Source organism: Streptomyces sp. NPDC096136 (assembly GCF_044763325.1).
Lineage (GTDB): Bacteria > Actinomycetota > Actinomycetes > Streptomycetales > Streptomycetaceae > Streptomyces.
In genome coordinates this window covers 31098-86262 of the sequence record NZ_JBIWFZ010000018.1, presented here as the reverse complement: position 1 = coordinate 86262, position 55165 = coordinate 31098, and the positions used below count along the sequence as shown (strand labels likewise).

General features: G+C 73.6%; 52 protein-coding genes and 3 tRNA genes (1 of these 55 running past the window's edge). 21 read left to right on the top strand and 34 right to left on the bottom strand.

What is annotated here, in order from left to right:
• Together ACIRBY_RS29395 and ACIRBY_RS29390 are read left to right on the top strand one after the other, a co-directional pair.
• Positions 1-241, top strand: partial view of a hypothetical protein gene (locus ACIRBY_RS29395; protein WP_403906089.1) — the end only. It extends 440 nt beyond the left edge of the window; the window shows 241 of its 681 coding nt (coding positions 441-681); the start codon falls outside the window, past its left edge; the stop codon is at positions 239-241.
• 59 nt (positions 242-300) lie between these two features.
• Positions 301-374: transfer RNA gene (locus tag ACIRBY_RS29390), tRNA-Lys, on the top strand.
• A gap of 96 nt (positions 375-470) precedes the next feature.
• Here ACIRBY_RS29390 and ACIRBY_RS29385 read toward each other — a convergent pair.
• Positions 471-1229, bottom strand: a complete 759-nt coding sequence (locus tag ACIRBY_RS29385; RefSeq protein ID WP_366452146.1) for an IclR family transcriptional regulator C-terminal domain-containing protein — start codon at positions 1227-1229, stop codon at positions 471-473.
• Positions 1230-1477: 248 nt separating this feature from the next.
• Between ACIRBY_RS29385 and ACIRBY_RS29380 the strand changes: the two genes are divergently transcribed.
• Positions 1478-2695: an LLM class flavin-dependent oxidoreductase gene (locus tag ACIRBY_RS29380; RefSeq protein ID WP_403906086.1), complete on the top strand. Its 1218-nt coding sequence runs from the start codon at positions 1478-1480 to the stop codon at positions 2693-2695.
• A gap of 276 nt (positions 2696-2971) precedes the next feature.
• Positions 2972-4687: a glycosyl hydrolase family 18 protein gene (locus ACIRBY_RS29375; protein WP_403906083.1), complete on the top strand. Its 1716-nt coding sequence runs from the start codon at positions 2972-2974 to the stop codon at positions 4685-4687.
• A 164-nt stretch (positions 4688-4851) separates the two neighbouring features.
• Here ACIRBY_RS29375 and ACIRBY_RS29370 read toward each other — a convergent pair whose 3' ends face one another.
• A complete protein-coding gene (locus ACIRBY_RS29370) occupies positions 4852-6681 on the bottom strand; it encodes a putative bifunctional diguanylate cyclase/phosphodiesterase (RefSeq protein ID WP_403906275.1) in 1830 nt (609 codons plus the stop codon).
• Between the two features lie 501 nt (positions 6682-7182).
• Between ACIRBY_RS29370 and ACIRBY_RS29365 the strand changes: the two genes are divergently transcribed.
• Positions 7183-8382: a M6 family metalloprotease domain-containing protein gene (locus ACIRBY_RS29365; RefSeq protein WP_403906081.1), complete on the top strand. Its 1200-nt coding sequence runs from the start codon at positions 7183-7185 to the stop codon at positions 8380-8382.
• A 67-nt stretch (positions 8383-8449) separates the two neighbouring features.
• On the opposite strand, the gene ACIRBY_RS29360 is transcribed toward ACIRBY_RS29365, so the two are convergent.
• From ACIRBY_RS29360 to ACIRBY_RS29345, 4 genes are all read right to left on the bottom strand, one after another.
• Positions 8450-8523, bottom strand: a tRNA-Lys gene (locus tag ACIRBY_RS29360).
• A complete protein-coding gene (locus tag ACIRBY_RS29355; protein WP_403906078.1) occupies positions 8514-9119 on the bottom strand; it encodes a bifunctional DNA primase/polymerase in 606 nt (201 codons plus the stop codon). Before ACIRBY_RS29355 ends, ACIRBY_RS29360 begins: the two co-directional genes overlap by 10 nt.
• A 141-nt stretch (positions 9120-9260) precedes the next feature.
• Positions 9261-9605 carry a hypothetical protein gene (locus ACIRBY_RS29350; protein WP_403906076.1) on the bottom strand — a complete coding sequence of 115 codons (345 nt, stop codon included), beginning with the start codon at positions 9603-9605 and terminating at the stop codon, positions 9261-9263.
• Positions 9606-9678: 73 nt separating this feature from the next.
• Entirely contained in the window at positions 9679-10236 is a 558-nt protein-coding gene (locus ACIRBY_RS29345; RefSeq protein WP_403906075.1) for an NADPH-dependent FMN reductase, read from the bottom strand.
• A gap of 134 nt (positions 10237-10370) precedes the next feature.
• Between ACIRBY_RS29345 and ACIRBY_RS29340 the strand changes: the two genes are divergently transcribed.
• Complete coding sequence (locus ACIRBY_RS29340; RefSeq protein ID WP_403906073.1) at positions 10371-10889, top strand: MarR family winged helix-turn-helix transcriptional regulator; 519 nt, start codon at positions 10371-10373, stop codon at positions 10887-10889.
• On the opposite strand, the gene ACIRBY_RS29335 is transcribed toward ACIRBY_RS29340, so the two are convergent.
• Genes ACIRBY_RS29335 through ACIRBY_RS29325 form a run of 3 tightly spaced genes read right to left on the bottom strand, consistent with a single transcriptional unit; the run spans position 10873 to position 14929 of the window.
• Complete coding sequence (locus ACIRBY_RS29335) at positions 10873-12204, bottom strand: AAA domain-containing protein (protein ID WP_403906071.1); 1332 nt, start codon at positions 12202-12204, stop codon at positions 10873-10875. The genes ACIRBY_RS29340 and ACIRBY_RS29335 overlap by 17 nt on opposite strands.
• Positions 12201-13772, bottom strand: coding sequence for a hypothetical protein (locus tag ACIRBY_RS29330; protein ID WP_403906069.1), 1572 nt, complete (start codon positions 13770-13772; stop codon positions 12201-12203). The genes ACIRBY_RS29335 and ACIRBY_RS29330 overlap by 4 nt, the downstream gene beginning before the upstream one ends.
• Positions 13760-14929 (bottom strand): hypothetical protein, encoded by a 1170-nt coding sequence (locus ACIRBY_RS29325; RefSeq protein WP_403906067.1) that lies wholly within the window; start codon positions 14927-14929, stop codon positions 13760-13762. The genes ACIRBY_RS29330 and ACIRBY_RS29325 overlap by 13 nt, the downstream gene beginning before the upstream one ends.
• Positions 14930-15119: 190 nt before the next feature.
• Here ACIRBY_RS29325 and ACIRBY_RS29320 point away from each other — a divergent pair, with 190 nt between their 5' ends.
• On the top strand, positions 15120-15716 hold the full coding sequence (locus tag ACIRBY_RS29320) for a histidine phosphatase family protein (protein ID WP_403906065.1): 597 nt from the start codon (positions 15120-15122) through the stop codon (positions 15714-15716).
• Between the two features lie 36 nt (positions 15717-15752).
• On the opposite strand, the gene ACIRBY_RS29315 is transcribed toward ACIRBY_RS29320, so the two are convergent.
• The gene (locus ACIRBY_RS29315; protein ID WP_403906063.1) at positions 15753-17075 is read right to left on the bottom strand and encodes a tetratricopeptide repeat protein; all 1323 of its coding nucleotides are present in this window, start codon (positions 17073-17075) and stop codon (positions 15753-15755) included.
• Between the two features lie 235 nt (positions 17076-17310).
• Between ACIRBY_RS29315 and ACIRBY_RS29310 the strand changes: the two genes are divergently transcribed.
• Both ACIRBY_RS29310 and ACIRBY_RS29305 read left to right on the top strand, forming a co-directional pair.
• The gene (locus ACIRBY_RS29310; RefSeq protein WP_403906061.1) at positions 17311-17757 is read left to right on the top strand and encodes a hypothetical protein; all 447 of its coding nucleotides are present in this window, start codon (positions 17311-17313) and stop codon (positions 17755-17757) included.
• Positions 17758-17782: 25 nt separating this feature from the next.
• Positions 17783-18676, top strand: coding sequence for a spermidine synthase (locus tag ACIRBY_RS29305; RefSeq protein WP_403906058.1), 894 nt, complete (start codon positions 17783-17785; stop codon positions 18674-18676).
• Between the two features lie 25 nt (positions 18677-18701).
• On the opposite strand, the gene ACIRBY_RS29300 is transcribed toward ACIRBY_RS29305, so the two are convergent.
• Positions 18702-19262: a hypothetical protein gene (locus ACIRBY_RS29300; protein WP_403906055.1), complete on the bottom strand. Its 561-nt coding sequence runs from the start codon at positions 19260-19262 to the stop codon at positions 18702-18704.
• A 78-nt stretch (positions 19263-19340) separates the two neighbouring features.
• On the opposite strand from ACIRBY_RS29300, the gene ACIRBY_RS29295 reads away from it, so the two are divergent.
• The 4 genes from ACIRBY_RS29295 (at position 19341) to ACIRBY_RS29280 (ending at position 22616) form a co-directional block, all read left to right on the top strand.
• Entirely contained in the window at positions 19341-20027 is a 687-nt protein-coding gene (locus ACIRBY_RS29295; RefSeq protein ID WP_403906052.1) for a response regulator transcription factor, read from the top strand.
• Positions 20024-21430, top strand: a complete 1407-nt coding sequence (locus ACIRBY_RS29290) for a sensor histidine kinase (protein ID WP_403906049.1) — start codon at positions 20024-20026, stop codon at positions 21428-21430. The genes ACIRBY_RS29295 and ACIRBY_RS29290 overlap by 4 nt, the downstream gene beginning before the upstream one ends.
• Before the next feature lie 134 nt (positions 21431-21564).
• Positions 21565-22239 (top strand): NADPH-dependent F420 reductase, encoded by a 675-nt coding sequence (locus ACIRBY_RS29285; protein WP_403906046.1) that lies wholly within the window; start codon positions 21565-21567, stop codon positions 22237-22239.
• 86 nt (positions 22240-22325) lie between these two features.
• Positions 22326-22616: a hypothetical protein gene (locus tag ACIRBY_RS29280; RefSeq protein ID WP_403906272.1), complete on the top strand. Its 291-nt coding sequence runs from the start codon at positions 22326-22328 to the stop codon at positions 22614-22616.
• A gap of 72 nt (positions 22617-22688) precedes the next feature.
• Here ACIRBY_RS29280 and ACIRBY_RS29275 read toward each other — a convergent pair whose 3' ends face one another.
• The 5 genes from ACIRBY_RS29275 to ACIRBY_RS29255 all read right to left on the bottom strand — a co-directional run bounded on the left by ACIRBY_RS29275 (position 22689) and on the right by ACIRBY_RS29255 (position 26806).
• Complete coding sequence (locus tag ACIRBY_RS29275) at positions 22689-23921, bottom strand: MFS transporter (RefSeq protein ID WP_403906043.1); 1233 nt, start codon at positions 23919-23921, stop codon at positions 22689-22691.
• A 186-nt stretch (positions 23922-24107) separates the two neighbouring features.
• Positions 24108-24180 (bottom strand) — tRNA-His (locus ACIRBY_RS29270).
• 104 nt (positions 24181-24284) lie between these two features.
• Complete coding sequence (orn, locus tag ACIRBY_RS29265; RefSeq protein ID WP_403906040.1) at positions 24285-24887, bottom strand: oligoribonuclease; 603 nt, start codon at positions 24885-24887, stop codon at positions 24285-24287.
• 91 nt (positions 24888-24978) lie between these two features.
• A complete protein-coding gene (locus ACIRBY_RS29260) occupies positions 24979-26151 on the bottom strand; it encodes a helix-turn-helix domain-containing protein (protein WP_344156537.1) in 1173 nt (390 codons plus the stop codon).
• Between the two features lie 376 nt (positions 26152-26527).
• A complete protein-coding gene (locus tag ACIRBY_RS29255; RefSeq protein ID WP_403906037.1) occupies positions 26528-26806 on the bottom strand; it encodes a hypothetical protein in 279 nt (92 codons plus the stop codon).
• Positions 26807-27326: 520 nt separating this feature from the next.
• Here ACIRBY_RS29255 and ACIRBY_RS29250 point away from each other — a divergent pair.
• The gene (locus tag ACIRBY_RS29250; RefSeq protein ID WP_366452123.1) at positions 27327-27857 is read left to right on the top strand and encodes a universal stress protein; all 531 of its coding nucleotides are present in this window, start codon (positions 27327-27329) and stop codon (positions 27855-27857) included.
• A gap of 96 nt (positions 27858-27953) precedes the next feature.
• Positions 27954-28523, top strand: a complete 570-nt coding sequence (locus tag ACIRBY_RS29245; protein ID WP_403906035.1) for an acetate uptake transporter — start codon at positions 27954-27956, stop codon at positions 28521-28523.
• A 90-nt stretch (positions 28524-28613) separates the two neighbouring features.
• On the opposite strand, the gene ACIRBY_RS29240 is transcribed toward ACIRBY_RS29245, so the two are convergent.
• The 4 genes from ACIRBY_RS29240 to ACIRBY_RS29225 form a co-directional block, all read right to left on the bottom strand.
• The gene (locus ACIRBY_RS29240; protein WP_403906032.1) at positions 28614-29021 is read right to left on the bottom strand and encodes a hypothetical protein; all 408 of its coding nucleotides are present in this window, start codon (positions 29019-29021) and stop codon (positions 28614-28616) included.
• A gap of 81 nt (positions 29022-29102) precedes the next feature.
• Positions 29103-30920, bottom strand: coding sequence for a glutamine--fructose-6-phosphate transaminase (isomerizing) (gene glmS / locus ACIRBY_RS29235; RefSeq protein WP_403906029.1), 1818 nt, complete (start codon positions 30918-30920; stop codon positions 29103-29105).
• A 91-nt stretch (positions 30921-31011) separates the two neighbouring features.
• Complete coding sequence (locus ACIRBY_RS29230; protein WP_079427144.1) at positions 31012-31287, bottom strand: hypothetical protein; 276 nt, start codon at positions 31285-31287, stop codon at positions 31012-31014.
• Between the two features lie 106 nt (positions 31288-31393).
• Positions 31394-32284, bottom strand: a complete 891-nt coding sequence (locus ACIRBY_RS29225; protein ID WP_403906025.1) for a DUF4429 domain-containing protein — start codon at positions 32282-32284, stop codon at positions 31394-31396.
• A 63-nt stretch (positions 32285-32347) separates the two neighbouring features.
• On the opposite strand from ACIRBY_RS29225, the gene ACIRBY_RS29220 reads away from it, so the two are divergent.
• Positions 32348-33955 (top strand): family 20 glycosylhydrolase, encoded by a 1608-nt coding sequence (locus ACIRBY_RS29220; RefSeq protein WP_403906022.1) that lies wholly within the window; start codon positions 32348-32350, stop codon positions 33953-33955.
• A gap of 85 nt (positions 33956-34040) precedes the next feature.
• Here the strand turns inward: ACIRBY_RS29220 and ACIRBY_RS29215 are convergent, their stop codons facing one another.
• The 10 genes from ACIRBY_RS29215 to ACIRBY_RS29170 form a co-directional block, all read right to left on the bottom strand.
• Positions 34041-35825: an IucA/IucC family protein gene (locus ACIRBY_RS29215; RefSeq protein WP_403906019.1), complete on the bottom strand. Its 1785-nt coding sequence runs from the start codon at positions 35823-35825 to the stop codon at positions 34041-34043.
• Entirely contained in the window at positions 35822-36409 is a 588-nt protein-coding gene (locus ACIRBY_RS29210; RefSeq protein ID WP_403906017.1) for a GNAT family N-acetyltransferase, read from the bottom strand. The genes ACIRBY_RS29215 and ACIRBY_RS29210 overlap by 4 nt, the downstream gene beginning before the upstream one ends.
• Positions 36406-37707: a lysine N(6)-hydroxylase/L-ornithine N(5)-oxygenase family protein gene (locus ACIRBY_RS29205; RefSeq protein WP_403906014.1), complete on the bottom strand. Its 1302-nt coding sequence runs from the start codon at positions 37705-37707 to the stop codon at positions 36406-36408. Before ACIRBY_RS29205 ends, ACIRBY_RS29210 begins: the two co-directional genes overlap by 4 nt.
• The gene (locus ACIRBY_RS29200) at positions 37691-39193 is read right to left on the bottom strand and encodes a pyridoxal phosphate-dependent decarboxylase family protein (RefSeq protein ID WP_403906011.1); all 1503 of its coding nucleotides are present in this window, start codon (positions 39191-39193) and stop codon (positions 37691-37693) included. Before ACIRBY_RS29200 ends, ACIRBY_RS29205 begins: the two co-directional genes overlap by 17 nt.
• Positions 39194-39333: 140 nt before the next feature.
• Positions 39334-40281, bottom strand: coding sequence for a siderophore-interacting protein (locus ACIRBY_RS29195; RefSeq protein ID WP_403906009.1), 948 nt, complete (start codon positions 40279-40281; stop codon positions 39334-39336).
• Between the two features lie 27 nt (positions 40282-40308).
• A complete protein-coding gene (locus tag ACIRBY_RS29190) occupies positions 40309-41352 on the bottom strand; it encodes an ABC transporter substrate-binding protein (RefSeq protein WP_403906007.1) in 1044 nt (347 codons plus the stop codon).
• 191 nt (positions 41353-41543) lie between these two features.
• Positions 41544-42704, bottom strand: coding sequence for an acyl-CoA dehydrogenase family protein (locus tag ACIRBY_RS29185; protein WP_403906005.1), 1161 nt, complete (start codon positions 42702-42704; stop codon positions 41544-41546).
• A gap of 7 nt (positions 42705-42711) precedes the next feature.
• Positions 42712-43632 (bottom strand): hydroxymethylglutaryl-CoA lyase, encoded by a 921-nt coding sequence (locus ACIRBY_RS29180; protein ID WP_403906269.1) that lies wholly within the window; start codon positions 43630-43632, stop codon positions 42712-42714.
• Between the two features lie 11 nt (positions 43633-43643).
• Positions 43644-45773 carry a biotin carboxylase N-terminal domain-containing protein gene (locus tag ACIRBY_RS29175; RefSeq protein ID WP_403906002.1) on the bottom strand — a complete coding sequence of 710 codons (2130 nt, stop codon included), beginning with the start codon at positions 45771-45773 and terminating at the stop codon, positions 43644-43646.
• A 37-nt stretch (positions 45774-45810) separates the two neighbouring features.
• Positions 45811-47427 (bottom strand): carboxyl transferase domain-containing protein, encoded by a 1617-nt coding sequence (locus tag ACIRBY_RS29170; RefSeq protein ID WP_403905999.1) that lies wholly within the window; start codon positions 47425-47427, stop codon positions 45811-45813.
• 101 nt (positions 47428-47528) lie between these two features.
• On the opposite strand from ACIRBY_RS29170, the gene ACIRBY_RS29165 reads away from it, so the two are divergent.
• Both ACIRBY_RS29165 and ACIRBY_RS29160 read left to right on the top strand, forming a co-directional pair.
• A complete protein-coding gene (locus ACIRBY_RS29165) occupies positions 47529-48107 on the top strand; it encodes a TetR/AcrR family transcriptional regulator (RefSeq protein WP_403905997.1) in 579 nt (192 codons plus the stop codon).
• Between the two features lie 58 nt (positions 48108-48165).
• Positions 48166-48984 (top strand): phosphatase, encoded by an 819-nt coding sequence (locus ACIRBY_RS29160; protein ID WP_403905994.1) that lies wholly within the window; start codon positions 48166-48168, stop codon positions 48982-48984.
• A gap of 25 nt (positions 48985-49009) precedes the next feature.
• Here ACIRBY_RS29160 and ACIRBY_RS29155 read toward each other — a convergent pair whose 3' ends face one another.
• Entirely contained in the window at positions 49010-49870 is an 861-nt protein-coding gene (locus tag ACIRBY_RS29155) for an SDR family oxidoreductase (protein ID WP_403905992.1), read from the bottom strand.
• A gap of 80 nt (positions 49871-49950) precedes the next feature.
• Here ACIRBY_RS29155 and ACIRBY_RS29150 point away from each other — a divergent pair, with 80 nt between their 5' ends.
• Positions 49951-50424: a MarR family winged helix-turn-helix transcriptional regulator gene (locus ACIRBY_RS29150; protein ID WP_403905990.1), complete on the top strand. Its 474-nt coding sequence runs from the start codon at positions 49951-49953 to the stop codon at positions 50422-50424.
• A 78-nt stretch (positions 50425-50502) separates the two neighbouring features.
• Here ACIRBY_RS29150 and ACIRBY_RS29145 read toward each other — a convergent pair whose 3' ends face one another.
• Positions 50503-51381 (bottom strand): acyl-CoA thioesterase, encoded by an 879-nt coding sequence (locus tag ACIRBY_RS29145; protein WP_403905988.1) that lies wholly within the window; start codon positions 51379-51381, stop codon positions 50503-50505.
• Between the two features lie 6 nt (positions 51382-51387).
• Entirely contained in the window at positions 51388-52545 is a 1158-nt protein-coding gene (locus tag ACIRBY_RS29140) for an acyl-CoA dehydrogenase family protein (protein WP_079427101.1), read from the bottom strand.
• Between the two features lie 267 nt (positions 52546-52812).
• Here ACIRBY_RS29140 and ACIRBY_RS29135 point away from each other — a divergent pair, with 267 nt between their 5' ends.
• Together ACIRBY_RS29135 and ACIRBY_RS29130 are read left to right on the top strand one after the other, a co-directional pair.
• The gene (locus tag ACIRBY_RS29135) at positions 52813-53379 is read left to right on the top strand and encodes an RNA polymerase sigma factor (protein WP_403905985.1); all 567 of its coding nucleotides are present in this window, start codon (positions 52813-52815) and stop codon (positions 53377-53379) included.
• Entirely contained in the window at positions 53376-53651 is a 276-nt protein-coding gene (locus ACIRBY_RS29130) for a hypothetical protein (RefSeq protein ID WP_403905982.1), read from the top strand. The genes ACIRBY_RS29135 and ACIRBY_RS29130 overlap by 4 nt, the downstream gene beginning before the upstream one ends.
• Before the next feature lie 245 nt (positions 53652-53896).
• On the opposite strand, the gene ACIRBY_RS29125 is transcribed toward ACIRBY_RS29130, so the two are convergent.
• A complete protein-coding gene (locus ACIRBY_RS29125; RefSeq protein ID WP_403905980.1) occupies positions 53897-54751 on the bottom strand; it encodes a helix-turn-helix domain-containing protein in 855 nt (284 codons plus the stop codon).
• Positions 54752-55165: the final 414 nt, after the last annotated feature.

The window sequence follows — 55165 nt, the reverse complement described above, 5'->3', positions numbered from 1 at the left end:
CACCGCCGCGGACCGCCTCATGCCGCCCGGCAGCGTCAGGGAGGTGCGGGTCCGCAGGACCGGGGGGACCTCGCAGGCGCGGGTCGCCTTCACCACCGGCTCCGTCGGAAAGGGCCTCGGCGAGGACGCCCGCCGGGTCGCCGGGGTCTTCGCGGACTGGCGCCACGACGTCTACGGGGACACCGGCACGGTCCGGGTTCGCGGCGCCGACGGCGACGGGGCCGCGGACCTCTCCTGGTGACCGGGCGGACCTGGTTTGGAGCACCCCTCGGGACCAGGTAGTATTTTCTCTGTCAGCAAGCGCCGCTAGCTCAGTTGGTTAGAGCAGCTGACTCTTAATCAGCGGGTCCGGGGTTCGAGTCCCTGGCGGCGCACCTGATCTTCAGGCGGTTACCGGTTCACCGGTAACCGCCTGAAGTGCTTTCCGGGCCCTGCCGACGGGGTCCGGCCCCCTGTGATCCGCCCCTCGCTCAGAGCGTGAGCGACAGCAGCAGCGGGGCGGCCTTGCGGTTCAGCGCGTCGGCGGCGGCGCGCAGCCGGTGCGCGTGTTCGACGGGCATGGACAGGGCCAGGCAGCCCACGGCCGCCCCGGCCGTGATCGGGACCGCCGCGCAGACGGTGCCCACGGCGTACTCCTGGAGGTCCAGCACGGGCACGGTGGCCGGCTGGCTGTCCAGCTTCGAGAACAGGATCCGCTCGTTCACGATCGTCTTCGACGTCAGCCGGGCGATCTTGTGCCGGGACAGGTGGTCGCGCCGCCCGTTCTGGTCGAGCTGGGTGAGCAGGCACTTGCCGACCGCGCTGGCGTGCGCCGCGGACCGGAAGTCGACCCACTCGTGCACCTTGGGCGTGCGCGGGCTGTCCGCGAACTGGGTGATCCGGACCTCGCCGTCCACGTAGCGGCTGATGTAGACGGCCGCGCCGACCGAGTCGCGCAGCCGGTCGAGGGTGTCCTGGAGCTTCTCCTGGAGGGCCTGCTGCCGGTCGTTGCCGGACCCGAGCAGGACGAGGGAGTCCCCTATGGCGTAGGCGCCGTCGGAGACCTGGAGCACGTACCCCTCCCGGCGCAGCATGAGCAGCATCGGGGTGAGATGGACCGCGGGCAGGCCGGTCTCACGCGCGATCTGCACGTCGGTCACACCGCCGGTGTGCCGCGAGATCGTTTCGAGTACGCGCAGGGCGTACTGCACCGAGTGGAACGGCGCGGTCGGCTCGGGCTTCAGCGCCACGGTTTCCCCCTACCAGGTTGTTACCGCTTGCTCTACCACGATAGCCATCAAGAGGCCCACGTGGAGCGTCTGTTGAGGAGATTGATGGCTTAATCAGACCCGTCTGGCTGGGCCTATCCGTCTGGCATATGCCACCGGCATGCACCTGCCCTGGTCTGCCGGGAATGCCCGGCGGCCGGTCGCCGTTCCCCTTCTCCGTACGGGCGCCCCCTGGGGCGTGCGAGGCGGACGGAACGGGAGTGACGACGATGAGCGACGCGGAGGCCACGGGCGCCGGGAGCGCGGGATCCGGGGGCGCGGAACCCGATACGACCGGAAGCGGAGCCACACCTGCGGGCGCGGCGCGCGCCGGCGCGAGCGGAGCCGCCGTGTCGGCCGCCGGTGCGCCGGGGGCCGCCGGGGCCGACCCCGTCCGCGGGACCGCCCGGGGCACGGCGCCGGTCCCGCTGTCCGTCCTCGACCTGGTCACCGTCGGCGCCGGCAGCACCGCCGGCGCCTCCCTGCGCACCAGCGTGGGGATATCCCGGCTCGCGGAGTCCCGCGGCTACCACCGGCACTGGGTCGCCGAGCACCACTCCATGCCCGGGGTCGCCAGCTCCTCCCCGGCGGTGATCCTGGCCCACCTCGCCGCCCACACCTCCCGCATCCGCCTGGGCTCGGGCGGGGTCATGCTGCCCAACCACGCCCCGCTGGCCGTGGCGGAGCAGTTCGGCACGCTGGAGGCCCTCGCCCCCGGCCGGGTCGACCTCGGGCTCGGCCGGGCGCCGGGCTCCGACCCCCGGACGGCCGCCGCGCTGCGCGGGCCCGGACGGCTGGACGAGGCGGCGGACGAGTTCCCCCGGCGGCTCGCGGAGCTGACCCGCTTCCTCGACGACGACTTCCCCGACGGGCACCCGTACGCCCGCGTGCACGCCGTGCCCGGCCCGGTGCAGGGCCCCGCCGCCCGGCCCCCGATCTGGCTCCTCGGCTCCTCCGGCTTCAGCGCCCGCCTCGCGGGGGAGCTGGGCCTGCCGTTCGCGTACGCCCACCACTTCTCCGCCGCGGGCACCCTGCCCGCCCTCGACCTCTACCGCCAGAGCTTCCGCCCCTCGGCCGTGCTGGACGCCCCGTACGCCCTCATCGGGGTCTCGGCGCTCGCCGCCGACACCGCGGCGCAGGCCCGGGCGCAGGTGCTCACCGGAGCGCTGTCGATGCTCCGGCTGCGCAGCGGCCGGCCCGGGCTGGTGCCGACGCCCGAGGAGGCGGCCGCGTACGCCTTCTCGCCGCTGGAGCGGGAGTTCGTGGACGGCTGGCTCGCGAACGTCGTCCACGGCACCCCCGACGAGGTCCGGTCCGGACTCGACGCGCTGGTGGCGCGGACGGGCGCGGACGAGCTGATGCTGACCGCCAACGCGCACGGCGGGGACGCCCGGCTGCGGTCGTACGGCCTCGTCGCAGACGCGTACGGCATGCCCGCGGCCGGCTAGTCCCGGCCTCGATTCCGACAGGACCCGGGAGAACGGGGTTTGGCTGGTTTGTTGCCGAAACCTTGCCGGGGCATGGCCTAAGGGATCCTTAAACCGCTCGTCACCCGGGGTGGCGGGCGGTTTTCGTTGCGCCTCCAGGGCTCTGACGAGGGAGTTTGCCGACTCAGTGGTCTAGTCCTTCTTTGGTCCAAACCATTGACTGGGGTGCGCCGTGATCGCTATCACTTCTCTCACCCGAAGCTGATGCCCTCCCCTCCCACCCCCCGGAGGCAGTTCATGCACATCCGTAAACCCCTCGTCGCGGCCGCCGCCACGGCCGCGCTGGCAGCAGGGGCGCTGGCCGCCTTCGCGGGAATCGGCACCGCCCAGGCCGCCGGCGCCGCCGCCTCCGCGGGCACCGCCGCCGGCGGCGTGCGGATCGCCTACTACGACCAGTGGAGCGTGTACGGCAACGCGTTCTACCCCAAGCACCTGGACACCCGGGGCATCGCGGGCAAGCTCGACGTCATCAACTACTCCTTCGGCAACATCCACCCCACCGACCTCACCTGCTTCGAGGCGAACAAGGCGGCGGGCGACGACAACAACCCCAACGCCGGTGACGGGGCGGGCGACTCGTACGCCGACTACCAGAAGTCCTTCAGCGCGGCCGACAGCGTCAGCGGGGTCGCCGACAAGTGGGACCAGCCGATCGTGGGCGTCTTCAACCAGTTCAAGCAGCTGAAGGCGAAGTACCCCAACCTGAAGATCAACATATCGATCGGCGGCTGGACGTACTCGAAGTACTTCAGCGACGCGGCGAAGACCGACGCCTCGCGCAAGAAGTTCGTGTCCTCCTGCATCGACCAGTACATCAAGGGCAACCTGCCCAAGGCGGACGGCTACGGCGGCCCCGGCACGGCCGCCGGGATCTTCGACGGCATCGACATCGACTGGGAGTACCCGGGCTCCGCCGGAGGCCACCTCGGCAACCGCTACGCCCCCGAGGACAAGCAGAACTTCACGCTGCTGCTCAAGGAGTTCCGCGACCAGCTCGACGCCTACGGCCAGGCCGACGGCGGCAAGAAGTACCTGCTGACCGCGGCCCTCCCGGCCGGCCAGGACAAGATCAAGTACATCGAGACGGACAAGATCGGTTCGTACCTCGACTACGCGAACATCATGACGTACGACATGCACGGCGCCTGGGACGGCGACGGGCCGACGTACCACCAGTCCCCGCTGCTGAACTCGGCCGCCGACCCGACCGACCCGATCGCCCCGGGCACCCAGAAGTACGGCATCAAGAACGCCATCGACTCCTGGCTCGACGGCAACCCTGCCTACGGCATCGCGGGCGGCTTCCCCGCCGGCAAGCTGACCCTGGGCTACGAGTTCTACTACCGCGGCTGGAAGGGCGTGCCCGCCGGCACCACCAACGGCCTCGCCCAGACCGCCACCGGCCCCTCCGGCGCCCGCCCCACGTCCCAGCAGGCCGGCATCGCCAACTACAAGGAGCTCGGCGGCATCGTCGACAACCCGGCGACCACCTTCTGGGACGACCAGGCCAAGGCCTCGTACTTCTACAAGGACGGCGAGTTCTTCACCGGCCTGGACCAGAAGTCCATCCAGGCCCGGGTCGACTACGGCAGGAGCCGCGGCCTGGCCGGCGCGATGATGTACTCCCTGCTCGGCCTGGACGACAAGACCACCCTGCTGAACCAGATCAACGACGCCCTCGGCGGCGCCACGACGCCCCCCACCACCCCGCCGACGACGCCGCCCACCACGCCCCCGACCACGCCCCCGACCACTCCGCCCACCACGCCGCCGACGACGCCCCCGAGCACCGGCTGCGGCAGCACCCCGGCGTACGTCGCGGGCCAGGTCTACACCGCCGGCAACGAGGTCGCCCACAACGGCCGGAAGTGGAGGGCCCAGTGGTGGACCCAGAACGAGGTGCCCGGCACCACCGGTGAATGGGGCGTCTGGAAGGACCTCGGCGCCTGCTGATCTCCCCCCACCCGGCGCCGAGCGCCGACCGCCCCCGTGCCTCCCGCGAGGCCGGGGGCGGCCGTGCGCCCGGAGCCCCGCCCCCGCCGCCCCCGGACGCCACCGCCCGCGACCCGGGAGCCCGCGGACCCGGGAGCCCCGCGGACCCGGGAGCCCCGCGGACCTCAGCGCCGGCGCACGCCCGGGCGGGCGCTGATCATCTCCGCGATCCGTTCGGGGGCCACCGCGCGCGAGTACAGCCAGCCCTGACCGGTGTCGCACCCGACCCGCCGCAGCCGGGCCGCCTGCCCGGCGGTCTCCACGCACTCGGCGGTCACCGTCAGCCCGAGCCGGTGCGCGAGCTGGACCAGGGCCTCCACGATGGTCTCGTCGGCCGGGTTCGGATGCGCGCCGTCGTCGTAGCGGAAGCCGCGCACGAAGGAGCCGTCCAGCTTCAGCACCGACACCGGCAGCCGCGACAGGTAGGCCAGGTTGGAGTACCCGGTGCCGAAGTCGTCGATGGCGATCCGCACCCCCATGTCGCTGAGCGCCTGGAGGGCCTGGAGGGGCCGACCCGCCGAACCCATCACCGCCGACTCCGTCAGCTCCAGCTGGAGCAGCTGCGGGGCCAGCCCGGTCTCGGCGAGGATCTCCGCGACGTCGCCCACCAGGTCCGAGTCCCACACCTGGCGCACCGCCACGTTCACCGACACGAACACCGGCGCGTCGCTGGGCTGCTCGATCTGCCAGCGCCGCGCCTGCCGGCAGGCCGTGCGCAGCACCCACTGGCCCAACTGCACGATCGAGCCGTCCTCTTCGGCGATGCCGATGAACCGATTCGGCGTCAGCGTGCCGAACTGCGGGTGGTTCCAGCGCACCAGCGCCTCGACCCCGCGCACCACGCTGCTCTCCAGGTCCACCAGCGGCTGGTACTCCAGCGCGAACTCCCCCCGCTCCACCGCCGGGCGCAGCGAGCTCGACAGGGCCTGGCGGGTCATCCGGTGCGCGTTGCGCTCCGGGTCGAAGAGGGTCCAGCGGGCCTTGCCGTCCGCCTTCGCCCAGTACAGGGTCGTGTCCGCCGCCTGCATCAGGCCCGTCGCCGAGGTCCCGGCCGCGTCCCGCTCGACCACGCCGATCGACGCGGACACCGACAGCCGCTGCCCGGCCAGGTCGAAGGGCTCCTGCACGGCGGCCAGCACGCTGCGCGCCAGGTCCACGAGCTGCTCGGTGCCGGTGGAGTCCTCGACCAGCAGCGCGAACTCGTCGCCGCCGAGCCGGGCGACGAGGTGGCCGCCCGAGCGCCCGTACCCGGACTGGTCGGCGCAGTGGGTCAGCCGGGCCGCCACGGCGGTCAGCAGCCGGTCGCCGACCCGGTGGCCCAGGGTGTCGTTGACGGCCTTGAACCCGTCGAGGTCCAGGTAGCACAGGCCGATCCGGCCGGTTCCGCCGCTGCCGTACGCGGAGCCCTCCAGGGCCGCCGAGAGCCGCTCGAAGAACAGCGCCCGGTTGGGCAGCCGGGTCACGGGGTCGTGCATCTGGAGGTGGCGCAGGCGGGCCTGGAGGTCGCGCCGGTCGCTGATGTCGGCGACCGACAGCAGGACGTCCGGGGTGCCGGGCACCGGGCCCAGGGTGACCTCGGTCCATAGCGAGTGCCCGTCGGGGTGCTTGAGGCGGCGGGTGCAGCGCAGCCGGGCCTGCCGGCCGCGCAGCACTTCCTGGTAGGCCTGCCAGGTCCGGGCCTCCGCCGCGAGGTCCACCAGGTCGGCGGCGCACTGCCCGGCCAGTTCGTGGGGCTCGCCGCCCAGCAGGGAGGCGAGGGCCCGGTTGGCGGCGATGACGTCGCCGTCGCGGTCGACGACGGCCATGGCGAGGTGGGCCGCGTCGAAGGCGGCGCGGTAGTCGCGGGGTTCGCCCGCTCCGGCGGCGCCGCCGATCACCGCGGCGGCCCTGGCGTCGGTCCCGTCGGGGTCGGCGCTCCCGGGGGTGGGCCTCGGCCTCGGCGGCGGCGCCGACATGCCCGGCACGGCCGGCACCGCTTGGTGACGCTCCGTAAGGGCCGGTCGGATGCTGTCGGCCGCCGAACCGGTTCCCTCTGAGCTTCCGTTCACCGTTGGCTCCCGCAGTGTTCGTGAGTGTCGGTGCAGGAAAGTGTGCCGATCATAGAGGCTGACGGAGGCCCTATCCAGCGGCGTCGCCGTGTGGGGCACGGGTCGTCGCCGTGCTGACGCCCCGTCGGCCCCTCGCTGACGCCGTGTCGGCCGCCGCGGCGTGACGGATTCCGCACGGCTGTGAGCGCACTGTGCCATGGTCTGATCCTGGGTGATCGATAGTGACGTTCTGTAGGCAAGGGCGCTCGGCCCCGGGGTCACCGAATTGTCGTAGCGCTCACTCGTGTGGGGCAGGGGAATCGTGCATAAGTAAGACAATCGCCTCAAGGTGGATGGAACAAGACGAATCCACTACCGGAGGTCGATGTGCCGCGACAGCTGACACCCGGGGGAGTGGACCGCTCCCGCATGCGAAGTACGGCGGCCATCCTCACCTCGATGACGGCGCTCGCCGCCATGTCGCTCGTCACGGGACCCGCCGTGGCCGCCGGACCCGCCACCGGCGGACCCTGCGCGCTGACCCGCACGGCCGCGCACCACTCCCTCGGACTGGACACCTGGAACCGGGCCTACCCCAAGCCGGAGCGCACGCTCCACGCGGTGATGGTCTTCCTCTCCTTCCCCGACCACCGGACGGCCGTCACCCCCGAGGAGCTGGCCGCCGATTACTTCCCGGCCACCAGCGACTTCTTCGAACGGGCCTCCTACGGCCGCTTCCGGCTGGTCCCGCACCCGCAGCGGCAGTGGATCAGGATGCCCAGGCCGTCGACCGCCTACGGGATACGGCGCGACTGGGCCCCGGACGCCCGGGCCGCCTACCTGCGGGACGCGGTCGCCGCCGCCGACCCGCTGGTGGACTTCAGCGCGTACGACATCGTGTACTTCGTCGCCGACCCCAACGCCCCCGGGGTGGACTCCGACGCCACCAAGGTCGTCAACTTCGACCGCCCCCTGCGGGCCGACGGCACCGACCTGCGGCGGATCGTCACCGTCTTCGAGCGGCACCCGCCGGACCGCAACGTGCTGGCGCACGAGACCGGGCACGTCTTCGACCTGCCCGACCTCTACCACCGCCCGACGGACGGCAAGGGCGACTGGGACACGTACGTCGGCGACTGGGACGTCATGGGCAGCCAGTTCGGCATGGCCCCGGACCTGTTCGGCTGGCAGAAGTGGAAGCTGGGCTGGCTGGACGCCTCCCAGGTCGACTGCGTGCGCTCCGGGACCTCCCTGCACACCCTCCAGCCGCTCTCGCAGCCCCTGAAGCCCGGTGCCACCGGCGGCACCCGGCTCGCCGTGATCCGCACGGGCCCCGGCAGCGCGATCGCGGTCGAGGCGCGGAGCTCCGCCGGCAACGATGGGGACACCTGCACGGAGGGGGTCCTGGTCTACCGGGTCCGCAACGAGGCGGCTTCGGGCGGCGGCCCGATCGAGGTGCTGGACGGCCATCCGCGCAGCGAGGCCTGCTGGGACCGCTCGGTGTACCCGCCGCTCGCCGACGCCCCGCTGGAGGTCGGGGAGACGTTCACCGTGCCGGGGGAGCGGATCACCATCGAGGTCGCGGACCGGACGCTGTCGGGCGCCTACACGGTGAAGATCACGACGTGACGGCGCACCCGGCGTGACAGCACGAAGAAGGCCCCCACTCTGATGAGTGGGGGCCTTCTCCCGTCTGTGCGCCGCCAGGGACTCGAACCCCGGACCCGCTGATTAAGAGTCAGCTGCTCTAACCAACTGAGCTAGCGGCGCTTGCTGACGAGGTAGACACTAGCATCCGAATCCGCCGAACCAGAAATCGATACCGGGGCCGGACCCCTCGCGGCGTGCAGGAACGCCCACAGGAGGCAGTCCGGACCGGGCAGCCAGGGGAGTCGGGCGTCCGGCGCGACCAGCCACCGGGAGGGGCCGGGACCGGGCCGCAGCGGGGGCACGGTGACGGCGTCGCCGTGGCCGTGGCAGAGGGGCGCCGGGGCCGGGGCGGCGGGGCCCCACTCCTCCCAGGCGAGCAGGGCGGGGAGCCGCTGGGCGGTGCCGGGGGTGGCGAAGAGCAGCATCCGTCCCCGGTGCACGGCGGCGGGCCCGGAGCCGGGCCCCCGCTCCCAGAGCAGGTCGAGCATGCGCCGGCCGAGGACGAGCGGAACGTTGACGACGTCGAAGGCGGTCCCGCAGGGCAGCACGGCGTGCGCGTCGGGCCGCCCCTCCCAGACGGCCAGGGTGCTCCCCGGATGCGCGGAGGCGGAGGCCAGCCAGGCGGCTCCCTGCGGGGTGACCTGGGTGGCGGGCGCGGTGCGCGCGTCGATGCCGTCGAGGGCGGGGCAGTGGGCGGCCGTCGTCAGGATCGTCATATGCCAATGTCTACCGCCCGTAGTGTGTCGGTTCCCACGAGTTACCGGAAACCGGGACGGGGGCGGGTCGGCTGCGCTATCGTGCGCGCCGCACGCGCCGGGGGCGGCCGGTGGGGCGGGGCCCGGCCCGCCCCCACCGGGTCAGGCCTCCGGGGGCGTGCCGCGCTGGAGGTCCTCGCCGAACTCGATCATGCGGCGCGCGTAGTCCTCGGTCCACTCCGCCGCCTCGGCGATCGCGGACGGCGGGAGGCGGTCGAAGCGGCGGGGGTCGGCCAGCTGGGCCGCCGCCAGGGCCTGGAACTCCTCGGCCCGGTTCTGTGCGGCCCGGAACGCCAGCGTCAGTTCGGTGGCGCGCGCCAGCAGCTCCCGCGGGTCCTCGATCGACTCCAGGTCGAAGAAGTGCTCCGGGTCCGCGACGGCCTCCGAGGGCTCGAAGAGCAGCGGTGCGGGCCGCTGCCTCCGCCCGGTCCGCTCGGGCTCTGCCATGCGTGTCCTCCTGCGCTTGCGAATTCCTCCGGGCCACCCTCCATTGTCCAGCGTCACGCAAGGGCGCCGGGCGTCACGCCGATGCGGGCTCCTTCACCAGGGCCGCGATGTCGTCGAGGACGCCCGTCACCTCGGCCTCCAGTCCCTCCGGGGCCTGGAGGCCCTCGGCGCCGACCAGGCCGAGGATGCCGGGCACCGCCACCGAGCGGGCGGCCGGCACCAGGCCGACCTGGGTGAGCACCGGCAGCAGCATCTCGGCGGCCGGGGCGCCGCCGCTGCCGCCCGCGCTGTAGCTGACCAGGCCGACCGGCTTGCCCTGCCACTCGGCGTAGAGGAAGTCGACGGCGTTCTTGAACGGGGCGGTGAAGCCGCCGTTGTACATCGGCAGGACGAACACGAACGCGTCGGCGGAGTCGACGACCGCGCTCCAGTCGCGGGTGTGCTGGTGGGCGTAGTTGCCGCTGGAGGGGAACTCCGGCTCGTCCAGGAAGGGCAGCGCGATCTCCGCGAGGTCCACCGGGGTGACCTCGAAGGCGCCGTGTTCGCGGGCGAGGTCGGCCACCCACCGGGCGAGGGGGCGGCCGGCGGAGGTGGGGCGGTTGGCGGCGGAGACGACGAGCAGGCGGGTCATGGTGCGAACTCCCTCGGAGCGCTGGTGTGATGTGCGGGACAGCCTCGTGATTGACGTGCCGCGCGGGGAAGCCGGCGGTGCGTGATGTGTCAACTAGATGGGTGACGTGTCATCAAACTCGCTAGGCTGCCCCCATGACCGAAGTGTCCGAGCCCGCCCGCCCCCGCTGGCTCACCGAGTCCGAGCAGGACGCCTGGTACGCCTGGCGCCGGATGTTCCCCCTCGTCAACGCGGAGATCGCGCGCGACCTCCAGCAGGACAGCGGGCTGTCCGAGGCCGACTACGACGTGCTGTCCGTCCTCGGCTCGACCGACGGCCACCGCATGCGCGTCACCGCGCTCGCCGCACTGATGAGCTGGTCCCGCAGCCGGCTGTCCCACCAGCTCACCCGCATGGAACAGCGCGGCCTGGTACGGCGCGAGGAGGTCGCCGCCGACCGCCGCGGGGCGGAGGTGGTGCTCACCGCCGACGGCGTGGCCGCGATCACCGGGGCCGCCCCGCACCACGTGGAATCCGTACGCCGCCACCTGGTCGACGTCCTGACCCCGGATCAGCTCCGCGCCCTCGCCGAGATCGGCGACACCCTCCGCCACACCTTGGGCGCCACCCGCAAGCAGCCCGCCGCCGCGACGGGCCCTACGGCCGCCAGATGACCCGGTGTTCGGCGAGGTGGGAGAGGACCGAGTGGTTGGCCTCCCAGCCGTCGGGGAACTTGATGGTCGCGCCCAGCTGGACCGGCTCCGTGGACGGGTGGTCGTCCAGGAGTTCCGCTATGCCCGCCCGGGCCACCACCACGCAGGCGTGCCGGTGCCGCGAGGCCAGGACGCACAGGCGGCCCGTCTCCAGGTGGAAGGCCGTCGCGTCGGGGCGGCCCGACAGGGGGTGGAGGACCACCGTGAGGTCGTACTCGCGGCCCTGGAGGCGGTTCGCGGTGTCCACCGTGACGCCGGTGACGCCCAGGGAGGCCAGGGCCGAGCGGACGGCCGCCGCCTGGTCGCGGTGCGCCGTGCCCACCGCGATGCGCGCCGGGGTCAGCGGGGCGGGGACCGGGGAGCGCTCGTCGGAGGTCACCGCGCCGCGGTCCAGGGCGCGGCGGACCACCAGGGCCACCGCCCCGACCGCCTCCGGGTCCGTGCGCGGGGTGTGCCGGGCGGGGAGTTCGAGCAGGCCCCAGCCCGCCTCGGCCGCCTCGTCCAGCACCCGGTCCGGACCGGAACCGTCCGACGCGACCCCGTACGCCAGCCGCCGCTCGCCCGGACCCGTCCCGCTGCGGAACTGCGAGTACGGGTAGAAGGCGCGCGAGACCAGCGGCGCGGCCGTCGCCGGGAGCCGCCAGGACACCGGCAGCCGGTGCTGCGGCAGCCGGGGGTTGTGCGCCAGCAGGGTGGAGACCGCAGAGGCGGAGGGGTCGTAGGACAGCCCGGCCCACTGCTCCGCGCCGACCACGCTGAACGGGTCCAGCTGCCCCGGGTCGCCCACGAACAGGGCCCGCTCGAACAGCCCCGCCACGGCCAGCAGCGCGTCGGAGCGCATCTGGTACGCCTCGTCGACGATCGCGTGCTCCCAGGGCTCCGCCTTCACGTACGCCCACTTGGCGGCCGTCGAGAGGGTGACGGGCAGTTCGGCCAGGTCGGCCGGCTTCGCCGAAAGGGTGACGGAGGGCAGGTCGCGCAGCGCCGGGTCGTAGGCGTCGGCGTCGCTGCTGTGCAGCCGGCCCACCTTCAGCTCCGGGTCCTTGTCGGCGAGCCGCAGCACCAGGTCGTCGACCTGCGCGTTGGTCTGCGCGACCACCATCAGCCGGCGCCCGGCGGCGGCCAGTTCCCGGGCCGCGCGCACCACCAGCGTCGACTTCCCGGCCCCGGGCGGGGAGTCGACGACCACGCCCCGCTCGCTGCCGTGCAGGGTGTCGCGGAGGATGGCGGCGGTCGCCCGGTCGGCGGCCGCGCCCGGGTCGAAAGCGGTGCTCACAGGATGTCCTCGTCGGTCACGGCGTCCAGGGCGGGGGCGGCGGAGGATCCCGGCGGGCCGCCGTGCGTCCACGGGGTGTTCTCCGGGTCGGGCAGCTTCGGGCCGCCGCGCGCGTCGTGCTCGAACAGGGTCCAGCACACCCGGTCGCCCTTCTCGGGCACCGAGCCCGCCACCGGCTCCCGCCCGGCGCCCATCTTGTCGAGGACGCGCAGCACCAGCCGGCCGTCCTCCTCGCGGCCCACGAACTCGAAGGCCTGCTGGCGGCCGTCCAGCGAGCGGAAGACCTTCCCGCCGCCCTCGTCCGCCAGCTGCGGCCGGTCCTCGGTGGCCACCGTCAGCAGGGGGCGCGGGCGGGGGCGCCTGCCCTCCGTCCACTCCATGGCCACCTCGGTGACCTCGCCGGCGAAGGCCTCCCCCGCGAACCGCCGGCCCGCCATCACCAGCGGGTCGTCCAGGGCCTCCTGCGCGTCCAGCCGCACCTGCTCGGTCTCCCGCGTGGCCAGCTTCTGGGCCGCCGTCACCGCGTCGTCGCGGCGCGGCTGCGGCGGCTCGCCCGCCCGGACCCGGTCGCGGTGGCCGGTGAAGGACCAGCGGTCGCGGGTCCAGCGCTCCTCGGTCCGCTCGCCCGGCGGCAGGGCGCGCACCAGGTCGATCGCCTCCCAGGTCTGCCGCCAGGCGGGTTCCATCTGGTCCACGACCAGCCGCCGGACCTCCTCCCCGGCCCGCCGCACGGCCTCCTCGTCGCGGGGCCCGTCCGCCGAGCGGGCGGCGTCGAACCGCGCGATCGCCGGCGCCAGCAGCCCGTTGTCGAAGGCGGGGTCGGTGGCCGGGCCGGCCGGCGGGAACAGCAGCCGGCCGTCCCGGTCCCGCCCCAGCTCCACCCTGAGCGCCCACTCGGCGCCCGAGACGCCCTCCGGCGGGGCGATCCAGGCCAGCAGGGAGCCCAGGTGCTGGTCCTCCAGGTTGCTCTGGCCCGTCGCCCAGTGCCGGGAGAGCAGGTCGGTGGCGGACAGCAGCAGCGAGGACCCGGGCACGCGGGAGCGCTCGGCGAGGTGTGTGAACCAGCGGCCCAGCAGCGGGACCCGGGTGGGCGCCGGGTAGGGGTTCTCCGGGTCCTCCTCGGCGGTCCGGCGGAACCGCATCGACCGGCCCAGCAGCCGTACGTACTCGATGCCGGCCCGGCTCGGAACGACGATCTGCGGCGCGTCCACGCACAGTTCGGCCTCGACCTTGGTCCTCTTCCCGGTCTCCGGGTCGGTCTCGGTCCGCTCGGCGGGCTCGACCGCGTCCGCGTAGGACTCGATGTACGGCACCAGCTGCCGGGCCAGCTCGCCGAGGAACTCCCAGCGCAGGTCCCGGTCACGGGGCTGCGGTATGACGAGGATCCGCGGATCGTGCCGGTCGGTGCCCAGCATCGCGCCGAGCGGGGCCCCGGCCTCACCGGCGGTGGTCAGCGGCACGAAGACCAGCGGCTGCGCGCCCAGGTGGCGGTGGCGTACGGTCGCCAGCGGCCGGGCGCGGCCCGCGCGGACCGCCTCCAGCCGGGCGAGGGTGGTCAGCAGGGGCATGCGGGGGTCTCCGGGGCCTGGTACGGGGGTCGGACGGCGGCCCCTTCCAGGGCCTCGGCGCGCAGCCGGGCCGCCTGGCGCAGGGCGTCGGCGGTGGGATCGCCCTCGGGGCCCGCGCCCGCGGCGGCGGCCAGGGCCGCCTCGACGCTGCCCAGCCCGCCCAGCTCGCCGCGGACGGACCGGCCGAGCGCGGCCGGGTCCCCGGCGGCGCGGGAGCGCTCGCGGCAGTGGAAGGCCAGTTCGCAGGCGGCCAGGCACTCGGGGGCGTAGGCGGCGGAGACGGCGGAGACGGCCCGGGTCAGCTCCTCGGCCGGCCGGGCGGGGTCGAAGCAGAGCCCCTCGGGCAGGCCGGCTGCCAGGTCCTCGATCCGGGTCAGCCGCTCCAGCTGGCGGCGGGTGACCGAGCGCTCGCGGCGGACGTCGACGGGTTCGGCGGTGGGCAGGTTGGAGAAGTCCTTCGGGCAGACCAGCAGCACCCGGTGGTCGACCTCGGCGCCGGCCAGCTTCGCTGCGGTCTGCTCCAGGGCCAGGACGTACACGGCGGCCTGCCGGGCGGCGGCCCCGACCTTCGCGGCGTCGGCGGCCCCGTCGATCATCGGGAACGACTTGATCTCCACGACGGTCCAGCGGCCGTCGGGGTGCACCACGACGGCGTCGGGCTCCAGGTAGGCGGGGGTGCCCGCCACCTCCAGGGCCAGCATCGGATGGTCCAGCAGGGTCCAGGTACGCGCGGCGGTGGCCTCCCGCAGGGCCAGCGCGGTCCGGGCGGCCCGGCCCTCCGGCCCGGCGGCGGTGAGGTCGGGCACCCGGGCGTCCGGCCCGGGGGGCTCGGCGCCGGCGCCCAGCCGGGCGTGGACCAGGCGCAGCAGCTCGGCGCCGCCGTCGCCCTTGACCCTGGCCTCGAAGGAGTTCCCGCGGATGATCGCGAACTGCGACTGGCCGAAAGCGGCCGGCGTGCCGAGGGCCGCGGCCAGGGCGTTCTTGTCCACCCCGGCGCCGTCGAGGATCGCCCGTCTGCCACAGCCCGGGTTCGCGGCGAGCGCGGCGAGTGCCCGGGCGTCGAGCGGACGGGGCGGTACGGCGGGGCCGCGCAGGTCGGCGAGCCGCTGCCGCAGTGTCGTCGTCTGGGGCGGGCCGCTGGGCGGGTAGGAGCTCACGGGCGGAAGTGTCCCATCCGTCACTGACAATCGTGGACTTACGGCGGAAACGGACCGGTTCCCGCCGTCCGGGCCCGCTCCCGCCCGCGCCCCGTCGGACGGAGCCGCCCCGCGTTCACGTCGGCGATGATGGACGGACGACGGATTCGCGCAGCACAGGGCGAAACCCCACGGACCGGGAGAAACACAGATGGCCCCCCGCATCCTGCTGGCCCGCCACGGCCAGACGGCATGGTCCCTGCTCGGCAAGCACACCGGGCGCACGGACGTGCCCCTGCTGGAGGAGGGCAGGCAGGGGGCGAAGCGGCTGGGCGAGCGGCTCGCCGGCGAGCCCTGGGTCTCCCTGCGCGGCCTGGAGGTGCGCACCAGCCCCCTGGTCCGGGCGAGCGAGAGCTGCGACCTGGCGGGCTTCGGGGCGCAGGCGGAGCCCTGGGACACCCTCATGGAGTGGGACTACGGCGACTACGAGGGGATGACGCCGGCCGAGATCCAGGCGGTCCGGCCGGGCTGGCTGATCTGGCGCGACGGGGTCCCCGGCGGCGAGTCCGTCGCGGACGTGGCGGCCCGCGCGGACGAGGTGGTCGCCTGGGCCCGCTCGGCGGAGCGGGACGTCCTGGTCTTCGCGCACGGGCACGTCCTGCGCACCCTCGCCGCCCGCTGGCTGGGCTTCGAGGCCTCCTTCGGCGCCCGCATCCGCCTGGACCCGACCTCGCTGTCGGTCCTGGGCTGGGCGTACGGGGCGCCGGCGCTGGAGCGCTGGAACGACACGGGGCACCTGGAGGGGTAGGGCCCCGTACCCCTCCGGCCGTCCCCCGCCACGGCCCTACGCCTGGGCGTGGCGGGTGAGGAACGCGCCGACGCGGGGGGAGCGCTGGTGCGGCACCAGGGTGCGGGCGGTGCCGGCCAGCATGGAGCGGATCCGGGTCGACTGGACCTCCGTCAGCAGGTCCAGCACCCGTCCGCCGGCCCAGGCGGCCTCGTCGGGCGCCCCGGCGCGGGCCAGGTCGTCGGCGAGCTCGGCAGTGTAGAGGGCTACGTTCCGCGCGAAGTGCGGGTCCTGGAGGTCGGCCGCGCGGCGGGCGTGCCGGGCCGCGCGGGCGTATTCCCCGAGCGCCGCCCAGCAGCGGGACTCCAGGGACTCCAGTTCGGCCTCGCCGAAGAAGGACATCCACTCCGGGTCGGCGGCGCTCGCCCCCCGCGCGAACTCGGTGTGCGCCCGGGTCAGCGCCTCCTCGCAGGCCCGGCGGTCCCCGAGCCCCGACCAGCCGCCCGCCTCCCGCAGCGCAAGCAGCGCCAGCAGGCGGGGCGAGCCCAGCGAGCGGGCCGCGCGCCGGCCGGCCTGGGCCGCCCGCACCGACTCGCGGGGGCGCCCGCAGTCCCGGGCCAGGAAGGCCATGTTGCTGAAGGCGTGCGCCTCCAGGCCCGCGTCCCCGGCCACCCGGGCGGTGGCCAGGGCCTCGGCGTAGTGCGAGCGGGCGTCCTCGAAGCGGCCCGAGTCGTGGGCCAGCCAGCCCACGGAGACGGCCAGCTCCCCGGCCCCCGCGTGCAGCCGGTCCTCGGTGGACTGGCGGGTGGCTCCCGCGTCGAGCAGGGCGTAGGCGGTCCGCAGGGGTTGCGCGGCCCGCCGGTAGAGGGCGTCGGCGCCGTGCCGGTCGTCCAGCAGCCGGATCTGGCGTACGGCGTCCTCGACGGCGGCGGCCTCGGCCTCGCCGGCGCGGGAGGGGATCCGGCGGCTGTCGCCGAGCAGGGTGAGGCTGAGCGTCGCGGCCGCCACGGTCGCGGAGCCGCCCGCCATGAAGGCGCGGCGCAGCACGTCGCTCTCCTTGGAACGGTGGATGAGGTGGGTGAAGACGGGCGGGGCGGGCAGGGCGCGCTGCGCGGCCCGTCCGCGGACCGCCTCGCGGGGGGAGAAGCCCAGGTCGGCCAGGGTGCGGCCGGGGAACATGTGGAGGAAGACCCGCTCGTAGGCGTAGTTGGGGCAGCGGATCTCGCCCGACTCGACGCGGCCGATGTAGCGGGCGTCGCAGGAAACCGTTTCGCCGATCTCCCGTGCGGCCCGTCGCACCATGGCCGCGAACTCGGCCGGGGAGTGTGCTCCGCGCAGCCGCCGGAAGCAGGAGTTGGGTGAGTGGGGTGACGCCGCCATGGACGCTGCCTCTCTGGACACGCTCGCCCCGGAGTCGTGTGCTCCGGCGCGCACGAACGTACCGCCGGTGAGGGGGGTCCCACGCGGTGTTTGGCTACAAAACGGATATCTCACCCGCGATCCGCCATGAAGTGCCATCCTTTGCAGCGTCTTGCCGCCGCACCTGTTGACGCTTCGCCGCGTTGAACCCATGCGGATACGGATCGAGGAGGGGTTCCCCTTGGTGGAGGCCGGCATGGACAGCATTGGTACGAGCACCGCGCCCGACGCCGGCGCGCATGCGTTCACCGCCCCGGCCGCGGCCGGGCTCCCCTCCCCGGTTCCGGCCCCGGACCTGGTGACCGTCTCCGTCCGCCAGGGGCTGGAGGCGGTGGACATCATCCGCCGCGGTGCCGGCCGGACCGCCCCCGCGGTCGGCCCCGTGCTGCACGACGGTTCCGGCGACACGCTCGGGTTCCTCGTCCCGCCGGGCACCGCCGACGCCTGGGACCTCCCCGGCAGCGCCTGCACGCAGACCAACGGGCGCGGCATGCGCTTCGGGGACCTCGCCGCGCCCACCGCGGGCGGCACGGGCTGGCTGCTGCCGCCCGAGTCGGTGGGCCCGGTCACCGATCCTGACGTGCTGCGGGCGGCGCTGGGCGAGGCGGCCCGGCTCATCGAGGCGGCCGACAACTGTCGGTGAGGCTCTGGCCAGCGATAATGGTGGGGTGGCAGGCAGAGGCACGGGCAGGGACAAGGGCAGGAACCGCGACGGGGGCCGGCGGGGCGCCGCCGAGCCGGTCACCGGCGAGGTGGGCGGCGGCCTGGCGGAGCTGTCCCCGGACCGCGAGCGCGCCCGCGCCTGGACCCTGCTGATCAACGGGGCCCCGCAGTCCCACGTCGACCTGGACGACCCCGGGTACCTGGACTTCGCCTACCAGCGCCGCATCGGCCACCTGATCGACCTCGCCGCGCCCGCCCGGCAGCCCCTGAACGTGGTGCACCTGGGCGGCGGGGCCTTCACCCTGGCCCGCTACACGGCCGCCGCGCGCCCCCGCTCCGCGCAGCAGGTGGTGGAGATCGACGGGGCCCTGGTGGCCTTCGTACGGGAGCACCTGCCGCTGGACCCGCAGGCGCGGGTGCGGGTCCGGGCGGTGGACGCGCGGGCGGGCCTGGCGAAGGTGCCCGACGGCTGGGCGGACCTGGTCATCGCGGACGTGTTCAGCGGGGCGCGCACCCCGGCGCACCTGACCAGCGCCGAGTTCCTGGACGACGTGCGCCGGGTACTGTCGCCCACCGGCTGGTACGTGGCCAACCTCGCGGACGGGCCGCCGCTGGCGCACCTGCGGGGCCAGGTCGCCACCGCGGCCTCCCGGTTCGAGCGGCTGGCGCTGGCCGCGGATCCCGTCGTCTGGCGGGGGAAACGTTTCGGCAATGCGGTGCTCGTGGCCTCCGACCGGGAGCTGCCGGTCGCGGAGTTCACCCGCCGCGTGGCGAGCGACCCGCACCCGGGACGGGTGGAGCACGGCCGGGCCCTGGCGGACTTCACGGGCGGCGCCGTCCCGGTCCGCGACGCCTCGGCGGTGGCCTCGCCGCAGCCCCCGGCCTCGGTGTTCCGGTAGGCGCGGGGCGGGAGCCCGGGCGGGGCTACGGGTCGACGGTCTCCACCGTCGGCGGGTGGTCGTGCCAGGTGCAGAACACCGACACCTCGCGGTCGTCCCGGGTGAAGGTGACCCGGATCCAGAAGTCCTGCTTCCACACCTGCACCCGCCACCCCGCCTCCGGCGTCGCCGAGACCAGGGCGGCCGAGGAGGCCCCGAGGTCGAAGACCACCCGGCCGCCCGAGACCGAGTACCCCTTCACGCTGCCGGAGCCGGACCCCTGCCCGCCGCCGTCCGGGTACGGGCGCTGCTGCCCGGCCGGCGGCGGGGACTTCGGCCTCGCGGACGCGGAGGGGGCGGCGGCCGGCACGGAGGGCGACGGCGAGCCGGACGCGGACGGCGACGGCGACGCGGAGCCCGTCGGGCCGGCCGGGGGCGGCTCCGCGCCCCGCGTCGCGGAGGCCGGCGGCCGGGTGGTCAGCGGGACCGCGAGCGGAGGATCGTAGGCCGTCCCGGACATGACGGTGTGCACACCCCACCACGACAGGGTCACGGCGGCCGCGGTCGCCACCACCCAGGCCATGGCATGTACAAGTCCTCGTCGCATCAGGGCACATACTGCACCACACGTCACAGAGCAGTCCCGGCACCTCCCGGGGTCGCCCGGATGGACTACCGTGCGCCCATGGCTAGTGTGCTCGTGGTCGAGGACGACCAGTTCGTACGTTCCGCCCTGATCCGGCACCTGACCGAGGCCGCCCACACCGTACGGAGCGTGGGCACGGCCCTGGAGGCCCTGCGCGAGGTCGCCCACCACCGGTTCGACGTGGTCATCCTCGACCTCGGACTGCCCGACCTCGACGGCTCCGAGGCGCTGAAGATGCTGCGCGGCATCACCGACGTGCCGGTCATCATCGCCACCGCCCGCGACGACGAGGCGGAGATCGTCCGGCTGCTCAACGACGGCGCCGACGACTACCTCACCAAGCCGTTCTCCGTCGAGCACCTCTCCGCCCGGATGGCCGCCGTCCTGCGCCGCTCCCAGGCCGCGGCGGCCGAACCGCCCCCGCGCGTCCTGCGCGTCGGCGGGCTCGCCATCGACCCGCTGCGCCGCCAGGCCGCGCTGGACGGGGCCGTACTCGACCTCACCCGGCGGGAGTTCGACCTGCTGGCCTTCCTCGCCGGCCGGCCGGGGGTGGTCGTGGCCCGGCGCGAGCTGCTCGCCGAGGTCTGGCAGCAGTCGTACGGGGACGACCAGACCATCGACGTGCACCTCTCCTGGCTCCGCCGCAAACTCGGCGAGACCGCCGCCCGTCCCCGGTACCTGCACACGCTGCGGGGGGTCGGTGTGAAGCTGGAGCCGCCGCTGTGAGGTGGGCGCTGGTCAAGGTCTGTCTTGCCGTCACCACCATGGTGGTCGTGGCCTTCGCGGTGCCTCTGGGGCTGGTGGTGCAGGAGATGGCCAGCGACCGGGCGTTCTCCAACGCCGAGCGGCAGGCCGCCACCATGGGGCCCACCCTGTCCATCACCACCGACCCGGTGCAGCTGCGCAAGGCCGTCGAGTCCACCGAGATGGGCGCCGCCCGGCGGATGGCCGTCCACGTCCCCGCGATCGCCGGCGCCGCCCCCGTGGACATCGGCGACGGCTGGGCGGGCGCGCACGCGGTGGCCGAGACCCGCTCCATGGGACGGGCCACCACCGCGAAGGCCGCCGCAGGGGGCTCCGCCCTGCTCCAGCCCATCGCCCTCGGCTCCGGGGACATCGCCGTCATCGAGATCTACGTTCCGGAGAGCGAGGTCAGCAACGGGGTCGCCACCGCCTGGCTGATCCTCGCCGGCGTCGGCCTCGCCCTGGTCGTCGGCTCCGTGGCGGTCGCCGACCGGCTCGGGGCCCGGCTGGTGCGACCGGCCGAACGGCTCGCGGACGCCGCGCACCAGCTGGGCGAGGGCCGGCTCGGGGCCCGGGTGCCCGAGGACGGCCCGAAGGAACTCCGCTCGGCGGCCATCGCGTTCAACTCGATGGCCGACCAGGTGGTCGAACTCCTCGCCAACGAGCGGGAGCTCGCCGCCGACCTCTCGCACCGCCTGCGCACCCCGCTGACCGTGCTGCGGCTGAACGCGGCCTCGCTCGGCGACGGCCCGGCCGCCGAGCACACCCGGGCGGCGGTGGAGCAGCTGGAGCGGGAGGTCGACACGATCATCCGTACGGCCCGCGAGCAGCGGCCGGCCGCCGCCGCGGCGGCCACCGCCGGGTGCGACGCCTCCGAGGTGATCCGCGACCGGATGGCCTTCTGGTCGGCGCTCGCGGAGGACGAGGGCCGCGAGGTCAGGCTCGCCGGCGTGGACCGCACCGTACGGGTCCCGGTGGCCCGGCCCGAGCTGGCGGCCGCCCTCGACGCCCTGCTCGGCAACGTCTTCCGGCACACCCCCGAGGGCACCCCCTTCGCGGTCGACGTGCACGACGCGGGGGACGCCGTCATCGTCCTCGTCTCGGACGCGGGCCCCGGCATCGCCGACCCGGACACGGCCCTCAGGCGCGGCAACGACGGGGCCCGCGACGGCTCCACGGGGCTCGGCCTGGACATCGTGCGCCGGGTCGCGGAGTCGACGGGCGGCGACGTACGCCTGGGGCGCTCGGTGCTCGGGGGCAGCGAGGTACGGGTGTGGCTCGCCCTGGACGACCGGGGCCGGCGCGGCGGGCGCGGCCCGGGCGGCCGCCGCGCCCGGCGCGCCCGCGGCAGGCGCCGGGGAGAGCGCACCGACCCGACCGGGTGAGGGAGCGGGCCGGAAGCCGCGCCGGTGGAATACCGTACGGTCCGCGCCGGTTGGGGGCCGTTGGGCACCGGCCGACCCGCCCGGCCGCACCCCGCGCACGGCACGTGCCACATCCCTCCCGATTGGACATCCGCATGCGTTACGCAGTTCTCGGCACCGGCATCGTCGGCCGCACGGTGGCCGACCGCCTGGCCTCCCTGGGCCACGAGGTGGTCATCGGCACCCGCGACCCGCGGGCCACCCTCGACCGGGCGGAGTACGCCGAATGGCAGGAGGCCCACCCCTCGATCGGCCTGGCCCCCTTCCCGGAGGCCGCACGGCACGGCGAGACGCTGGTCAACGCCACCGGCGGGCGGGTCAGCGTCGAGGCCCTGAGGGAGGCCGAGGCCGACCACCTCGACGGCAAGGTCCTCATCGACATCGCCAACCCGCTGGACTTCTCCCACGGCTTCCCGCCCCGCCTGGACCCGGTCGACGACGACAGCCTCGGCGAGCTGATCCAGCGCACCTTCCCGCAGCTGCGGGTGGTCAAGACCCTCAACACCATGAACTGCCAGATCATGGTCGATCCCGCCCGGGTCCCCGGCGAGCACTCCGTCTTCCTCTCCGGCGACGACGCCGACGCGAAGAAGGCCGTCCACGGCCTGCTGAGCTCCTTCGGCTGGCCCGACGCGTCGATCATCGACCTCGGCGGCATCGAGACCGCGCGGGGCACGGAGATGCTCCTGCCGCTGTGGCTGCGCCTGATGGGCACCCTGGGGCACGCGGAGTTCAACTTCCACGTCCAGACGGCCCGCCCCTCCTCCTGACCCCGCCCGGACGGGGGCGCACATGTTGCCGCGCCCCCGGCCCGTGCGGAGGGTGGCTGTGACGGAGGGAGCCACACGTGAGAGTCATGCTCAGGGCCCACCTGGACACGGCCGCCGCCAACGAGGGCATCAAGACCGGGGCGCTGGTCCAGGCCATGAGGAAGTTCATGGACCGGGTCCGGCCGGAGGCGGCCTACTTCGGCCTCCACGAGGGCGTGCGCTCCTGCTGGATCGTCTTCGACGTCCAGGACAGCGCCCAGCTGCCCCTGCTGACCTGGGACCTGTTCAGCCGGTTCCACGCCGAGGTCGAGATCGGGCCGGTCACGACGGGGGAGGAACTGGCGGAGATCCTCTCCGAAGTCCGCACCCTCGCCTAGGCCGCGCCCCTCGGATCAGGCCGCGCCCCTCGGATCAGGCCGCGCCCCTCGGATCAGGCCGCGCCCCTCGGATCAGGCCGCGCCCCTCGGACCGGGCCGGGCCCGTCCGCCCGCCGCGAGGGCCAGGACCGCCGAGGAGGCCGCCGCCGCGCAGGAGACGGCGAACGCCGCCCGGTACCCGTACGCGGCGGCCAGCGGCCCGGCGGCCGCCGCGGCCAGGGCCTGGCCGACGATCAGGCCGCTGCCCACCACCGTCATGGCCTCGCCCATCCGCGGCGCCGGGCCGGTCCGCTCCACCAGCCCGAACAGGGCGATCAGGTGCGGGGCCACCGCCAGCCCGATCCCGGCCACGGCCGCCGCCGCCCCCCACAGCCCGGACACGGCGAGCAGCGGCAGGCTCAGCACCGCCTGGGCCCCGATCGTCCACCGCAGCCGCGCCACCAGGTCCGCCGGGCCGGGCCGGGCCACCGTCACGAACCCGGCGACCGAGCTGGTCACCGCCATCGCCGCCCACACCAGACCGGCCGAGCCGCCCTGCCCGAGCGACTTCGCGAGGGCGTTGACCCCCGTGTTGGCGCTGCTCCACGCCGCCCCCTGGAGCACGGCCAGCGCGAACAGCAGGGCCAGCCCCGGCGACCACAGCCGTACGCCGTCCCGCCCGCCCGGCGCCGCGAGCGGCCCGGGCGCACTGGGGTGCAGGGCGAACAGGGTCCCGAACACCAGGATCAGGACGGCCGCCAGCACCAGGGCGGAGGCCGGGTGCACGGTCACCGCGAGGAGCCCGGCCAGCGCGGGCCCCACCATGAAGGAGGCCTCGTCGAGGGTGGTGTCCAAGGAGAGCGCCGACCCCAGCAGGGCCCGGTCCCGCCCGGCCAGTCGCGCCCAGCGGGCCCGGGCCAGCGGCCCCACCTGCGGAACGGTCAGCCCGGCCGCGACGGCGAGGGCGGCGAGGGCGGCCGGCGGCAGCCCGGCGAGGGCGGCGCGGACCAGCAAGGCCAGCACGGCGCCGTTCGCGGCGCAGGCGGCCAGCAGGACCGGGCGGTGGCCGCGCCGGTCGGCGAGCCGGCCGATCACCGGGCCGCCGAGGGCCTGGCCCAGCCAGAGGGCGGCGGCGACGGTGCCGGCGCCGCCGATGCCGTCGCGTTCGTTGACGAGCAGCAGCGTTCCGATGGGGCAGAGCGCGGCGGGGAGCCGGGCGAGGAACGCGTACAGGGGCAGCGCGGTGCCGGCGAGCGCGAGCACCCCGCGGAAACCGGCCGCGGGCCCGGCCGCGGGCCCGGCGGGCCCGGTCGTGGATGCGGACATGGGGCAACCTCCAGCCGCACGCCGACCCTCCCGTTTCTCCGGCGCGCGCCGTTGCCCGTCGCCGGGGACGTTAGCCCGGGAATCCCGGCCCGGGAACCCCCGCCGCGGGTCCGGACCGGAGTCCGGCCGGACCCGGAGAACGCGGAAGGCCCCGGCTCGCTCGCGCGAACCGGGGCCTTCCCACAGGGTGAGTGACGGGACTCGAACCCGCGGCCACCTGGACCACAACCAGGTGCTCTACCAACTGAGCTACACCCACCATGTCCGGTCGTGGAACGACCGGCCGAAGAAAAGGGTACAGGGTCCGGGAGGGTGCTCGCTCCCCCCTTTCCCCGCACCCCTCCTGCGGCTCCCGCGGCGGTCCTACTCGCCGGCGACCACGTGCTTGGCGGCGATGGCCCGGGCCGTGTCCGAGTCGGGTCCCGGCTGCGGTACGAAGACCGCCTCGCGGTAGTACCGCAGCTCGGCGATGGACTCCTTGATGTCCGCGAGCGCCCGGTGGTTGCCGTTCTTCGGCGGGCTGTTGAAGTAGGCCCGCGGGTACCAGCGGCGCGCCAGCTCCTTGACCGAGGACACGTCCACGATCCGGTAGTGCAGGTGGGCCTCCAGCGCCGGCATGTCGCGCGACAGGAAGCCGCGGTCGGTGCCGACGGAGTTCCCGCACAGCGGGGCCTTGCGCGGCTCCTTGACGTGCTCGCGCACGTACGCCAGGACCTGCGCCTCGGCGTCGGCCAGGGTCGTGCCGCCGGCCAGCTCGTCGAGCAGGCCGGAGGCGGTGTGCATCTCGCGCACCACGTCCGGCATGTTCTCCAGGGCCGCGTCCGGCGGGCGGATCACGATGTCCACGCCTTCGCCGAGCACGTTGAGCTCCGAGTCGGTGACCAGTGCGGCCACCTCGATAAGTGCGTCGTCCGTCAACGAGAGCCCGGTCATCTCGCAGTCGATCCACACCATGCGATCGTTCATGCGTCCCACCTTATGCCGAAGGCCCCCCGCAGTGGTGTCCTGCCGTCGCGGGGGGCCTTCGCCGTGCGTCTCGCGGATGTCCGGGCGGCCGCTACGCGTGCTCGCGCAGCACCCGGCCCGGGGCGTACAGCTCCGTCACGCTCGGACCGGAGGCGGCCAGGGCCGCCGCGGCCCGCTGGGGCTGCGGGGTGCGCTGGTGCGGCAGCGGAGTCCCCGAGATCTCCGACACGGGGGACACGTCGGCCTGCGGCCGGCGCGCCCGGTAGGCGGAGCGGTAGGCGGCCGGGGAGGACCCCAGCTGCCGGCGGAAGTGGCCGCGCAGGGCGACCGGGGAGCGGAAGCCGCAGCGTCCGGCGACCTCGTCGACCGAGTAGTCGGAGGTCTCCAGCAGCCGCTGGGCCTGGAGCACCCGCTGGGTGATCAGCCACTGGAGCGGCGCGCTGCCGGTGAGCGAGCGGAACCGCCGGTCGAAGGTGCGCCGGCTCATGTAGGCGCGGGCGGCCAGCGTCTCCACGTCGAACTGCTCGTGGAGGTGCTCCAGGGCCCAGGCCACGACCTCGGCGAGCGGGTCGGCGCCGATCTCCTCGGGCAGCGACCGGTCGAGGTAGCGCTCCTGGCCGCCGGTGCGGCGCGGCGGGACGACGAGCCGGCGGGCCAGTGCCCCGGCGGCCTCGCTGCCGTGGTCCGTGCGCACGATGTGCAGGCACAGGTCGATTCCGGCCGCGGTGCCGGCGGACGTCAGCACGTCGCCGTCGTCGACGAAGAGCTCGCGCGGGTCGACGTGGACGGACGGGTAGCGCTTGGCCAGCGTCGGCGCGTACATCCAGTGCGTCGTCGCGGGCCGGCCGTCCAGCAGGCCGGCGGCGGCGAGCACGAACGCCCCCGTGCACAGGCCGACGATCCGGGCGCCCTCCTCGTGCGCCAGCCGCAGGGCGTCGAGCGCCTCCGGCGGCGGCGGGGAGGTGATGGAGCGCCAGGCGGGAACGACGACCGTGCCCGCCCGGGCGATGGCCTCCAGCCCGTATGGCGCGGTCAGTTCGAGTCCGCCGGTGGTCCGCAGCGGACCGTCCTCCCCGGCGCACACGAGCAGTCGGTAGCGCGGCACTCCGGCGTCCTGGCGGTCGATGCCGAACACGGACAGCGGAATGGAACTCTCGAAGATCGGCCCGCCGCTGAACAGCAGCACGGCGACGATCTCTCTGCGGCGACGCCCCGCGAGCTTCCTGCCCGCGTCGGCGATGACTGCGGTGGAATCCTGGCTCATGGCGCTAAGCCCCCCTTGGGTGTCGCGACTCCTTGGTCTGGTCGCACCTGCACGTTTCCCCTCGGCCTTGCACGTGGATCCCCCGCCGTAAATACATGATCGAATCTACTGCGTCCCGTGGTGTCGGCGTGACAAGTTCAGCACGCACCGCTATGTCGACTTGGCAACTTGGCGAAAAGCATTCGATCAGGAAGCGTTCCACTCCGCTACCCGTACGGGAACCTCACGATCCGGTCGTGGCCAGTACCCATGGGGTGTTTTCGCCCCCTTCGCTCTGTCGTCGCTGGTGGTAGGGGGGTTGGGGGGACATTCCGGCAAGGGAAGCGTCCAGTCCGGAAGTTGGCTGAAAACAACCGGGTGTGTACGTGCGAATCGGTCAGTCGTGAGGGGAGGGGCCCGGGGAGCCGTGGCAACCGCGGTGCGCGCCGGACCCGCTGCGGGAGTGCCGGCCCCGGTGCCCGTGCGGAGGCGGCTCCTCCGGCCGCACCCGGGCGGCGGCCCGCCCGGCCTTCTCCGAGTGTCGCAGCAGCACCCGGCACGCCGCCGTGACGGCCGCCAGTCCCAGGGTCGCCACCGCGGCCCCGCCGTACGAGGTCCCGTAGACCACCAGGACCACGGGTACGAGCAGGCAGCTGAAGGCCGCCCAGCGCACCACGTCACCCGCGGGGTCGTCATGCGGACGTGCCGCGGCGGACCCCACGGACGGGTGAAGCCGGGAGCGGCCCGGCGGCAGGTGCGGGGACCGGGCGGACGGGCCGTACTGCGTCGGCGGAGCGGGCTGGACGGGCGGGACGGGGTGAACCGGATGGCCGGGCACGGCGTACTCCCTGCGGGCTCTTCCTGGACGGTCGGACGCCTGTCCAACGCCCGCGCACAGGTGCCGGTCACTGCGCGCACGGGTGGCGCGAGGGTCTTCCGTCACTGGCTGTAGGGGACAGCGGCCATTGCCAAGGGGGCTCCTCTCCGGCATGCTCCCTTGGACGCTCTCCAAGGGCGGCATGCCCTGTGCAGGACGGGAGTGTCGCCGTACCCTGGTGGGTAAGGGCTTGGAAAGATGCTTCCAGGACAGAACTCCGTCACGCAGCGTCGCCAAAACGCCCGCGTCGTCGTCAGAAAGCCCGAGTCGCCGCAACCGCCCCTGTCGCTTCCCCCGAGGACTTTTCGCCGAGACATCCATGGCCGGTCACGAATTCTTCGAACCCGCGGACCGCAAGCGCAAGCACCTCGCCGATTCCGTATCGAGCGACCTGCGCGCGGTGGAACAGACACGCCTGCCCTGCGACCCGGCCTTCCGGCACGGAGTGGTGGTCGGCTTCGACGGCTCCACGTCCAGTGAGCGCGCCCTCGCCTACGCGATCGGCATGGCCCGGCGCTCCGGCTCCGGCCTGATCATCGTGCACGTGGCGAACCGGCTCCCCACCACGGTGTGGGCGGGCTGCGAGCCACCGGTCTTCGTGGACGTGCCGGACCACCGCACCGAGGTGCTGGGGCTGGAGCTGGCCTGCGCGGACTACCTTTCCGAGGTGCCGTGGATCCTGGTCGAGCGGGGCGGGGACATCTGCCACGAGCTGGAAGAGGTCGGCCGGGAGTACTCGGCGGACGCCATCGTGGTGGGCTCCACGCACGGCATCGTCGGCCGGATTTTCGGCTCGGTGGCGGGGCGTCTGGCCAAGCGCGCACAGCGACCGGTCGTTGTCATTCCGTGACCCCCTGTATTCCGGTTGTGCGGTTGTGAACCCGCGTAAAGGGTAGATAAATGCTGCTGGGACGCAGCAACAACTGCAGATCGAAGGGAGCCCGCCGTGGACAACGGTGTCTCTGCGGGAAGCACGGCCTCGACTTCGACCCTGGGGAACATCGCCCTGGGTCTCACCCTTCTCGCGTTCGGTATCGGCCACACCGGCGTCCTCGACGGTGTCACCGCTGCCAACTCCGTGTCGCTCGCGATGTACGTCGGCGGCGCGGCCCTCTTCCTCCTCGGCCTCCTGGAGTACCGGGCCGGCAACGGGTTCAACGGCACCGCCTTCGCGGGCCTGGGCGTCTTCTGGTTCACCTGGGCCAAGGGCGCGGGGGCCGCGGTGTCCGGCGAGGCCGCCGGAACGTTTCTGGTCCTCTTCGCGATGCTCGCGCTGACCCTCGCGCTCGCCGCCGCGAGCGGTCTGTTCGGCCAGGGCGTCTACGGCCTGCTCACCCTCTCCCTCGTCCTGCTGGCCATAGGCTCCTTCGCGGACAGCGCGGGCCTGGCCAAGGCGGGCGGCTGGGTCGCGGCCGTGTCCGGGCTGCTGGCCTGGTACGGGGCCACCGCCGCGCTGGCCCACTGGCCGATGGCCTTCGGCAGGGCCTCCGGACGCGGAGCGGTCGCGGCGGGCTGAGGGCCCGCCCGGACCGCGGGCACGACGGGCAGGGGCGCCACCGGAGTCACCGGTGGCGCCCCTGTCGTGTGCCGCGGGCGCGGCGCGGTGTCAGCCGCGGTCCTGCCGGGGGAGGGGGGCGAGGTCGGGCTCGGTCCAGGCGGCCTTCGCCTCCGGCGAGGCCAGCGCGGCCTCGCTGTAGAAGCGCTTCGGCAGCTCCTTGTCCAGGAGTTCGGGGTTGCGGACGGCGAACTCATCGAAGTCCCGGGCGGGTTCGCCCCCGTCGAGGCCGTGGGCGACGAGTTCCACCCAGGCGCGGGTGAGGGTCGCGTGGAACCTGCCGGGCACCCCCGCCCGGGTGGCGGTCGCCAGGATCCCCTCGCCGACCAGGTCCGCCGCCGCCGGACCGTGGGCGCGTACCGCCAGCCAGGTCAGGTGGACGTGCTCGCGGTGGCCGAAGCGGCCGGTGGAGGCCGTGGCCTCGGCCATCAGTTCCTCGAAGCTGCCGGGCGGGGTCATGGGGGTACCTCGTTCGGGGGAGAAAGGGGGAACGGCCCCCGGGGGTTCCCCGGGGGCCGTCCTGTGCCTGCGGTGCGGCTGCTACTCGACCGTGACGGACTTGGCCAGGTTGCGCGGCTTGTCGATGTCCCGGCCCAGGGCCAGGGCGGTGTGGTACGCCAGCAGCTGGAGCGGGATGCCCATCAGGATCGGGTCGAGCTCGTCCTCGTTCTTGGGCACGAGGATCGTGTGGTCGGCCTTCTCCTGCATCCGGTGGGCGACCGCCAGGATCCGGCCGCTGCGGGCCTTGATCTCCTCCAGCGCCGCGCGGTTCTTCTCCAGCAGGTCGTCGTCCGGGACGATCGCGACCGTCGGCATCGCCGGCTCGATGAGCGCGAGGGGGCCGTGCTTGAGCTCGGAGGCCGGGTAGGCCTCGGCGTGGATGTAGGAGATCTCCTTCAGCTTGAGGGAGGCCTCCAGAGCCACCGGGTAGCCGCGCACCCGGCCGATGAACATCATCGACTTGGCCTCGGCGTACTCGGCCGCCAGCTTCTTGATGTCCTCCTCGCCCTCCAGGATCTCCTGGATCTGGCCGGGGAGCTTGCGCAGGCCCTCGATGATCCGCTTGCCGTCGGCGACGGACAGGTCGCGGATGCGGCCCAGGTGCAGGGCGAGCAGGGCGAAGGCGGTGACGGTGTTCGTGAAGCACTTGGTGGACACGACGCAGACCTCGGGGCCGGCGTGCACGTACACGCCGCCGTCGGCCTCGCGGGCGATGGCGGAGCCGACCACGTTGACCACGCCGAGGACGCGGGCGCCCTTGCGCTTGAGCTCCTGGACCGCCGCGAGCACGTCGTAGGTCTCACCGGACTGGGAGACGGCGATGTACAGGGTGTCGGGGTCCACGACCGGGTTGCGGTAGCGGAACTCGGAGGCCGGCTCGGCGTCGGCGGGGATCCGGGCCAGGCTCTCGATGAGGCCCGCGCCGATCATGCCCGCGTGGTACGAGGTGCCGCAGCCGAGGATCTTGACCCGGCGGATGCCGCGCGCCTCGCGCGGGTCCAGGTTCAGGCCGCCCAGGTGCACGGTGGAGAAGCGGTCGTCGATCCGGCCGCGCAGCACGCGGTCGACCGCGTCGGGCTGCTCGGAGATCTCCTTGTGCATGTACGTGTCGTGGCCGCCCATGTCGTAGGAGGCGGCCTCCCACTCCACGGTCTCGGGCGTGGCGGTGGTCGTCGTACCGCCGGTGGTGTAGGTGCGGAAGTCGTCGGCCTTCAGGGTGGCCATCTCGCCGTCGTCGAGGGTGACGACCTGGCGGGTGTGGGCGACGAGCGCGGCGACGTCCGAGGCGACGAACATCTCCTTCTCGCCGATGCCGAGGACCACCGGGGAGCCGTTGCGGGCGACGACGATGCGGTCGGCGAAGTCGGCGTGCATGACGGCGATGCCGTAGGTGCCCTCGACGACCTTGAGCGCCTCGCGGACCTTCTCCTCCAGGGTGACGGCCTGGGAGCGGGCGATCAGGTGGACGAGCACCTCGGTGTCGGTCTCGGAGACGAAGACCACACCGTCGGCCTCCAGCTTGGCGCGGAGCTCGGCGGCGTTGTCGACGATGCCGTTGTGGACGACCGCGACCTTGTTCTCGGCGTCGAGGTGCGGGTGCGAGTTGATGTCGCTCGGCGCGCCGTGGGTGGCCCAGCGGGTGTGGGCGATGCCGGTGGTGCCGGCGAAGCGCTTGGGGACGCGGGACTCCAGGTCGCGGACCCGGCCCTTGGCCTTGACGACCTTCAGGGCCGCGGACTTCGGGCTGTTGACGACGATGCCCGCCGAGTCGTAGCCGCGGTATTCGAGCCGCTGGAGGCCTTCCAGCAGCAGTGGTGCCACGTCGCGCTTGCCGATGTAACCGACGATTCCGCACATACGGTGTTGCCCCTCCTGAAGTTCGGTGTCCGTGCCCGGACGCGTACCGGCCCCGTGCGGGGCCCGTCCCGGCTGGAGACGATGCGGCGTCTCAGCCGTAGACGATGCGGCGCAGCTGCCGGAGCGAGAGCTCCGGGGGTGCCACGGCGCGGTGCGGCAGTTCCGCCGCGATCCGCTCGAAGATCTCCGCGTTGACCGCTCCACCGGACTGCAGTTCGCGGTGGCGGCGACGGACGAACTCCTCGGTCGTCTCGTCGAAGTACGCGAGCACGTCGAGCACCACCCGGGCGGCCTCGCCGCGCTGCAGCGCGGTGGTGCGAACCAGGTGGTCGACGAGTTCGTCATGCGACGGTCGGCGGTCGAGCACCAGTAGATATTGACGGCACAGGGGCAGAAACGCAAAGATCCTGCCCGGAATCGGGCAGGATCATGCTGGTCTGGACCAAGGAACGGGTGATTCCGGTCTCGTTTGGTTAGAAACCACCCAAAATGGCGGCCTTCGCCGCCGAGAACTCCTCGGCCGTGAGGATCCCGTTCCGGTGCAGTTCCCCCAGCTCGCGCAGGCGCCGCAGCAGGGTGTCGTGGTCCGCGGGCTCGCCCGCCAGGGCCGGGGCCGCCTCCGCGAGGGGGAGGGCGGCGGGGGCCGCCGGAGCGGGTGCCGGGGCCGCCGGGTGGGGCATCCGTACCGCCACCGCCGCCGCGACCAGCGCCATCAGGGGGTCCTTCTTGAAGCCGAAGAGCTCCACGGTGCAGGGGTCGTACTTGGGCGCCGGGGCCTGCGGGGCCCCCGCCAGGGTGAAGCGCAGCCAGCCGTTCTCCAGCCCCTTGGACGGGGCCCACTCCACGGCCCGCACGTCCCCGACCCGGAACTCGCGCGGCCCCCCGGACGCCTTGGCCTCCTCGGTGGTCCAGTTCCAGTCCAGCACCACCCGGTCGCCGTCGAAGGCCGCGCTCCCGCCGCCCGCCGCGACCGAGATCGGCACCGCCGGGCCCGGCAGCAGGTACGCGTCCGACGGGCCCGGGTCCACCCCGTCCAGCAGCAGCGCGTTGCGCACCTCGTCCACGAAGTACTCCGCCACCCCCGTGCGGTCCGGCTCCACCGTCAACCGGTACGGGTCCGACTGCTCCGGCAGCCGCCCGCCCGTCACCTGGAGCAGCGGGTCCGCGCCGTCGCGCACGCGCAGCCGCAGCCGGCCCGCCTTGCGCCCGGGCTCGTGGCTGATCCCCCCGATCGCGCGCAGCGGCACGACCACCTCACCGAGCTGCTGCCGCAGCAGCCCCACCCCCTTGTCGCGGCCCGGCACGATGCGCACCGCGTCCCCGTCGAAGGTCCACGTACCGTCCTTCTGGATGATTTCCGCCATCCGGGGATTCTCCCACCGGTATGTGGGCCCCGCGGGGCGGCCGTCGGGCCTATACCTGGGCGCATGAGAGTCCTGCGAGTACCGCGCCGCACGCCCGGCGCCCTCTGCGCCCTCCTGCTCCTCACCGCCCCCGTCTCCTGCACCGCGGCGCGCGGCGACGACGCCAAGCCGGCCGCCGCCTCCGCACCGCTCTCCCCGTTCGAGCGGCTCCTGCCGGCCCCGGCCTCGGTGGTACCCGAGGGCCTCGGGTACGCCTTCGGGGCGGGCACCGTCGTCCGCACCGGCGGCCCGGGCGCACCGGAGGAGGTCCGGCGGGTCGGCGAGCTCCTCGCGGAGCAGCTGCGCGGGCCCACGGGCCTGCCGCTGCCGGTGGTGGACGGCGAGGGCGGCGAAGGCGGCGACGGGGTCCGGCTGCGGCTCGACGGCGGGGCCGGGGAGCTGGGCGAGGAGGGCTACCGGCTCCGGACCACCCCCACCGGCGTGACCCTGACCGCCCGGACCCCGGCGGGGCTCTTCCACGCGGGCCAGACGCTGCGCCAGCTGCTGCCGGCGCGGGGCACGGGGACGGTCCCGGGCGGGACGGTGACGGACACCCCCCGCTTCGCCTACCGCGGGGCGATGATCGACGTCGCCCGCCACCACTTCCCGGTGGAGCAGGCCAAGCGCTACGTCGACCAGCTCTCCCAGTACAAGATGAACACCCTGCACGTGCACCTCACCGACGACCAGGGCTGGCGGATCGCCGTCGACTCCTGGCCCCGCCTCGCCGAGTACGGCGGCGGGAGCGAGGTCGGCGGGGGCCCCGGCGGCTCCTGGTCCAAGGACGAGTACCGGGACCTGGTCGGCTACGCGGCGGACCGCTACGTCACCGTCGTCCCGGAGATCGACATGCCGGGCCACGTCAACGCCGCCCAGGCCTCCTACGGCGAGCTGACCTGCGACGGCAGGGCGCCGGAGCGCTACACCGGCGTCAAGGTCGGCTTCAGCTCCCTGTGCGTGGGCAAGGAGCGCACCTACGAGTTCATCGACGACGTCCTCGGGGAGCTCGCCGCCCTCACCCCCGGCCCCTACCTCCACATCGGCGGCGACGAGGCCCACTCCACCCCGGCGGCGGACTACGCGGCGTTCATGGACCGCGCCCAGGCGGTGGTGGCCCGGCACGGCAAGAAGGTGATGGCCTGGCACCAGCTGGCCTCCGCCCGCCCGGCACCGGGCGCCGTCCTCCAGTACTGGGGCCACGACAGGACCTCCGCGGCGGAGAAGGCGGCCGTGGCCACCGCCGCCAGGGCGGGCCACCCCCTCGTCCTCTCCCCGGCGGACCACGCCTACCTCGACATGAAGTACGACAAGCAGACCAAGCCCGGCCTGGCCTGGGCCGGCTACGTCCCCGCCCCGCGCGCCTACTCCTGGAACCCGGGCACCTACCTCCCCGGCGTTCCCGAATCCGCGGTGCTGGGGGTGGAGGCCCCCCTCTGGACGGAGACCGTCTCCACCCGCTCCGACTGGGAGCTGATGGCGTTCCCCCGCCTCCTCAGCCTGGCGGAACTCGCCTGGTCCCCGGCCGCCGCCCTCGACTGGACCGCCCACCGCCTGCGCCTGGCCGCCCAGGGCCCCCGCCTGGACGCCCAGGACATCGCCTACTACCGGGCGCCGGAGGTGCCCTGGCCGTAGCCGGCGGGCTCGTCCCCGCCGGGGCCGGGCACGCCGAAGGGGCGCGGCTTCGAGGGACCGTTTCGAAGCCGCGCCCCTCCCTTGATCACCGTCGCGCGGCGAAGGGCGCGACGGGGTTCTCGAGGGTGCCGATCAGCTGGAGGGCCGCCGACGGGTCGGTCAGGTCGACCATCTGCTTGTTGTTGCGCAGCTGGAGGCGGTTCAGGCAGGAGAGCTGGAACTCGGGAGCGAAGAGGTCGTAGCGGGCGAAGCGGTCCACCAGGGCGGGGACGGAGTCCTGGTAGTCGTGGGCGCAGTCCGCCACCGCCCGCCAGAAGACCTCCTCGGTGCAGATGCCCTCCGTCACCAGGATCGAGTTCAGGAAGCGGAAGAAGCAGTCGAAGACGTCCGTGAAGATCGACAGGAGCTTCATGTCCTCCGGGACGTCGGCCCGGATGCGCTCGACCGCCGGCGGGAGGACCGCGTCCGGGTCCATGACGACGATCTCCTCGGCGATGTCCTTGAAAACCGCCCGCTGGACCACACCGTCCTTGATCACCAGGATCGTGTTCTCGCCGTGCGGCATGTAGGCGAGGTCGTACTGGTAGAAGCAGTGCAGCAGGGGCAGGAGGTACGCGCGCAGGTAGGGCTTCAGCCACTCGGCGGGGGTGAGGCCCGATTCGGCGATCAGGGCGCCGACCAGGGACTTCCCGTCCTCGTCCATGTGGAGGAGGGAGGCCATCGTGGCCAGGCGCTCCCCGTCGCGCAGCGAGTTCACGGGGGACTCGCGCCACAGGGCGGCCAGCATCTTGCGGTACGGGGAGTAGCGGTCCGTCGCACGCTCGTACTGGCGGTGGTGGAAGCCGATCGCCGCGCGCTCGCGGATGATCGAGAAGTCGACCGACCGGAGGACCTCGTCCCCTTCGATCAGCTGGTGGAGCCAGTCGTTGATGGCCGGGGTGGCCTCCATGTAGGCGGCCGACAGCCCGCGCATGAAGCCCATGTTGAGGACCGAGATGGCCGTCTTGACGTAGTGCTTCGTGGGCGTGGTGGTGTTGAAGAAGGTGCGGATCGACTGCTGGGCGAGGTAGGCGTCCTCGCCCTCGCCCAGGAGGACCAGGCGGCGGTTGGCGATCTCGGCGGCGAAGGTGACCGTCGTCTTGTTCCACCACTGCCAGGGGTGGACGGGCAGGAAGTGGTAGTCCGCCGGGTCGAGGCCGAGGGCCGTCAGCTTCGCCGAGAAGCCGGCCACGGCGGCTTCGCCCAGTTCCTCGCGCAGGAACGTGTCGTGGTCCAGGCCCGCGCCCGCCGTGAAGGTGGAGACGTCCTTGCGGGCCGCGACCCAGACCAGGTGGACCGGGTTCGCGGTCTCGGGGGCGTACGCGCGGTACTCGTGCACGCCGAAGCCCAGGCGGCCGTTGTTGGCCACGAAGCAGGGGTGGCCCTCCGTCATGCCCGTCTCGATGTCCTGGAAGGAGGACTTCGCGAGGACGGCCGAGGAGACCTGGGGCTTGGTGTACTTGTAGCCCGTGCCGGCCAGGGTGGAGGAGATCTCCTCCAGGTAGACCGGGAGGACCTCCGCGCTCAGGCCCAGGGTCTCCCGGAGCTCGATGTGGAAGTCCAGGGCGTCGAGCTCGGCCTCTTCGCCGCCGCGGTGGCGGGTGACGGAGGCCTCGTCCACCGACCAGTGGTCCAGGGCGTGGCGGACGGCACGGAAGCGGTACTCGACCGTGCCGTCGTCGCTGCGGACCGCGTAGCGGTCCCCGCCCAGCGGCTCGGGGGTCAGCAGGCGTTCGTGGGAGAACTCCGCCAGGGCCTTGCGGACCAGGGCGCGGTTGGCGCGGGTCCACAGCTCCGGGGTGAGGTGGGCGATGTCGGCGGAGAGGTTCATATCGAGACCCCGGTGGTGAGGGCGGTGGCCGCCTCGAACTGGGCACGGGTGCAGAAGCTGAGGAGGGCTTCCTTCTCCGGCTTGGTGACGGGGCCTTCGGGGACGAAGCCGACCGCCTCGTTGAGGGCGTGGACCGCCGTGTTGCGGACGTCCGGTTCGACGACGACGCGCTCGGCGGCCGGGTCCGCGAAGAGGGCGGCCATGACCGTGGTGATGACCGCGCGGGTGAAGCCGGGGAGCGGGGTGTCGGTGGGGGCGACGAGGAAGTGCATGCCCACGTCGCCCGGCCGCGCGTCGTAGAGGCCGACGAGCTCCAGGTGCGCCGGGTCGTAGCTCTCCATCAGGAAGGCGGGGCGGCCCTCGTGGAGGCCGAGGAAGGCGTGGTGGTGCTCGTGGGCGGTGATGCGCACGTACTCGCGCTCGACGTCCGGGAGGGTGGCGTCCTGCATCATCCAGAACGAGGCCTTCGGGTGCGTGACCCAGCCGTGCAGCAGCTCGGCGTCCGAGAAGGGGTCCAGCGGCCGGATCGAGAAGGTGCCGAGGGCGGGGTCGGTGCGGGTGAAGAGGGTCTCGGTGGTGCTCATGCGTGCATGCCTTCCGGGGCCGCGAACTGCTGGAACGCGATGGACTTCTCGACCTTGTAGTACTCGCGGCCGAGCAGCTCTCCGACGAGGTACGCGTTGCGGTACGCGGCCATGCCCAGGTCGGGCGAGGTGATCGAGTGGTTGTGGGTGGTGCCGTTCTGGAGGTAGACCCCGCGGCCCGTGACGTCGACGGCGTAGTTGCGGCCGGCGTCGAGGCGGCCGTGGCCGTCGAAGTTCAGGCGGTCGCGGACGGGCGCCAGGAACTCCGGGACGCGGTACTTGTAGCCCGTGGCGAGGACCAGGCCCTCGGTGGCGAGGGAGAAGTCCCGCTCCTGCTCCTCCTGGCGCAGGCCGAGGGTGTACGTGCCGGTGGTGGTGTCGTACGCCGTGCTGTTCAGGGAGGTGTTGGTGAGCAGGGTCGTGGGGACCGGGCCCGGCATGGTGATCTTCTTCTGGTAGAGCAGGTCGAAGATGGCGTTGATCAGTTCGCCGTCGATGCCCTTGAAGAGGTTCTTCTGCCGGGTCTCCAGCCGGTAGCGGGTCTCCTCGGGGAGGGCGTGGAAGTAGTCCACGTACTCCGGGGAGGTCATCTCCAGGGTGAGCTTGGTGTATTCCAGCGGGAAGAAGCGCGGCGAGCGGGTCACCCAGTTGAGCTGGTAGCCGTGGACGTCGATCTCGGCGAGGAGGTCGTAGTAGATCTCGGCCGCGCTCTGGCCCGAGCCGATCAGGGTGATCGACTCCTTCTTCTGGAGGGCTTCCTTGTGCTCCATGTACGAGGAGTTGTGGAGGAAGTCGCCGCCGAGGCCCTCGCAGGACGCGGGGACGTGCGGCGGGGTGCCGGTGCCGAGGACCAGGCGGCGGGCCAGGAACGTTTCGCCGCCGTCCGTGTGCACCGCGTAGAGGCCGGTGGCCTCGTCGTGGGCGACCTCGGTGACGGAGGTGGAGTACCGGACGTTGTCGAGCCGGTCGGCGGCCCAGCGGCAGTAGTCGTTGTACTCGGCGCGCAGCGGGTAGAAGTTCTCGCGGATGTAGAAGGAGTAGAGCCGGTCCTTGTCCTTGAGGTAGTTCAGGAAGGAGAAGGGCGAGGTCGGGTCGGCGAGGGTGACCAGGTCCGACATGAACGGCGTCTGCAGGTGCGCGCCGTCGAGGAACATGCCGGCGTGCCACTCGAAGTGCGGCTTCGACTCGATGAACAGGCCGTTCAGCTCGTCGATCGGCGCGGTGAGGCAGGCGAGTCCCAGGTTGAAGGGGCCCAGGCCGATGCCGATGAAGTCGTAGGGCTCAGTGGTGGACGGCAAGGGACTCTCCCAGGAACTGCTCGGCGTGTGCGGCGATGAGGTCGAGGACGGCGGCGATGTCGGCCGTCGTGGTCTGCGGGTTGAGGAGGGTGAACTTCAGGTACTGCTTCCCGTCGACCTTGGTCCCGGCGACGACGGCCTCGCCGGAGGCGAACAGGGCCTTGCGGGCGTGCAGCTGGGCCTCGTCGAGGAGCTCGGGGCGCGGGCCGCCGGCGCCGTCGGCGGCGGGGACGTAGCGGAAGACCAGGGTGGAGATCTGCGGCTTGACGACCACCTCGAAGCGGGGGTCGGCGTCGAGGACCTCCCAGCCGGCGGCGGCGAGGCCGATGACCTCGTCGAAGAGCGAACCGACCCCGTCGGCGCCCATGATGCGCAGGGTCATCCAGAGCTTGAGGGCGTCGAAGCGGCGCGTGGTCTGGATGGACTTGTCGACCTGGTTCGGGATCCGCTCCTCGGCCATCCGGCGCGGGTTGAGGTAGTCCGCGTGGTAGGTGGCGTGCTTGAGGGTGTCGCGGTCGCGGACCAGCATCGCGCTGGAACTCACGGGCTGGAAGAAGGACTTGTGGTAGTCCACGGTCACCGAGTCGGCGTGCTCGATGCCGTCGAGGAGGTGCCGGCGGGTGGGGGAGACCAGCAGTCCGCAGCCGTAGGCGGCGTCCACGTGCATCCACGCGGAGTGCTCGGAGGCCAGGCGGGCGATCTCGGGGAGCGGGTCGATGGACCCGAAGTCGGTGGTGCCGGCGGTGGCGACGACGGCCATCGGGAAGAGGCCCTCGGCGGCGCAGTCCTCCAGCTCCAGGGCGAGCACGGAGGTGTCCATGCGGCGGGCCCGGTCGACGGGGACCGCGATGACCGCCTCGTAGCCGAGGCCGAGCATGGCGGCCGACTTCTGCACGCTGAAGTGGCTGGCCTCGGAGGTGAAGATCCGCAGTTTCGGCAGGAGTTCGGCCTTGGTGAGCTCGGCGCCCCGGTCCAGGGCCCGCTTCATGACGATCCGGCAGGCCTCGTCGCGGGCCAGCAGCAGCGCGTGGAAGTTCGACTGGCTGCCGCCGGAGGTGAAGATGCCGTCCGCGCCCTCGCCGAGGCCGATGCGGCGGGCGGTCCAGTCGATGAGGCGGCGCTCGATGAGCGTGCCGCCGATGGACTGGTCCCAGGTGTCGAGGGAGGAGTTGACGGCCGACAGGACGGCCTCGCCGACCACCGCCGGGATGACGACCGGGCAGTTGAGGTGGCCCAGGTAGCGCGGGTGGTGGAAGTAGACGGCGTCCCGCAGGTAGACGTCCTCCAGCTCGTCGAGGGCGGCGGCGGCGTCGCCCAGCGGGCGGTCGAGGTCGATGCCCTCGATGACCGGGGCGAGTTCGTCCACGGAGATGCCGGTGTGGGGGCGCCGCGTCGTCGCGAGTTTGGCGGCGACGCGGTCGACGCCCTCGGTGACGGTGCGCCGGTACAGGTCCGCGGTCGTCTCGTTCAGCAGATGCGAGCGCATCAACTTTCCTCCGGGCAGGGGATGCGGGGGGTGGCGTGCAAGATTTAGGTTAGCCTAACCTAAGTTAGATCACAAATGAGGAAGGGCCCCGGCTGATGCCGGGGCCCTTCCTCAAATGCCGTGCAGATAAAGCGAGTTGACTAGAGCCCGGATGCGGGGTCCTCGCTCGGGGCCCGCCCCGCGTACGCCTCGGCGAGCAGCTGCTCCTCGCTCGCCCCGAGCCGCCAGTAGCCGGTGAAGCGCACCGCCCGCCGGTCGACGGAACGTTCCTGCACCAGATGGCGGCGTACCGCCCTGACCGTCCCCGCCTCGCCGGCGAGCCAGGCGTACGGGGTCTCGGAGGCGGGGAGTCGCGCCGCGCGCAGCTCGGACAGGACCCTCTCCGCGCGCTCCGCGGCGCCCGCGCCCTTCTCGCGCACGATCCAGGTGATGTCGGTGTCCGCGAGGGTGTGCAGGCCGAGCCGGTCGTCCGCGTGCGGGACCTCGAACCAGGCCTTCACCCGGGTCCCGGCGGGCAGCCGGTCCAGGATCGCGGCGGCCGCCGGCAGGGCCGTCTCGTCCGCGTACATCAGCACCGCGCCGGCGCCGGCCGGCCGCTGGAAGCGGACCGACTTGTTCTCCGCGACGGCCGGGCCGATCGCCGTGATCCGGCGGCCGGTGACGGCCCGCCCCGCCCAGCGGGAGGCCGGGGAGGAGTCCCCGTGGAGGACGAAGTCGATGTCCACCTCGTCCGCCCCGCCGTCCGTGCGCCGCTGCTCGCGCACGGTGTAGGAGCGCATCACCGGGCGCTCCTCGTCCGGCATGGCGCGCCAGGCCCCGAACCAGGTGTCCTCGTCGGTGGAGGGGAGTTCGGTGTGCTCCTGGTCCCCGCACGGCAGGAACAGCGAGAGGCTCTGGTCGTAGCCGCCCGAGCGGAAGTCCGCGAGGGACGCGCCGCCGAAGGTGACGCGCAGGAAGGAGTGGCCGAGGCGGCGGGTGCGCAGCACTTCGAGGGTGAAGAACCGGAAGTGCGCGGCGGCCGGAGCCGCGTCGGCGGCGGGAGCCGCGGAGTCGGAGGCGGCGGAGTCGGAAGCCGTGGTGGCGGTCATGCGGAGGTCCCCCCTGGGCTTACCGGGTCAGCCGAGCTTCTTGGCGTTCTGGATGGTCTTCGCGAGGTCCTCGAGGATCTGCGCGCACTTCTCGTACGAGTAGATCGGCTCGGTCACGCGCGGGGCGACCTGGCCGGCCTTGACCGCGGGGAGCTCGTTCCAGGTCGGCTTGGCCTTCAGGGCCTCGGGCTGGAGGGCCTGGGTGCGGTTGTCGAGGAGGATGACGTCGGCCTTGTACTTGCCGGCGTTCTCCCAGCTGAGGCTCTCGAAGAAGCCCTGCGGGTCCAGCTTGTCCTGCTCGGGGGTGATGAACTCGACGCCGAGGGACTCGAAGTACTTGAGGTCCGCGGAGGTCTTCGGGGTGGAGACGTAGAACATCTGGTCGGAGCCGGAGCCGACGAGGACCTTGACGCCCGGGTTGGCCTTGACGGCCTCGCGGACCTTGGCGGAGGCGGCGTCGAAACGGGCCTTCGCGTCGGCGCTCTTCCTGGTGTTGAGGTCGGCGCCGAGGGACTTGGCGAGGTCGGCGGTGCGCTCCAGGGCCTTGTCCATGGAGACCTTGTCGCCGACGCCGATCGCGGCGGCCGGGGCCAGCTTGAGGATCTTGTCCTTGGAGGCCTCGGGGACGTACCAGTACGTACCGTCCCAGGTGTTGGTGGCGAGGAGGTCCGGCTTGAGGGCCGCGTACTTCTCGACGTTGAACTCGTCGTAGACGTTGCCGAGGATCTCGACCTTGGAGATGTCCATCGTGCCGGCCATCGGGTCGGGCTTGCCGTCCGCCAGCTTGGTCGGCCCGAAGACGCCCTTGACCTGCACGCCGTAGTCGGACAGCGCGGCGGCGGTGCCGGTGTAGGCCACGATGTTCTTGGGCGTGGACTTGGCGGTGGCCTCCTTGCCCAGGTCGTCCTTGAAGCTCCAGGGGCCCGACGCGGTGGTGGCGCCCTTGTCGCCCGCACCGTCCTTCGCCTTGTCGGTGCCGCCGCACGCGGTGAGCGCCGCGACGAGGCCGAGGGCACCGCCGGCCGCGACGAGACCGCGGCGGGAGAGGAGGGGGGAGCTGGGCTTGGGCATGTCGGTGTCCGCTTTCGTGCGTGCAGGGCGGCTGCGAGGGTGGGGCGTTCGGGGGGAAGGTTAGCCTAACCTTGGCCGAAGGCGGTAAGGCGGCCCTAACTTCTTCCGGGGGCGCACGGACGCACGGACGCGGAACGGCCCGCGCCGGGGGCGCGGGCCGTTCGTCGGGGTGGTGCGGGGCGGGGCCGGAATCAGCCGGCGAAGCCCAGTTCGCGGGCGATGAGCATGCGCTGGACCTCGCTCGTGCCCTCGCCGATCTCCAGGATCTTGGAGTCCCGCCACATGCGGGCCACGGGGTACTCGTTCATGAACCCGTAGCCGCCGTGGATCTGCGTGGCGTCCCGCGCGTTGTCGACGGCGACCGTGGAGGAGTACAGCTTGGCGATCGCCGCCTCCTTCTTGAACGGCTCGCCCGCCACCAGCCGCGAGGCCGCGTCGCGCCAGCCGAGGCGGGCCATGTGCGCGCGCGTCTCCATGTCGGCCAGCTTGAACTGGATGGCCTGGTTGTCGCCGATCGGCTTGCCGAAGGCCTGCCGCTCCCCGGCGTACTTCACCGACTCGTCCACGCAGCCCTGCGCCAGGCCGGTGGCCAGCGCCGCGATGGCGATGCGGCCCTCGTCGAGGATCCGCAGGAACTGGGCGTAGCCGCGGCCTTCCTGGCCCACCAGGTTGGAGACCGGCACCCGGACCTCGTCGAAGGACAGCTCACGGGTGTCCGAGGAGTTCCAGCCGACCTTGGAGTACGGGGCCGCCACCGTGAAGCCCGGGGTGCCCGACGGGACGATGATCGAGGAGATCTCCGGACGGCCGTCCGCCTTGCGGCCGGTGACCGCGGTGACCGTGACCAGACCGGTGATGTCCGTACCGGAGTTGGTGATGAAGCACTTGGAGCCGTTGATCACCCACTCGTCGCCGTCGCGGACGGCGGTGGTGCGGGTGCCGCCCGCGTCGCTGCCGGCGCCGGGCTCGGTCAGGCCGAACGCGCCGAGCACCTCGCCGGAGCACAGCTTCGGCAGCCACTCCCGCTTCTGCTCCTCGGTGCCGAAGAGGTAGAGCGGCATGGCGCCCAGGGAGACGCCCGCCTCCAGGGTGATGGCGACCGAGGAGTCGACGCGGGCCAGCTCCTCCAGGGCGATGCCGAGCGCGAGGTAGTCGCCGCCCATGCCGCCGTACTCCTCCGGGAAGGGCAGGCCGAACAGGCCCATGCGGCCCATCTCGCGGACGATCTCGTACGGGAACTCGTGGCGCTCGTACAGGTCGCCGATCTTGGGCGCCACCACGTCGTGCGCGAACGCCTCGACGGTGCGGCGGAGTTCCTCGTGCTCGGGGGTGAGCCGGTGGTCGAGGGGCATGGCTTCGTTACTCCTTGTGGGAGAGGGCGCGGACGGTACGGGAGGGGCTGGGACGGCCCAGCCGTTCGGCCATCCACACGCTCGTGGCGGTGAGGGCGGCCAGGTCGACCCCGGTCTCGATGCCGAGGCCGTCGAGCATCCACACCAGGTCCTCGGTGGCCAGGTTGCCGGTGGCGCTCTTCGCGTACGGGCAGCCGCCGAGGCCGCCGGCGGAGGCGTCGACCGTGGTCACGCCGTGCTGGAGCGCGGCGAGGGTGTTGGAGAGGGCCTGGCCGTAGGTGTCGTGGAAGTGCACGCCGATCCGGTCGGTGCCCACGCCGGCCGCGTTCAGCTCGCCCAGCAGCGCCTGGACGTGGCCCGGGGTGGCGACGCCGATCGTGTCGCCGAGGCTCAGCTCGTCACAGCCCAGGTCCAGCAGGGCCTTGGCGGTGCGGACCACCTGGTGGACCGGGACCGCGCCCTCCCAGGGGTCGCCGAAGCACATCGACAGGTAGCCGCGCACGTGTGCCCCGGCGTCCTTGGCCCGGGCCACGACGGGCTCGAACATGGCGAGGGACTCGGCGACCGTACGGTTCAGGTTGCGCGCGGCGAAGGTCTCGGTGGCCGAGCCGAACACCGCGATGCGGGTGGCCCCGAGGGCCAGCGCGCGGTCGAGGCCGCGCTCGTTGGGCACCAGGACGGGGAGGTCCGCCGGGACGTCGGAGAGCAGGGGGAAGAGCTGCTCGGCGTCCGCCAGCTGCGGCACCCACTTGGGGTGGACGAAGCTGGTGGCCTCGATCGTGGTCAGGCCGGCGGCGGCCAGCCGGTGGACGAACTCGGCCTTCACCTCGGTGGGGACGGCCGTCTTCTCGTTCTGGAGGCCGTCGCGGGCGCCGACCTCGTGGATCCGCACCCGCGGCGGGAGCCCGGCGGGCGCCGGGACGGTCATGGGCAGCCCGTTCACGCGTCCGCCTCCGCGTCCTCGTCGGGGGTGATCACGGCCAGGACCTGGTCCATGGCCACCGTCGTACCGGGGGTGACGTCGAGTTCGGTGACGGTGCCGGCATGCGGGGCGGAGATGACGTGCTCCATCTTCATCGCCTCGACCACCAGCAGGCTCTGCCCGGCCGCCACCTTGTCGCCGACGGCCACCTTGACGACGGTGACGGTGCCGGGCATGGGGGCGGCGAGGGTGTCGGCCCCCGCCCTTCCGCTGCCGCCGAGGGCTGCGGTGACGGGGTCGTGGCGCTGGACGTGCCAGCTGTCGGCGTCCCGCCCGAGCCAGGTCCCCTCCGGGGAGGTGGCGTGGGCGAAGTGGTGGGTGACGCCGTCGAGTTCGACGCTGAGGCGGTCGGGGGTGAGGCCGAGGACGCGGCCGCGGGCCGTCGTCCCGGGGGCTCCGCCCCCGGACCCCCGCGCCTCGAACGCCGGCGAGGCCGGATCGGCCTCGTCGAGCAGGATCTCCTGCTCCGTGCCCCGCTGCCGGGTGCGGACGGTGACCGGGTCCCGGCCCGGGAGGCGGAAGTGGTGGACGGTCCAGGCGGGGGTGCCGCCGAGCCGCCAGCCGTCGGCGGCGGAGAACGGGTCCGCCCATGCGCCGGCACCGTCCAGCCCCGCCGGCGTTTGAGGCGCGGGGTCCGGGGCGGAGCCCCCGTTGCGGGAAGGGGCGGGGCGGGGGAGAGAGGCCTGGGCCAGGAGTGCCGCGGCGGCGTACACCTCGGCCGGGACTCCCTCCGGCAGGAGGGACGGCAGGTCCCGCTCCACCAGGCCCGTGTCCAGGTTCCCGGACACCACGTCCGGGTGCGCCAGCAGCCTCCGCAGGAAGCCCGCGTTGGTCTGGACGCCCAGGATCACCGTGTCCGCGAGGGCCCCCCGCAGCATCCGCAGGGCCGTCTCGCGGTCCGGGCCGTGGACGATGACCTTCGAGAGCATCGGGTCGTACGTGGACCCCGTGTCCACCCCGGCCACCAGCCCGGAGTCCGTCCGCACCGCACCGCCCGAGGGCTCGGACAGCGCCAGCACCGTCCCGCCGGAGGGCAGGAACCCGCGCGCCGGGTCCTCCGCGCAGACGCGGGCCTCGATCGCGTGCCCGGTCAGGGTGACGTCTTCCTGGCCGAAGGCCAGCGGAGCCCCCGAGGCCACCCGCAGCTGCTGCTCCACCAGGTCCAGGCCGGTGACCAGCTCGGTCACCGGGTGCTCCACCTGGAGACGGGTGTTCATCTCCATGAAGTAGTACGAGGACGGGTCCCCGCCCGGCACGATGAACTCCACCGTGCCCGCGCCGACGTACCCGCAGGCCCGCGCCGCCTCGACCGCCGCCGCGCCCATCGCGGCCCGGATCTCCGGCGTCAGCAGGACCGACGGGGCCTCCTCGATGACCTTCTGGTGGCGCCGCTGGAGCGAGCACTCGCGCTCGCCCAGGTGCACCACGTTGCCGTGCGCGTCGGCCATCACCTGGATCTCGATGTGCCGCGGCCGGTCCACCCAGCGCTCGACCAGCAGGGTGTCGTCGCCGAAGGAGGAGCGCGCCTCGCGCCGGGCCGCCGCGATCTCGTCCGCGAGCAGGGAGCCGTCCCGGACCAGCCGCATGCCCTTGCCGCCGCCGCCCGCGGAGGGCTTCAGCAGCACCGGCATGCCGATCTTCTCGGCGGCCTCCACCAGTTCGGCGTCGGACAGACCGCTGCCCGAGGACCCGGGCACGACCGGCACCCCGGCGGCCTTCACGGTCTCCTTGGCCCGGATCTTGTCGCCCATCAGGGAGATCGCCGAGGCGGGCGGCCCGATGAAGGCCAGTCCGGCCTCCGCGCAGGCCTGCGCGAAGGCGGCGTTCTCCGCGAGGAAGCCGTACCCGGGGTGGACCGCCTCGGCCCCCGTGCGCCGGGCGGCGTCGAGCAGCTTCTCGACCGACAGGTAGCTCTCGGCGGCGGCCGCCGGGCCGATCCGGACGGCCGTGTCGGCCTCCCGTACGTGCCGCGCGTCCGCGTCGGCGTCGCTGAAGACGGCCACCGAGCGGATCCCGAGCTCCCGCAGGGTGCGGATGACCCGTACGGCGATCTCGCCCCGGTTCGCCACCAGAACAGTGCTGAACATCTGTGAGGTCCTCACGTCACAAGTCACAAGTCACGGGTCACATGCGGAAGATGCCGTAGCCGCGCTCGCCGAGCGGGGCGTTCGCGCACGCGGTCAGGGCCAGTCCCAGCACCTGCCGGGTCTCCAGGGGGTCGATGACCCCGTCGTCCCACAGGCGCGCGGTGGCGTAGTAGGCGTTGCCCTGCTCCTCGTACTGCGCGCGGACCGGGGCCTTGAAGGCCTCCTCGTCCTCGGCGGGCCACTCCTGGCCCGCGCCCTCGATCTGGTCGCGCTTGACCGTGGCCAGGACGGAGGCGGCCTGCTCGCCGCCCATCACCGAGATCTTGGCGTTGGGCCACATCCACAGGAAGCGCGGCGAGTACGCCCGGCCGCACATCGAGTAGTTGCCCGCGCCGTACGAGCCGCCGACCACCACCGTCAGCTTCGGGACCCGGGCGCAGGCCACGGCCGTGACCATCTTCGCGCCGTGCTTGGCGATCCCGCCGGCCTCGTAGTCGCGGCCGACCATGAAACCGGAGATGTTCTGGAGGAAGAGGAGCGGGATGCCGCGCTGGTCGCACAGCTCGATGAAGTGGGCGCCCTTCTGGGCGGACTCGGAGAAGAGGATGCCGTTGTTGGCGATGATGCCGACCGGGTGGCCGTGGATCCGGGCGAAGCCGGTGACCAGGGTCTGTCCGAACTCCGCCTTGAACTCCTGGAAGCGGGAGCCGTCCACGACCCGGGCGATGATCTCGCGGGCGTCGTAGGGGGTGCGGGAGTCGACGGGGACCGCGCCGTAGAGGCCGTACGGGTCGACCTTGGGCTCCTCGGGCGCCTCGACCGACCAGGGCAGGGCCCCGCGCTCGGGCAGGGTCGCCACGATGTTCCGGACGATCCGCAGCGCGTGCGCGTCGTCCTCCGCGAGGTGGTCGGTCACGCCGGAGGTGCGCGAGTGCACCTCGCCGCCGCCGAGCTCCTCGGCCGTGACCACCTCACCGGTGGCGGCCTTCACCAGCGGCGGGCCGCCGAGGAAGATCGTGCCCTGGCCGCGGACGATGACGGCCTCGTCGCTCATCGCCGGGACGTAGGCCCCGCCCGCCGTGCAGGAGCCGAGGACGGCCGCGATCTGCGGGATGCCGGCGCCGGACATGCGGGCCTGGTTGTAGAAGATCCGCCCGAAGTGCTCCCGGTCGGGGAAGACATCGTCCTGCATGGGCAGGAAGGCGCCGCCGGAGTCGACCAGGTACAGGCAGGGGAGCCGGTTCTCCAGCGCCACCTCCTGCGCCCGCAGGTGCTTCTTCACCGTCATCGGGTAGTACGTGCCGCCCTTGACGGTCGCGTCGTTGGCGACGATCACGCACTCGCGGCCGCTGACCCGGCCGATGCCCGCGATCACGCCGGCCGCCGGCGCCGCGCCCCCGTACATCCCCTCGGCGGCCAGTGGGGCCAGCTCCAGGAAGGGGGACCCCGGGTCGAGGAGGGTGTCCACGCGGTCGCGGGGCAGGAGCTTGCCGCGCGCGGTGTGGCGGGCGCGGGCCTTCTCACCGCCGCCGAGGCGGGCCGCGTCCAGCCGGGCGCGCAGGCCCTCGGCGAGCTCGCGGTGGGCGGCCTCATTGGTCCGCCAGGCCTCGGACGCCGGGTCCGCGGCGCTCGTCAGCACTGGTGCCTGCTGCATCGGTCGAGCTCCCTTGCTCGGTACCTGCTGTGTTAATGACCGTTAACGCGTGTGGGTCACAGGTTAACGAGCGCTAACCGCCCTGTCTAGAATGGATTCCCATGAGCACCAGAGCTGCCACCCCGACCCGCCGCGAGCAGATCCTCCGAGAGGCCGCTCGTCTTTTCGCGGAGCGCGGCTTCCACGGCGTGGGCGTGGACGAGATAGGGGCCGCGGTCGGCATCAGCGGCCCGGGCCTCTACCGGCATTTCGCCGGCAAGGACGCGATGCTCGCCGAGCTGCTCGTCGGGATCAGCGAGCGCCTGCTGACGGGCGGGCGGCGCCGGGTCGAGGAGGCCGCGGGCGACCCGCGGGCCCTGCTCGCCTCCCTGGTCGAGGGGCACATCGACTTCGCGCTGGACGACCGGGCGCTGATCACCCTGCACGACCGGGAGCTCGACCGGCTCCGGGACGAGGACCGCAAGCTCGTGCGGCAGCTCCAGCGCCAGTACGTGGAGCTGTGGGTCGCCGCCGTGCGGGAGCTGCACCCGGAGGTCGGGGAGGCGCAGGTGCGCGTCGCCGTCCACGCGGTGTTCGGCCTGCTGAACTCCACCCCGCACCTGGGCGCGCTCGGCCGGGAGGCGACGGAGTCGCTGCTGCGCCGGCTCGCGCACGGGGCCTTCGGGGCGCTGTCGGGCTGACGCGGGGCGGGGGCGGGGGCGCGAGGGCGGCTCGGCGGAACGGGCGGGCGGCGGCAGAATGGACCGCATGCCGATGCCGAAAGAGCCCATACAGACCCCTGCCGCCCCCAGCCGAGCGGAACTCGTCGACCACCTGGTGAGCACCCGCATCGCCGGGCAGGTGGCCACCCCGCGCGAGAACAACCTCTCCCACTACCGCAAGCTCGCCAACGGCGACCGGCACTACTGGCTCGGTCTGGAGCTCGGCGACCGCTGGGCGGACGAGCAGGACGTCCTGGCCGTGATGGCGGAGCGCGTCGGCGTCGTCGACGACCCGGCGCACCGGACCGGGCAGGACACCATCGACCCGGAGCTGACGGTCGCGGGCCTCGACCGGATGGCGGCCCGCCTGCGCAAGGCCGCCCTCGACCGGCAGAGCGTGCTGTTCGCCACCGGGCACCCGGGCGGCCTCCTGGACGTCCACCGGGCCACGGCCGACGCGCTGCGCGCCGCGGGCTGCGAGATCGTCCGCATCCCCGCCGGGCTCGTCGCGGACGAGGGCTCCGTGTGGCAGTTCGCCGACGTGGCGGTCCTGGAGCGGGGTGCGACCCTGTGGCACACCCACTCGCCGAACCCGATGGCCGCCATCCTCGACGCCCTCGCCAACGACGGCCGCCCCCAGCCGGACCTGGTCGTCGCCGACCACGGCTGGGCGGGCTGCGCCGCGCAGCGGGGGCTGGACGCCGTGGGCTACGCCGACTGCAACGACCCCGCGCTGTTCCTCGGGGAGGCGGAGGGCACCCTCCAGGTGGCCGTCCCCCTGGACGACCACGTCCGCGACCCGCGCTTCTACGACCCGATGGTGGCGTACCTGCTGGCGGCGGCGGGCCTGCGGTAGCCCGGGCCTGCGGTAGCCCGTCCGGCTAGCCGAGCCAGGAGCCCGTCTCGGTCTGGACGGCGGAGCCGTCGAGGTCGGCGAGCTTCCTGCCCACGAAGGTGCGGGCCCAGTCGGAGGTCTGGATCCGGAACGGCATCTTCGCGGCGGTCAGGGCCTCGACGACCGGCGCGGCCGCCTGCTCCGGGGTCTGCGCTGTGTCGCTGCCGAAGGACTGCATCGCGTGGTCGATGTAGCCCTGGAGCTGCGGGGCGTAGGGGCCCGCCTGGGCGAGCAGCGCCGGGATGTCGAGGCCGACGTTGTTCACGAACTCGCTGGAGACGGCGCCCGGTTCGACGACGGAGACCTGGACCCCCGCGGCCGCGGCGACCGGGGCCAGGGACTCCATGAAGCCCTCGACGGCGAACTTGGCCGCGCAGTAGGACTCGTTGAACGGCTGGCCGACCACGCCGCCGACGCTCGTCACGGTGATCACCCGGCCGCCCGAGGCGCGCAGGTGGGGGAGCGCGGCCCGGGTGAGCTCGACGACGCCGAAGAAGTTGACCTCCATCACGGAGCGCACCTGCTCCATGCCGTGCTGCTCGACGGTCCCGACGAAGCCGGCGCCCGCGTTGTTCACGACGGCGTCGAGGTGGCCGTGCTCGGCGACCACCTCGGCCACACAGGTGGCCACGGAGTCGGCGTCGGTCACGTCCAGCCGCTTGACCTGGACGAGGTCGGCGACGCCGGCCTCGGCGGCGGCCTTGACGAGGGCGTCGGAGCGGGTGGTGTCGCGCATGGTGGCGACGGTGTGCCAGCCGGCCCGCGCGGCGGCGACCGCGGCGGCGAGGCCGATGCCGGAGGAGGTGCCGGTGATGAGGACGGTCTTGGCGGCGGTCTCGGTGCTCATGGAAAAGGCTCCCTAGGTTTGTGCGTGCACACACACATTAACGATGCGTGCGTGTGCACGCAACCCGGTACCCTGGCCCCATGGCGCACGCGAACCTCAACCTGGACGGCCTCACCCCCCGCGACCACGCTTTCTACGGGCTGGTCTGGGCCGGAACCACCCTCACCGCCCGGGTCGACCAGGCGCTCACTCGCCACCACGACCTGCCGTTGTCCTGGTTCGAGGTGATGCTGTGGCTGAGCGTGCAGCAGGAGCCGGTCGCCCCCTCCGAGCTGGGCGCCAGGACCCTGCTCAGCCGCAGCCAGGTCTCCCGCGTCGCCGACTCGCTCCGGGCCCGCGGGCTCGTCGAGCGGATACCCTCCCCGACCGACGCCCGCTCGGTCGGCATCGCCCTCACCGGGGCGGGCCGCCGCCTCTTCGCGGAGGCCGACGCCACCCGCCGCGCGGCCCTCGCCGAGGTCTTCGACGACCTGCTGGACGACGGCGACATCGCCGCGCTGGAGGCGGTCTGGGCCAAGCTCAAGGGCCGCTCCGAGGGCGAGGGCGAGGGCTAGGGAGCGGACCGGAGCGGACCGGGGAACGCCGAAGGCCCCCCGGACGGGATCCGGGGGGCCTTCGGGCGGGACGGCGGCTCAGGCGCGCGGGACGCGGACCACGCCCTCCTGGATGACGGTGACGGCCAGCCGGCCGTCCTGGGTCCAGATGCGGGCCTGGCCCAGGCCCCGCCCGCCGTGCGACGTCGGCGAGTCCTGGTCGTACAGGAGCCACTCGTCCGCCCGCAGCGGCCGGTGGAACCACATCGCGTGGTCCAGTGAGGCCCCGACCACGTCGCCCACCGCCCAGCCGCCGCGCCCGTGGGCGAGGAGCACCGAGTCCAGCAGGGTCATGTCCGAGACGTACGTGGCCAGGCACGTGTGCAGCAGCGGGTCGGCGCTGTCCAGCTTCCCGGCCGTGCGGAACCACACCTGCGAGCGCGGCTCCACCGGCTCGCCGATCGACCCCCACGGCGGCGTCGTCGCATACCGCAGGTCCACCGCGCCGCGCGCCTCCAGCAGCCGCTCCACCGTGCCCGGGTCCCGGAACAGGTCCCGGTAGGCGGGCAGGGCCTCGGCGGCCGTCGGCAGGGTCTCCGGGTCGGGGGCGTCGGGCATCGGCATCTGGTGGTCCAGCCCCTCCTCGTACACCTGGAAGGAGGCCGACAGGTGGAAGATCGGCTGCCCGTGCTGCACGGCGACGACCCGCCGTGTGGTGAAGGAGCGCCCGTCGCGGATCCGGTCGACCGTGTAGACGATGGGCGCGCCCGGGTCACCCGTGCGCAGGAAGTACGAGTGCAGCGAGTGCGCCGTGCGGTCCCCGGGCACGGTGCGGCCGGCCGCGACCAGCGCCTGGGCCGCGACCTGTCCGCCGAAGACGCGCGGGATCAGCGAGGGGCGGCTGGTCCCGCGGAAGATGTTCTCCTCGATCTGCTCCAGGTCGAGGAGATCGAGGAGACCGCTGAGCGACTCGTTCAACGGGACTTACAGACCCATCGACTTGGCGATGATCGACTTCATGATCTCGCTGGTGCCGCCGTAGATGCGGTTGACGCGGTTGTCCGCGTACAGGCGGGCGATCGGGTACTCGTTCATGTAGCCGTAGCCGCCGTGCAGCTGGAGGCAGCGGTCGATGACGCGGTGCGCGACCTCGGTGCAGAAGAGCTTCGCGGAGGCGGCCTCGGCCGGCGTCAGCTCGCCCGCGTCCAGGGCCTCCAGCGCGCGGTCGGCGACGGCCTGGGCGGCGTCCACCTCGGCCTGGCAGGCGGCGAGCTCGAACTTGGTGTTCTGGAAGTGCGCGACCGGCTTGCCGAAGACCGTGCGGTCCGTGACGTACTGCTGGGCGAACCGGACGGCCGCGGCGGCCTGGGCGTAGGCGCCGAAGGCGATGCCCCAGCGCTCGGACGCCAGGTTGTGGCCCAGGTAGTAGAAGCCCTTGCCCTCCTCGCCGAGCAGGTCCTCGACCGGGACCTTGACGTCGACGAAGGCCAGCTCGGCGGTGTCGGAGGTCTTCAGGCCCAGCTTGTCGAGCTTGCGGCCGATCGAGTAGCCCTCGGACTTGGTGTCCACGGCGAACAGGGAGATGCCGAAGCGGCGGTCGTCCTCGCTCGGGGCGGAGGTGCGGGCGCAGACGATCACGCGGTCGGCGTGCACGCCGCCGGTGATGAAGGTCTTGGAGCCGTTGAGGACGTAGTGCGTGCCGTCCTCGGAGAGCTTGGCGGTGGTCTTCATGCCCGCGACGTCGGAGCCGGTGCCCGGCTCGGTCATCGCGAGGGCCCACATCTCCTCACCGGAGACGAACTTCGGCAGGAAGCGCTTCTTCTGCTCGTCGGTGGCGAGCATCTTGATGTAGGGCAGGGCGAGCAGCACGTGCACGCCGGAGCCGCCGAAGTTCACGCCCGCGCGGGAGGTCTCCTCGTACAGGACGGCCTCGAACTTGTGGGTGTCCAGGCCCGCGCCGCCGAACTCCTCGGGGACGTTGATGCCGAAGACGCCCAGCTCGCCGAGCTTGTAGTAGAAGTCGCGCGGCGCCTGGCCGGCCTGGAACCACTCGTCGTAGACCGGGACGACCTCGGCCTCGATGAAGGCGCGGAGGGTCTCGCGGAACGCCTCGTGGTCCTCGTTGAACACCGTACGGCGCACGGCCGGCTCCCTTCGTCGCGGCGGTCCGCCGCTTATGTCTAAGCGCTTGCTCATAGCTAAGTTACCGGCGGGTTGTCGATCCTGTCCAGACTCGGCCGCCCGGTGCTGAATCCTTTCGGTCGACCCGTGCCTCTTATCCCCGTACCGCGACGGACGCGCGTACGGAACGGGACCTGGAGGTCGCCATGATCGTCGGTATCGCCATCGCCGCGGGTGCGGTGCTGCTCTGCACCTGCGTGTTCGTCCTGAAGCGGGGGCGCGGCGCGCGTGGCTGAGCCGTCCTGGCCCGGAGAACGGCTGGTCACCGCCGCCCAGGGCGGTGACCTCGACTCCCTCACCGCGCTGGTCTCGGGCGCGCACCCGAACGTACGGCGCTTCGCCCGCTCCCTGTGCGCGACCCCGGAGGACGCCGAGGACGCGGCGCAGGAGGCCCTGATCATCCTCTACCGCAAGATCGGGATGCTGCGGGCCTCCGGCGCCCTGGCCTCGTGGATGTTCCGCATCGTCCGCAACGAATGCCTGCGGCGCGCCCGCGCCGTCGTCCGCGACCGGGACCACCCCCCGGCCCCCCGCGCCGCCGCGGACTCGGCCGAGGACGAGGCGCTGCGCCACCTGGAGGCGGGCAGGGTCGCGGCGGCGGTCGCGGCCCTCCCGCCCGACCAGCGGAGGGTGCTGGTCATGCGGGACGTCCAGGGCCTCAGCGGCTCCACGGTCGCCGACGCGCTGGGCCTCAGCACGGCGGCGATGAAGTCCCGCCTGCACCGGGCGCGCGCGACGGTCCGCGCCGCCCTCCTCGCCCCGCCCGACCCGGCTCCCGGAAGGAACGACCGATGAAGCCCGCGAAGACCGACCCCCGCCGCGACTTCGCGAGCGCCTCCCTGCCGCGGCACCTGGCGCGCGGCGCACTGGGATTCGGCTCGCTGGTCCTGGCCGTCGTACTCCTCCCGTACGCCTGGCCGGTCGGCCTGGCCCTCCTGCCCGTCGGCCTGATCGCCCTGCGCGGCTGCCCGATGTGCTGGACGCTCGGCCTGGTGCAGACCGTCTCCAGGGGCCGTCTCCAGCGCTCCTGCGAGGACGGGCGGTGCACCCTGACGCCGTCCGCGTGAGCGTCGCTCCGCGCCCGGCCCGCCGCTCCCCGAGGGGACGGGCGGCCCTGCCGCCTCGTCACCGGCGGCGTCGCGGACGGCCGTCAGCCGCGGTGCGCGGAGGGCCCCTCACGGCCGCCGGACTCCCCGGCCGCGCCGGCGGCATGCCGCGACCGCGGCGCCACCGCGGCCCGGCCGCGCCGTCCGGCCGCGCCGTCCGGGCCGCTGCACGGCCGAGTCGCCGCGGGACGTGCGACGGACGGCCGTCAGCCGGGGTGCGCGGAGGGCCGGTCCGGTGCCGGACCGAGCCACCGCAGGGCGAACCACAGCTCCATCCGGGTGTCCGCGTCGTCCAGGTCGGCGTCGTCCAGCAGGGCCGCGCAACGGGCGATCCGCTGGCGGACCGTGTTCCGGTGGACCCCCAGCGCCGCCGCCGTACGGTCCCAGCTGCCGTGGTGGGACAGCCAGGCGCGCAGGGTCTCCCGGAGCGCGGGGGAGAGGGGCAGGAGCAGCGCCTCGGCGTGGGCGCGGGCCTCCGCCTCGCCGACCAGGCCCGTGACACCGGGGTCCGCGTGCCGGGCCAGCGGGGTGCGGGAGGCCTCGGCGCGGGTCAGGGCGCGGCGGGCCTGGGCGTCGGCCGTGCGCAGCTCCGCCGGGGCGGCCGGGGCGCTGACCCCGAGCCGCCACCCCGGCTGCGGGCCGGGCTCGCGGTCGCTGAGGAGGCGTACGCCGTCCCCGCGCGGGTCCAGCAGTACGGTGCCCAGCGCCGCCGCGAGGGCCCGCGGGTCCCCGCCGCCCCGGGCGTGGACGGCGTACCAGGGGCCCGGGGTGAGGGCGGCGGCCGGGTCGCCGTCGAGCAGGAGACGGGTCAGCGCGGCCGCCTCCGCGCCGGCCGGGCCGCTCGCCGTGAGCAGGGTCAGCAGCACGGCGCCGACCGAGGCGATCGTGTGGTCGCCCGGGGCCCGGCCGGAGGTGGCCAGGGCCAGCACTCGGCCGCCGCCCACCGCGTAGGCGGCCAGATGGGTGCCGCCGAGGCTGTCGGTGGCGGTCGCGGCGCTCCCCGGGGCGACCCGCCGGGCCAGCGCCGCCAGCGCCGCCCGCACCTCCTCGCCGGGCTCCACCCCGGCCGCCGCCCTGACCGGGCGGAACCCGGGAGCCGACGCGCCCCCGGCACCCCCACCCGAGCGGACCGGGAGGGGACCCGCCCCAACCCCCGAGCCCGCCCCGCCGGTCACACCCCGGCCGACGGCCGTGCCCGCCCCGGCGGTCGTGCCCGCGGCCCCCGCGGCCGTGCGCGTACCGGCGGCCGTGCCTGCCCCCGCGGCCATGCCCGCCCCGGCCCCCGCGCCGGCCCCTGAACCAGTACCGCCGGGCGCGCCTCGGCCCGTGGCCGTGCCCGCCCCGGCTCCCGAGCCTGCCCCCGAGCCCGCCCCGCCGGGCACACCCCGGCCGACGGCCGTGCCCGCCCCGGCGGTCGTGCCCGCGGCCCCCGCGGCCGTGCGCGTACCGGCGGCCGTGCCTGCCCCCGCGGCCAT

What these genes read in the sequence shown, in the direction of transcription:
- ACIRBY_RS29315 (WP_403906063.1), bottom strand. Translation starts at nt 17,075, where the DNA reads ATGGCGGCGTCACCCCACTCACCCAACTCCTGCTTCCGGCGGCTGCGC.
- ACIRBY_RS29220 (WP_403906022.1), top strand. Translation starts at nt 32,348, where the DNA reads ATGAGAGTCCTGCGAGTACCGCGCCGCACGCCCGGCGCCCTCTGCGCC.
- ACIRBY_RS29185 (WP_403906005.1), bottom strand. Translation starts at nt 42,704, where the DNA reads ATGCCCCTCGACCACCGGCTCACCCCCGAGCACGAGGAACTCCGCCGC.
- ACIRBY_RS29280 (WP_403906272.1), top strand. Translation starts at nt 22,326, where the DNA reads ATGCTCAGGGCCCACCTGGACACGGCCGCCGCCAACGAGGGCATCAAG.
- ACIRBY_RS29165 (WP_403905997.1), top strand. Translation starts at nt 47,529, where the DNA reads ATGAGCACCAGAGCTGCCACCCCGACCCGCCGCGAGCAGATCCTCCGA.
- ACIRBY_RS29175 (WP_403906002.1), bottom strand. Translation starts at nt 45,773, where the DNA reads ATGTTCAGCACTGTTCTGGTGGCGAACCGGGGCGAGATCGCCGTACGG.
- ACIRBY_RS29310 (WP_403906061.1), top strand. Translation starts at nt 17,311, where the DNA reads ATGGACAGCATTGGTACGAGCACCGCGCCCGACGCCGGCGCGCATGCG.
- ACIRBY_RS29260 (WP_344156537.1), bottom strand. Translation starts at nt 26,151, where the DNA reads ATGAGCCAGGATTCCACCGCAGTCATCGCCGACGCGGGCAGGAAGCTC.
- ACIRBY_RS29155 (WP_403905992.1), bottom strand. Translation starts at nt 49,870, where the DNA reads ATGAGCACCGAGACCGCCGCCAAGACCGTCCTCATCACCGGCACCTCC.
- ACIRBY_RS29240 (WP_403906032.1), bottom strand. Translation starts at nt 29,021, where the DNA reads ATGACCCCGCCCGGCAGCTTCGAGGAACTGATGGCCGAGGCCACGGCC.
- ACIRBY_RS29370 (WP_403906275.1), bottom strand. Translation starts at nt 6,681, where the DNA reads ATGTCGGCGCCGCCGCCGAGGCCGAGGCCCACCCCCGGGAGCGCCGAC.
- ACIRBY_RS29330 (WP_403906069.1), bottom strand. Translation starts at nt 13,772, where the DNA reads ATGCCCCTGCTGACCACCCTCGCCCGGCTGGAGGCGGTCCGCGCGGGC.
- ACIRBY_RS29365 (WP_403906081.1), top strand. Translation starts at nt 7,183, where the DNA reads ATGCGAAGTACGGCGGCCATCCTCACCTCGATGACGGCGCTCGCCGCC.
- ACIRBY_RS29190 (WP_403906007.1), bottom strand. Translation starts at nt 41,352, where the DNA reads ATGCCCAAGCCCAGCTCCCCCCTCCTCTCCCGCCGCGGTCTCGTCGCG.
- ACIRBY_RS29180 (WP_403906269.1), bottom strand. Translation starts at nt 43,632, where the DNA reads ATGACCGTCCCGGCGCCCGCCGGGCTCCCGCCGCGGGTGCGGATCCAC.
- ACIRBY_RS29380 (WP_403906086.1), top strand. Translation starts at nt 1,478, where the DNA reads ATGAGCGACGCGGAGGCCACGGGCGCCGGGAGCGCGGGATCCGGGGGC.
- ACIRBY_RS29170 (WP_403905999.1), bottom strand. Translation starts at nt 47,427, where the DNA reads ATGCAGCAGGCACCAGTGCTGACGAGCGCCGCGGACCCGGCGTCCGAG.
- ACIRBY_RS29200 (WP_403906011.1), bottom strand. Translation starts at nt 39,193, where the DNA reads ATGCGCTCGCATCTGCTGAACGAGACGACCGCGGACCTGTACCGGCGC.
- glmS (WP_403906029.1), bottom strand. Translation starts at nt 30,920, where the DNA reads ATGTGCGGAATCGTCGGTTACATCGGCAAGCGCGACGTGGCACCACTG.
- ACIRBY_RS29375 (WP_403906083.1), top strand. Translation starts at nt 2,972, where the DNA reads ATGCACATCCGTAAACCCCTCGTCGCGGCCGCCGCCACGGCCGCGCTG.
- ACIRBY_RS29320 (WP_403906065.1), top strand. Translation starts at nt 15,120, where the DNA reads ATGGCCCCCCGCATCCTGCTGGCCCGCCACGGCCAGACGGCATGGTCC.
- ACIRBY_RS29225 (WP_403906025.1), bottom strand. Translation starts at nt 32,284, where the DNA reads ATGGCGGAAATCATCCAGAAGGACGGTACGTGGACCTTCGACGGGGAC.
- ACIRBY_RS29150 (WP_403905990.1), top strand. Translation starts at nt 49,951, where the DNA reads ATGGCGCACGCGAACCTCAACCTGGACGGCCTCACCCCCCGCGACCAC.
- ACIRBY_RS29295 (WP_403906052.1), top strand. Translation starts at nt 19,341, where the DNA reads ATGGCTAGTGTGCTCGTGGTCGAGGACGACCAGTTCGTACGTTCCGCC.
- ACIRBY_RS29300 (WP_403906055.1), bottom strand. Translation starts at nt 19,262, where the DNA reads ATGCGACGAGGACTTGTACATGCCATGGCCTGGGTGGTGGCGACCGCG.
- ACIRBY_RS29275 (WP_403906043.1), bottom strand. Translation starts at nt 23,921, where the DNA reads ATGTCCGCATCCACGACCGGGCCCGCCGGGCCCGCGGCCGGGCCCGCG.
- ACIRBY_RS29285 (WP_403906046.1), top strand. Translation starts at nt 21,565, where the DNA reads ATGCGTTACGCAGTTCTCGGCACCGGCATCGTCGGCCGCACGGTGGCC.
- ACIRBY_RS29160 (WP_403905994.1), top strand. Translation starts at nt 48,166, where the DNA reads ATGGACCGCATGCCGATGCCGAAAGAGCCCATACAGACCCCTGCCGCC.
- orn (WP_403906040.1), bottom strand. Translation starts at nt 24,887, where the DNA reads ATGAACGATCGCATGGTGTGGATCGACTGCGAGATGACCGGGCTCTCG.
- ACIRBY_RS29345 (WP_403906075.1), bottom strand. Translation starts at nt 10,236, where the DNA reads ATGACCCGCCTGCTCGTCGTCTCCGCCGCCAACCGCCCCACCTCCGCC.
- ACIRBY_RS29340 (WP_403906073.1), top strand. Translation starts at nt 10,371, where the DNA reads ATGACCGAAGTGTCCGAGCCCGCCCGCCCCCGCTGGCTCACCGAGTCC.
- ACIRBY_RS29350 (WP_403906076.1), bottom strand. Translation starts at nt 9,605, where the DNA reads ATGGCAGAGCCCGAGCGGACCGGGCGGAGGCAGCGGCCCGCACCGCTG.
- ACIRBY_RS29355 (WP_403906078.1), bottom strand. Translation starts at nt 9,119, where the DNA reads ATGACGATCCTGACGACGGCCGCCCACTGCCCCGCCCTCGACGGCATC.
- ACIRBY_RS29195 (WP_403906009.1), bottom strand. Translation starts at nt 40,281, where the DNA reads ATGACCGCCACCACGGCTTCCGACTCCGCCGCCTCCGACTCCGCGGCT.
- ACIRBY_RS29215 (WP_403906019.1), bottom strand. Translation starts at nt 35,825, where the DNA reads ATGAACCTCTCCGCCGACATCGCCCACCTCACCCCGGAGCTGTGGACC.
- ACIRBY_RS29130 (WP_403905982.1), top strand. Translation starts at nt 53,376, where the DNA reads ATGAAGCCCGCGAAGACCGACCCCCGCCGCGACTTCGCGAGCGCCTCC.
- ACIRBY_RS29250 (WP_366452123.1), top strand. Translation starts at nt 27,327, where the DNA reads ATGGCCGGTCACGAATTCTTCGAACCCGCGGACCGCAAGCGCAAGCAC.
- ACIRBY_RS29210 (WP_403906017.1), bottom strand. Translation starts at nt 36,409, where the DNA reads ATGAGCACCACCGAGACCCTCTTCACCCGCACCGACCCCGCCCTCGGC.